The following is a 57,671-nucleotide window of genomic DNA, read 5'->3' as shown; positions in this document are numbered from 1 at the left end:
TAATTATGTTAAAATGGTTGCGAAAGAGGGATTTGAACCCCCGACCTTCGGGTTATGAGCCCGACGAGCTAACCACTGCTCTATTTCGCGATAAATAAAAGTGGATGGGGTAAAGGGATTCGAACCCCTGAATGACAGGACCAAAACCTGTTGCCTTACCGCTTGGCGATACCCCAATGCAAATTAAAAGCGTGATTATATATCAAAAAAATATATTTGTCAAGTAAAATTTTTAAAAAAATAATTTTTACTTATTTTTTTGTATTTCTAAACATTTATATATTATTTTTACATACACTTAATTAAAATAATTATTAAAAGGAAAAATATGTCTTTTGTTAGTATAGAAGAAGGTATAAAAGAATTAAAAAAGGGAAATATGTTGATAATGTTAGATGCTGAAGATAGGGAGAATGAAGGTGATTTGATTTTTCCAGCAGAATTTAGCACACCAGAAAAGGTGAATTTCACATTAACACATGCTAGGGGTGTTGTTTGTGTAGCACTAGATAAAAAAATTGCAGAGCATTTTGAATTACCGCTAATGGTTCCTAAAAATACATCTAATCATGAAACGGCATTTACTATTACGGTAGATATTAAAACGGCAAGTACAGGTGTTAGTTCTAGCGAAAGAGATGCTACTATAAAATTATTTGCAAATAAAAATGCAGTTGCAAGTGATTTTGTAAGACCTGGTCATATTAATCCGTTAATAGCAAAAGATGGCGGTGTATTAGTTAGAACAGGGCATACGGAAGGAACGGTTGATATGTGTAAATTAGCTGGTCTTACTCCTGCTTGTGTAATTTGTGAAATTATGAATCCTGATGGAACAATGGCTAGGCGTGATGATTTAATAGAATTTGGCAAAAAGCACAATATAAAATTAGTAACTATTGAAGACTTAATCAAATATAGATTACAAAATGAAAGCTTAGTATCAAAAATTAGTGAAGAAAAAACCAAATTACTATGTAAAGATGTTAAAAAGATTGTATATAAAGATTTTTTAGGAGATATTCACACTATTTTTGCTTTTGCAGGTAAAAATGAAAAAAGTCTGATTAAGTTTTATAAGAGCTCTAAAGATATTAATATTTTAAATGCTACTAAATTAGAAGAAACTTTAAAATCAATAGATGATTTAAGTAAAGAAGGTGGTATGCTAGTATTTATGGAAGGCTTAAAAAGCGATGATAAAAACTATGGCATAGGAGCACAGATTTTAAAAGATTTAGGCATTAATAAGTTTAAATTTTTAGGCAATCAAGAACAATTTGCAGCCTTAAGTGGCTTTGGCTTAATTATTGAATAATTAAAATATTTAGAATTTGAAATTAAATAATTGATTTCAAATTCTATTTTAAAGCTTATTTATTTAAACCCAAAACCTTGCAGTATTCACAATACACACAGCTAACAGAACGCTTAGCACATACTAAAGGAATATTTCTTTTTTTAGCTTGACTTTTTATTTTTTTCATAGTGTTATGATTTAAAAAACTTGTAAGCATAACAACACAGCCAGTATCTTGTGGAATGCTTTGACGATTTACTCTATTTTCATTTCTAGCATCCCAATGAGTGATTGTTTTTGCACCTAAGTCATGTAAAACTGCTTTAATAGGGGTAATCTCATCTGCACCAATAACCAAAACTGACATAAAACTCTCCTTAAAAATAATTTTGAGTATGATACTCAATTAACCTTTAAAGAAACTGATAATTATTATAAATTTCTAATAATTATATTAACTTACATTTTTATACAATGGTTTTAGGCTTTCATATGCGATATTTATCTCTTCAAATTTTTCTTTTAACACTCTTTTTACTTCTTCACTTTTTTCCGAGTGAAAATCAGGATGATAAACTTTACTTAACTTAAGATATTTATTCCTTACAACATCAAAACTAGCTCCTACTTCCACTCCCAATGTTTTAAAATGTTCTTCTAAAAGCATACAAACATTTAAAAACCTATTGTCTTTTTTCAGCTCATTTTTAATTTCTTTTTTAAATTGCAAATAAGCCAATTCGCTTAGACTAAAGCTTACGCAGTAATTTAAATGCTCGTTACAAGCACATAGTTTATCTAATAAACTTAAGGTATTTTCATCTTTATAAGTGATGATAAATTTAGTTTTTAATATTTTTATATCGTGCTCTTTAAAATAATTAGAAAGATAAATTATTAAATTTTTTTCAAGATTTGAGAAATTTAAAATTATATCTTTTCTCATAAAATCAAGCTTACAATTTATCATTGCTTTTAGGCTATTTACGCTTACTAGATTTAGTTTAAATTTTTTATAATATGCGGTATTTATATTTTGAAGTTGTTCGTTATTATATTTTTTATTCAATATTGATAGTAATTTTAAAAAATATCTTCTTTGTGGAATTTCATTTTCAACATAAAATGATATTAATTTGCTTTTCTTTCCGATATTTTGTGAAAAATTTTTATTAATTATTTCTTTCATTTCTTTAAAAAATGAAAAATCTTGAGTATTTATACTAATTGATTCTAAATTCTGTACAACTTGCATTTATAACCTTTATTAAGTTTTTTATAAATAAGCAATTTGTATTCCAAATATAATTGTAGTGATTTTCAAAAGAACTTTTGCAAAAGGAAATAATATTAATTTTCCTTTTGCAATGTAGAATTTAAATAGCGATTAATACATATACTATTGCTGCAATAATTGTTGGTATTGCATTTCTTTTAGCTAGTTCAATTGGATTAACCTTCGCATAAGTAGCACATATAATAGCAGCTCCTGCAATAGGGCTCATACTTCTTCCAAGTCCAGCTACAGCAGTTACAACAGAGCCAAGGTGCATAGGGTCTAGTCCGATATCTGCTGCTTTTATTGTTACAGCTTGATTAAATGCTATTCCGGCAGCATCTCCGCTACCTGTTATTAAGGCTAGGGCAAAAGTTCCAACAGAACCTATGAAAGTTGCAATATTTGGGTTTGATTTCATAAAATCAATTAATTGTTGAACAAATCCCATGGCTTCAAGCCCTGCAACAAATATCCCCGCACAAATAATGATTCCATATACATGTGAAAATCCTTCACCCATACCAGCACAAAATTTCTTCATAACTTCACCGGCTTTTACATCTTTAAAGCAAGTAATAAATGCTAATAATGAGCCAATAATCATTGCATGACCAATGCCAACTTTTGGAACTTTAAGTGCAAAAGTAGCTTCATACCATTCTTTAAAATGCGAATTGCTAAGAACTAAAAGTATAGCAACAGGAACAATTGGAACTATAGCTTTTATAGGATTGATTTTGAAATCTTTATCATCATTGCTTTCATCTTCAAGAACATAACCTTTATATTCTTTTAAAAGTAAGCCAACAATCATCAATCCAAAAGCACAAATTACAGCACTTACTCCAAAATAAAACGCTTCATAATGAATTACTTCCATTACATTTACTTTACTAACTTCAGCGACTATATTTGTCTGATGATAACCAGGGTTTAAGTTTGCGCTTCCATAAGTTCCTAATAAAACGGTTGAAGCAGCAAGTGCAGGATGAACCCCCATTCTCATAAGTAGCGGGATAATAACCGCACCAACAGCAGCAGAGCAACCAGCAGCAGAAGTTACTGAAATATTAATAAATGCAGTGATTAATACAGCTCCAGGAACTAGAAAAATACCTGCATATTTTAATACTTTTGACAAAGCATGAACTAAATGCTTATCGCAAGTTGTAAGCTTTAAAACATAAGCAAAACCCATAGCAGCAACTATTGGTTCAATAATGTTTGCCTTTTTTATCGCTTTAGTAAAAGCTTCTAGTGCGTCCATTGGAGCACCTGCAATAATACATAAAACAACACCACTTGTAAAAAGAACCATTCTTGATTCGTGGCGTTTAATTAAAAGTGTAATAGTAACAATTACTACTATTAACGCTAGTGCAATTTTAAGAATTGCAAAACTTTCCATATTTTCTCCTTAAATTAAGTAATAAAAATTAAAATTAATTTTCATTTATTCTAACTGAAAGTTGTTAATTTGATATAAATTATAAAAATGATAAAGCAATAATTAAAATATATTTAATATAAATATTAAATACTATTAAAATAATTATTGTAATTGCTCTTCTATAATTTTTTTATATTTTAATAATTCTGTTGTTATTAAATCCTTTTTTTCATCATTTATATGAAATTTCAAGATAGTAACACTAATTGCAGCAAATATTTGTTGGTTTTTATAAATAGGCACAGCAAAACAAGAAAAATCATCATCATATTCTCCATATTCATAAGAATAACCTAGATTTTTACAATACTGAATATTGTCGTATAAATCATTTATATTATTGATTGTTCTTGCAGTATTTTGCTCTAGAATTTGTTTTTTGAAAATACTTTTTAATTCATTTAAATTCTTATCAAATAACAATGCTTTACCAAGAGCAGTTGCGTTAGCATTGGCTACATCTCCAGCTTTTGTCTTTAGAATAATTTTTTCATTACCTTCACTTTTATGTAAATAAATTACTTTTTTACCATTTAAAATCCCTAATTGCACGGCTAATCTTATTTTTTTAGCTAGCTCATCCATATAATAAATTATAATTTTTGTAGATTTCCTTTGTTCTAGTTCTGGATTTAGACAAAAAGATAATTTATAATTTTTATTATCAAAACTTAAATAATCTAATTCACAAAGTGTTTTTAAAATAGGATGAAGAGTTCCCACACTGATTTTACATTCTTTTGAAATTTGTGTTATGTTAAGACCTTCATCACAATTTTTTAAAGTCTCTAAAATTTTAATAACCCTTAAAGTTGGTTGATGTAAAGTATCCAAGATTTTTCCTATTTATGTAAGATATTTTAATATATTAGATATTTCTTAATTATCTCTTAAAATTACAAGTTTTTTAGCTTAGTATTATTATTTAGTTTTTAAAAGAATTTAAACTAATAATATACATTATTGTTTAAATAGGAATATGTTGTATTCCTATTTAAAATGGTCTTATAATCATTGCAGTAATTATACCTATCATTATTATAGTAGGCACTTCGTTATAAGCTCTAAAAAATTTACCACTTTTTTTACAAGTATCGTTTTTTAGTTGTTTAAGGTATCTTAAGCAATCAAAATGATAAATCAGTAGTAGAACAACACACAATAATTTAAGATGAAAATAACCAAGTTTCATCAAGGTTGAATTAGCACTAATCATTAAAATTCCAGTAAGTAGTGTAATTATCATAGAAGGTTGTCCTATAAAATAAAACAATTTATCTTCTTGAATTTTTACAACTTCAACAAATTCTTTTTTATGTGAATGTTCTTGATGATATACATAAAGGCGTGGCAAATAAAACAAAGTCGCCATCCAAGAAATAAACGCTAAGTAATGAAGCCATTTTATCCAATCATAATTGTTAGCTAGAAATTCCATTTTTCTTCCTTTTCTTAAAAATTTCTTTTAAAATTATTATAATAACGCCAAGGTTAATACACACATCAGCAATATTAAAAACAGCGAAGTTAAACCAATAATGCCAAGCTATAAAATCAATAACTCCAGGATATAAAAACCTATCATAAACATTGCTTATGCCCCCAGCTAATATGAATGATAGGGCATAATAATTATCGTTTAGGAATTTTTGTTCTTTAATTAAAAGTATTCCAGCAATTATAAGCAACATTATTTGAATATATTTTAGATATTCTTGTAAAAAACTTAGCATTGAAAAAGCAACCCCATCATTAAAAACTAAATAAAAACTAATAGGGGTAAAATGCCATTCATAACCTGCTAAAAATATATTTTTACTAAGTCTATCTAAGATTATTACAATGGCTATTATAAGACTTGAGATGATAATTTTTTTTCTCATACTAGCACACTTTGAAAGTATTTTATACATTCATTTTCCATATTTTTTAAGGTTTTTTCGTTTTCACATTCAAGTAATATTCTCATTAAATTTTCAGTTCCTGAATATCTAAATAAATAATTCACATTATTTTTATTTAATTTTTCATATAAGTTATCTATGCCTTCTAATTTATCTAAAGGTTTTTTTTCTGTGATTTTTAGGTTTGTTAAGCTTTGTGGAAATAATTTAATTTCGCTAAAAATCTCGCTAGCTTTTTTATTTAATAATAATTTTGCTACTTGAAGTGCTGCTACTATGCCATCACCAGTTTTTGCATAATCGCTAAAAATTATATGTCCGCTTTGCTCTCCACCAAAATTATAATTTTTATCTTGCATTGCATGTAGAATATATTTATCTCCAACATCGGTTGTAATATAAGAAATATCGTGTTTTTTAAGATAATTTAAAAATCCCATATTACTCATTTTACTAATTGCAACACCGCTTAAATTATTATTATCTTTTAAAGCTTTTGCTAAAACCCCTAATAAAATATCTCCATTAATGATTTCTCCGTTTTCATCAACCACAACCAATCTATCAGCATCTCCATCAAAAGCAAACCCAACATCAGCTCTTAATCTTTTTACTTCTTTAGCTAACATATTTGGATGAAGTGCTCCACAATTATCATTAATATTTATTCCATTTGGCTCACAAGCTAATGTTATAACATCAGCTCCTAATTCAGAAAAGACAGCAGGCGCAACCTTGTAAGCCGCTCCATTTGCACAATCTAACACAATTCTAAGGTTTTTTAAGGTTGTATCTTTTGGAAAAGAATTTTTAATATGAACTATATATCTACCTATTACATCATCAATTCTTTTTGCAGAGCCGATTTTATCCTTTATTGCAAGATGCGAATTAATTAAATTATCATCATTAAATATTCTATCTATTTCAAATTCTTCGCTTTCGCTTAATTTAAATCCATTAGCATCAAATACTTTAATACCATTATCATAATAAGGATTATGAGAAGCACTTATCATAATAGCAAAATCACATCTTAAATCTTGACTTAAAAAAGCAACAGCAGGTGTAGGCATAGGGCCAATTTGCAATACATTAAAACCTACTGCATTAAGACCACTAACGATTGCATTTTCTATCATATAACCACTTCTTCTAGTATCTTTTCCAACTATTACTTTTTTTGTTAATGCTTTATTTTTAAAAAAAATTCCAATAGCCATAGCAGCTTTAAGAGCTTTAAAAGCACTTAAATCATTACCTGCAAAACCTCTAATTCCATCTGTTCCAAATATCATTTTTTTGCCTTTCAGTATGATTTTAATTTTGAATTAAGATTATTTTAACAAAACTTTACTAAAATCAGTCTTTTAAAAATTTTTACGAAGGAATTTTTTATGGCAAATCATAAATCATCAGAAAAAAGAGCTAGACAAACAATTAAAAAAACTATTAGAAACAGATTCTATAGAACAAGACTTAAAAACATTACTCGTGCAGTTCGTGAAGCAGCAGCAGCTAATGATAATGAAGCGGCAGCAGCAGCTTTAAAAGTAGCTAATAAAAAAATTCACGAAATGGTAAGCCGTGGTTTTATTAAAAAACAAACAGCTTCAAGAAAAGTAAGTCGTTTAGCACTTTTAGTAAATAAAATTGGTGCATAATTTTTAATGCTAGCAAGCAAACTTGAACCTTTCTTAAAACGCTATGAAGAAATTCAAGCGTTTTTAAGTAATATTGAAAATACTACAGATTTAGCAAAAGTTACAGCCTTATCAAAAGAACAAAAAAGTTTAGAAGATATAGTTGAGGTTGCTAAAAAATATTTAAATACGCTAGATTCAATTGAAGAAAATAAAACTTTATTGCAAGACCCTGATTTAGGTGATTTAGCTAAAGAAGAATTAAAAGAATTAGAAGAATTAAAACCTAAATTAGAAGAAGAAATAAAAATACTTTTATTACCAAAAGACCCAAATGATGATAAGAATATTTTCTTAGAAATTAGAGCTGGAACTGGTGGAGATGAAGCTGCTTTATTTGTCGGAGATTTATTTAAAGCTTATGCAAGATATGCTGAAGATAAAAATTATAAAATAGAAGTAGTTAGTCAAAGTGAAGGCAGTGCAGGTGGATTTAAGGAGATTATTTTATTAATTAAAGGTGATAAAGCTTATTCAAGATTAAAATACGAAGGTGGCACACACAGAGTTCAAAGAGTTCCTGCTACAGAATCTCAAGGCAGAGTTCATACAAGTGCTATAACCGTTGCAGTTATGCCTGAAGTAGAAGATAGTGATATTGAAATAAATCCAAATGATTTAAAAATTGATGTAATGAGAAGTAGTGGTCATGGTGGTCAGAGTGTAAATACTACTGATTCTGCAGTTAGAATTACGCATATTCCAACAGGTTTAGTTGTTGTTAATCAAGATGGTAAAAGTCAGCATAAAAATAAAGAAAGTGCTTTAAAAGTTTTAAAAGCAAGACTTTATGAAATGCAAGAGCAAGAAAGATTAGCAAAAGAGCGAGAGAGTAGAAAATCTCAAGTTGGAAGTGGAGATAGAAGTGAAAGAATTAGAACTTATAATTATCCACAAAATAGAATAAGTGATCACAGAATAAATCTTACTTTACATAGATTAGACATAATTATGCAAGATGGTTTGTTAGATGAAATCATTGAGCCACTAATAGCTCACTATCAATCAGAGGCTTTAAACGAAGCTAATTTATGAAAAAAATAATTTTAAGCATACTTGTTGTTGTATTAACAACTAGTGTGTTTTTGTATGATAATTATCAACAAGAACAAAGAAATATAATCAAGCAAAAACAAGAAATAGATTATCTAGTAAAATTACTTGAAAAATTATATATAGCAGCTAAGGTGGAATGTTCAAGTTATACTGAATGTTTTATAGAAAATGGAGTTTTTAAATATTTTAAATTCTCTAATATTTATATTAAAAACAGAGTTGCATTTTATAATTTTTTACAATTACTTGAAAAGGATTTTAAAGATTTAAAATACTCTTTTATAGAAAAGAATAATTTAGAATATTATTTTGATAAAAATAAATATTATTTTGATGATACTAGCTTGTTTAATATGAGTTCAGAATTTGAATTTAATGTTGATAATCTGAAGTTTAATGACAATGTAAAAGATGATTTAGCATTTTTATCTTGGTATTTAAATAAAACTGCTTATAAATCTATTCTTGATATGTTAAATGATATTAGTATAGATTTTAGAGTAAAATATAGTGTTGTAAATAACGCAATTGATTATTCTAAAATAGCGACTAATTTACAAATCAATCTTTCAAATACAAGTAAAATTAGTTTTAAAATAAGAAATAAAAAAATTGAGTTTAAGATTGAAAATTTTGATTTAATTAAAATTATTTTTATAGAATTTAAAGAAATCATAAAACCATTTTTAAAAAATAATGAAAATATTATATTTTTTGAAAGTTTATTTACTCATTATGATGAAATAATTAACCCTAAAATTAAATCAGTAACTTTTTTGATTGACAATATTTACAATACTAAAAATGTCCTATTTTCTAGCACTTACAAACTTGAATCAAATTAACATTTATTTATAAGCTTTGAGTAAAATTGAAACACAAATTCTATAAAAAAGGAAAAAATTATGGCAAAAGTTATGAAAACAATGGATGGTAACGAAGCCGCTGCATATGCTGCCTATGCGTTCACAGAAGTCGCAGGAATTTATCCTATTACTCCAAGTTCACCTATGGCTGATTATACAGATATTTGGGCTTCTCAAGGAAAGAAAAATATTTTTGGAATGCCTGTAAAAATTGTTGAAATGCAAAGTGAAGCAGGTGCTGCTGGTAGCGTTCATGGTTCGTTACAAGCTGGTGCATTAACTACAACTTATACAGCTTCTCAAGGTTTATTACTTAAAATTCCAAATATGTATAAAATCGCAGGTCAAATGCTTCCTGGTGTTATACATGTTGCTGCTCGTGCAATTGCTGCTCAAGCTTTATCAATTTTTGGTGATCATCAAGATATTTACGCAGCTCGTCAAACAGGTTTTGCAATGCTATGCTCAAATAGCGTTCAGCAAGCTATGGATTTAGCTGGTGTTGCTCATCTTAGTGCTATTAAAGGAAGAGTTCCATTTATGCATTTCTTTGATGGATTTAGAACATCTCATGAAATTCAAAAAATTGAAGTAATGGACTATGAAGTATTTAAAAGATTAATTGATATGGATGCAGTTCAAGCATTCCGTGATACCTGTTTAAATCCTGAACATCCAAAAACTCGTGGAACAGCGCAAAACGATGATATATATTTTCAAACTCGTGAGTTAGCTAATAAATTTTATGATGCTTTACCTGATGTAGTAGCTGATTATATGAAAGAGATTTCAAAAGTTACAGGTAGAACTTATAAACCATTTGTATATTATGGTGCTGCTGATGCTACTCGTGTAATTGTTGCTATGGGTAGTGTAAATGAAGCTTTAACTGAAGTGGTTGATTATCTAAACAAAAAAGGCGAAAAAGTTGGTGTTATGATGGTTCATTTATATAGACCATTTAGCTTAAAATATTTCTTTGAAGAAATGCCAAAATCAGTTAAAAAGATTGCAGTTTTAGACAGAACAAAAGAACCAGGTAGTATAGGCGAGCCTTTATATCTTGATATAAAAGCTGCATATTATGATAAAGAAAATGCGCCTTTAATTGTAGGTGGTAGATATGGTCTTAGTTCAAAAGATGTTGACCCTGCACAATTACTTGCGGTATATGAGAATTTAAATCAAGAAAAACCAAAAAATAATTTTACAATTGGAATTAATGATGATGTAACTCATCTTTCATTACCACTAGGCAAAAAGATTTCATTAGGAGATGAAAGCACAACTGAATGTTTATTTTACGGACTTGGTGCTGATGGAACGGTAGGTGCAAATAAAAACTCAATTAAAATTATTGGAGATAAAACTGATTTATATGCACAAGCATATTTTGCTTATGATAGTAAAAAATCAGGTGGATATACAAGAAGCCATTTAAGATTTTCTAAAAAGCCAATAACTTCAACTTATTTAGTAAGCACCCCACATTTTATTGCTTGTAGTGTTGCTGCATATTTAGATATTTATGATGTTTTAGCAGGTATTAGAGAAAACGGAACTTTCTTACTAAACTCAATTTGGGACGAACAAACTACAATTGAAAAAATTCCTAATAAAGTTAAAAAAGTTCTAGCTGAAAAAAATGTGAATTTTTATATCATAAATGCTACAAAACTTGCTCGTGATATAGGACTAGGTAATAGAACAAATACAATTATGCAAAGTGCATTCTTTAAATTAGCAAAAATTATTGATTATGAAGATGCTCAAAAATATATGAAAGAATTTGCATATAAAAGCTATGTTAAAAAGGGCGAAGCAGTAGTTGAGATGAACTATAAAGCTATTGATATTGGAGCACAAGGTTTAGTAAAAGTTACTGTTGATCCAGCTTGGGCTAATTTAGTAATAGATGAGAAAAAAGCTGATGATAAATACATAGGAACTGCTTTTGTTGAAAATATAGTTAAACCTATGAACGCTGCAAAAGGTGATGATTTACCAGTGTCAGCATTTATTGGATATGAAGATGGTAGTTTTGAGCATGGAACTACACAATATGAAAAGCGTGGTGTTGGTGTTATGGTTCCTAAATGGATTGAAGCAAATTGTATTCAATGTAACCAATGTGCATCAGTTTGCCCACATGCAGTAATACGCCCATTCTTAATTAATGATGAAGAAATGGCAAATGCTCCAGCAGGCGTGAAAGAGCATTCAATTGATGCTAAAGGTGTAAAAGGCGAAAGTCTTAAATTTAAAATTCAAGTTTCAACATTAGATTGTACAGGTTGTGAGTTATGTGTAACTGAATGTCCAAGTAAAGAAAAATCACTTGTTATGGTTCCACTTGAAGAAGAGCTAGAAAAAGGCGAACAAGATAATGCTGATTACTTATTCCATAAAGTTACTTATAAAGATAATTTTATAGCAAAAGATACTACAAAAGGTGCTCAATTTGCACAACCATTATTTGAATTCCACGGAGCATGTCCAGGTTGTGGTGAAACTCCATATATTACATTAGTTACTAGAATGTTTGGTGAGAGAATGATGATTGCTAACGCAACAGGTTGTAGCTCAATTTATGGTGGTTCAGCACCTTCTACTCCATATCGCAAAAATGATAAAGGTTTTGGACCTGCTTGGGGCAACTCATTATTTGAAGATAATGCTGAGTTTGGTATGGGTATGAGAGTTGCTACCGAGACAATTCGCCATAGAATTGAAGATATTATGATTAATACGAAAGATAAAGCTCCAAATGCAATTGCAGCTCTTTATGGCGAATGGTTGGCTAATAAGAAAAATGCTGATATAACAGCAGATGTTAGAGATAGACTAATTCCATTATTAGAACAACACGCAGAGCTTGAAGGCGCTAAAGAAATTTTAGGTCTAAAAAGCTATGTAGCTAAAAAATCTCAATGGATTTTTGGTGGTGATGGCTGGGCTTATGATATTGGTTATGGTGGGCTTGACCATGTTTTAGCTAGTGGAGAAGATGTGAATGTATTGGTAATGGATACTGAAGTTTATTCAAATACAGGCGGACAAGCTTCAAAATCAACTAGAACAGGTGCAGTAGCACAATTTGCTGCAAGTGGTAAGCCAAGTCAGAAAAAAGACTTAGGACAAATTGCTATGACTTATGGAAATATTTTCGTAGCTCAAGTAAATTCAAATGCAAATTATGCTCATTTTATTAAAGCACTAATCGCAGCAGAAGCTTACGATGGACCAAGCTTAATTATTTGCTATAGCCCTTGTATAGCTCACGGAATTAAAGGTGGAATGGGTGCTAGTGGTGATCACGCAGAAATCGCAACTAAGTGTGGTTATTGGCCAATTTACACATTTGATCCAAGATTAGAAGCAGAGGGTAAAAATCCATTAAAAATTGCTTCAAAAGAACCTGATTGGAATTTATATGAAGAGTTCTTAATGGCAGAAGTTCGTTATAACTCACTAAAAAAAGGAAATCCAAAAGAAGCAGCAGAACTATATGCTCGCAACAAAGCAGATGCACAAAGACGCTATAGACAATTAAAGCGTTTAGCAGCAGCTGATTATAGCGTTTCTGAATAATCTCAAGCCCTTTTTAGGGCTTGATTATTTTATTACTCAAATAGAATTTAAAACACTAATATAATTTTTTTATAACTATTGAATTATTAATCATATTAATCTTTTTATGAAGAAATAAGAAACATTATTGACGCTTATAAAAGCATTAAAACACTTTCATAGTTTTATACTCAAAAATTAAAATTATTTTTTAAGAATATATAAAAATATCATCTAATTATTATAAATTAAAGTAATTACTTAAATGGTGTTAATTTGCCTATTTAAAGCTTAATAGTATATATTCAAAATTAGCGTAAATAAAGGCAAATTAAATATTTAAAATATTAGTAAATTTATACTATAGATTTATAAGCAATGTGAAAAATTATTAATTATTAAAATACTAAAAAAGAAACTTTTTATAAGTTTATTGCTAATAAATATTGATGATATTTTATTTTTTATATTAATTTTATTACAAATTCTCTAATTCAAAATACCATAAAATCGTGATTTTTTATATATTATAATTTTTATCTTATGAGATTATAAAAAAAATAATATTTGACTTATAATGTAATTTAGAATAATATTTTGCTATTAATTTTTTATTTTAAGAAAAAAATAAAGATTAATACCAAAATTCTTATTTAAAGGAGTTTTATATGAATGAAGAAAAATTCAATAGGCGAGATTTCATAAAATCAGCTACTTTTGGTGTTGGTGCAGTAGCAGCTAGCACAAGCCCTGTATCAATTATGGCAAGTGAGCTTAAAAAAAGTGGTAAAAATACCTCACTACCAAGCGTAGATGTTTTAGTTATCGGCTCTGGTGGTGCTGGTCTTAGAGCTGCTGTTGCGGTTAGAAAAAATCATCCAAATTTAAATGTTGTAGTAGTTAATAAAGGTATGCCATCACGAAATGCAACCTGTATGGCTGAAGGTGGGATTAATGGTGTGATTGATTTTGAAAATGGTGACTCAAACAAATTACACGCGTATGATACTGTTAAAGGTAGTGATTTTTTAGGCGATCAAGATGTAATTATTAAATTTGCCGAAAAAGCAACTGAAGCAATTCACGAACTTGATTATGCAGGAATGCCTTTTAATAGACAAAAAGATAAAACGGTTGCAAGGCGTTTTGCTGGTGGTGCAAAATATGAACGCTGTAATTATGCAGCCGATAAAACAGGCTCTATTATGATGCACACCTGTCTTGATGAAGCTATTACAAATGGTGTTAATTTCTTGCTTGACCATTACTTACTTGATATTGCGATTGATAATAATGAGTGCGAAGGTGTAGTTCTTTTAAATATGCAAACAGGAGATGTAGTGCCTGTATTAGCAAAATCAGTGGTTCTAGCAACAGGTGGTTATACTCGTGTGTTCTATAACCGCACTTCAACACCATTTAATGCTAGTGGAGATGGAATTGCTGCAGCACTTAGAGCTGGACTTGCGTTTAAAGACCCTGAAATGCTTCAATTTCACCCAACAGGAGTTAGAAATGGTGGTGCATTAATTACTGAAGCGGCAAGAGGTCTTGGTGGAAAATTAATTAATAATAAAGGCGAACGCTTTATGAGTAAATACTCAAATCGTCTTGAGCTTGCTCCAAGAGATATTGTTTCTCGTTCAATTGAAAGTGAAATTCGTTTGGGCAATGGATTTGGAGAAGGAATGGGCTCTTATGTTCTTTTAGATGTTACACATTTAGGTGAAGAACAAATTATGAATGAATTACCACAAATTCGTCATATTGGACTTTTATTTGAAGGTATAGATTTAGTAAAAGAACCAATTAAAATTCGTCCAACAGCACACTATTCAATGGGTGGTATAGAAATTGCAAAATTTGATGATATGAGTACTCATTTAGCAGGACTTTTTGCTGCAGGTGAGACAAGTTGTGCTTCAATTCACGGAGCAAATCGTCTAGGTGGAAATAGCTTAGCTGATGCGGCAGTTACAGGTAAACTTGCAGGTGAGGGTGCAGGTGAGTATGCAAGTAAAAGACAAAATTATGGCTCTGGCAAACACGCTGAAGAATTAGCTCAAAAATGGAGAATTAAGCTAAAAGATATAACAAGTGGTAATTCAAAACCTAACGAGCTTTATGGTTTAAGAGAAGAATTTGGACAATATAACTGGGATAATATGGGAATTTATAGAACAGGAGAAAAGCTTGAAAAACATATAAAAATCCTAGATGAGATTTGGGCTAAATATAATAATCTTAAAATTTCAAATCCAAATATGTTCTATAACACCGCTTTAATTGAGTATTTAGAATTTGGAAATCTCATTCTTTTAGCAAGATGTGCTTGTCTTGGTGCATTAAACAGAAAAGAAAGCCGTGGGGCTCATACTAGAGAAGATTATCCAACAAGAGATGATGAGAATTTCTTAAAACATAGCCTTGTTACTTTAAAAGATGACAAATTAAGCCTTAGTTATAAAGATGTAGTTATTACAGAATTTAAACCTGAAGAAAGGAAATACTAATGAAAATTTTAATTGACCGCTTTAATGGAGTTGATAAATTTGTTCAAGCATATGATTTAAGTATAGATGAAGTAAAGGGAAAAACGCTTTTAGCCTTATTACAACATATAAAACGTACTCAAGATATTTCACTAAATTTTACTTCGGCTTGTCGTATGGCGATTTGTGGTGCTTGTGGTGTGCGTGTGAATGGGCATTCATACCTTGCTTGTGATACTAAAATGGATGATTTATTAAAAGAATATGACAATCCTGAAAGCTTAAAAATCTCTCCTTTGGCAAATTTTAAAGTTCTTTCGGATTTAGTTGTAGATTGGGAGCCAAGTATTGAGAATTTAAGAAAAATAAAACCAACTATAACACCAAAAGAAGCATTTTCTGATAAAAAAGGTTGCGTGCAAACTCAAGCTGAAGTTGATGCTATTAAAAAACAATGGGATTGTATTTTATGTGGTTGTTGTGCTAGTGAATGTAATAAACTTGAAGCTGATTCAAGTGATTATATGGAACCATTTGTATTTACTCATGCATTTCGTGCTGCTTATGATTCACGCTCAAAAGATGCTTTAAAACACTTAAAACCATCTATTGCAAATGGTCTTTGGATGTGCGTTCATTGTCAAGAGTGTGCCGACCGCTGTCCTAAAGGAATTAGTGCTGCTGATGATATAGCAATGCTAAGAGTAATGGCTATGAAAAAAGGCTTAAAAGATGGCACAGGACCAGCTCACGCAGAAGCATTCTTAAAAGACTTAGAAGATACAGGTAGATTAAATGAGATTTATTTAGCACTTCGCTCTGAAGGTGTTTTAGCAAATACTACAAAAATAGATATTGCATACAATCTAATGAAAGCAGGTAAGATGAATCCATTACATATTTTTGGTGATGAAGAAATTGAAGGTCATGAAGATTTAGTAAAAATGATTGAAGCAGCTAGAGCTGCTAATAAGGAGTAAGTTATGCAACAAAAAGATTTCGCTTTTTTCCCTGGCTGTGTTTTAAGTCAAGCAGCTAAAGAATCAAAAATGTCATTAGAAGCAATAGCTCCAATACTAGGTATAACTTTACATGAGATTAAGGGTTGGAGTTGCTGTGGTGCATCTCAAGCACAAGATGTAGACCCAATAGCAGCACTTGTAGCAAATGCTAGAAATATAGCATTAGCTGAGAATATGAATATGCCAATGCTAACAACCTGTAGCACTTGTATGCTAACTTTAACTCGTGCAAAAACTGCTTTAGATAAAGGTGCAAAAGACCGCATAAATGAATATTTAGCAAAAGGTAATATGAAATATCAAGGAAATAATGAAATAACAAGCCTTTTATGGATTTTGTATGAGAATTTAGATACCTTAAAATCAAAAGTTGTTAAGCCACTTTCAAATCTAAAAGTAGCTTTATTTTATGGTTGTCATAGTATTCGCCCTGAAAAATCATATAACGCAAAAGAAAGTTCAACTAATCCAAAAAGCTTTGAAGCTGTAGTTAGTGCGCTCGGTGCGACAATAGTTCCGTTTGAAAAACGCTTAGATTGCTGTGGTTTTCACGCTAGTTATCCAGCAGTAAAATCGGTGCAAAAAATGTCATCTCAAATTGTTGGTAGTGCTGATAAAAATGGTGCTGATTGCGTTGTTACACCTTGTCCGCTTTGCCAAATGCAGCTTGATATTTACCAAGAACGCTATCAAGATGCAATGGGTTCTGAAATTAGAAAGCCAATAATTCATCTTTCTCAATTAGTAGGATTAGCACTTGGTCTTAGCAACGAGCAATTAGGACTTGATTTAAATATAATTGATGCTACAAAATTAGCATAATTTTAGGGGCTAAGCCCCTAATTCTTTTGCCATTTTTATAAACTCAAGCTCTAAATGTGAGAGTTTTTTATCTTTTTTATAAGCTATAACTAATGTTTTAATTAAATTATTATCTTTTATATTGAATAATTTTATTTTATCTTTTTTATCATCTTTTATTAATTCGCTAATAGTAAAAGTAGCACCAACACCACTTGCTACTATTGAATTTGCAATATCAAAAGTCTCAGTTTCGCATAAAATTTTAGGAATAAATTCATTGTTTTTAAACATTAAATCAATATCTAATCTACTTCTTTGAGAAGATTTTGGCAGAATAAATTTCTCATTTTTTAGTTCTTTGATTGATATTTCTGGCAATTCTTTATTTTTATATTTTAAAGATAATTCGTGTAAAGATGGCAGTGCTAGAAAAACATTGCTGCTTTTTATTATTTCATATTTTAAATATTTTATATCAAGTGGTAAAACTAGCATTCCAAGGTCAATTTCATCATCATAAATCATTTGTTTGATTTTAAGCGTTGAAAAGATTTGAGAAATTTTAATATCAGCATCACTAAAACGCTTGCAAAATTGTGGTAAGAGATTTGGAATCATATTATAGCCATTTTGTAAGAATGCTATACGAATTTTGCCAGTTTTGGCATTGTTTAGTGCTGAAATTTCAGTATCAAGCTCTGCTATCATATCTTTTATTAGATTTGCTTTTTTTAAATATATTTCTCCTGCTTCGGTTAAAGATATTGGATTTGTGCTTCTATTAAAAAGCGTGGTTTTTAGCTCATTTTCTAATGCAAAAATACTTTGAGATAATGATGGTTGCGGTATTTTAAGCTCATTTGCAGCCTTTGTAAAGCTTTGTAATTTTGCTACTTTTAAAAATAGTTGCATATGTCTAAAATTCATCTTTTATCCTAATTTAAATTCTTTATTTTTCATATAAATATTTTATATGTTATTTGGTAATAAAATAAAAAATAGCTTTATAAAATTTTTTACTTTTAAAATTTAAATAGACAATATTTATTATAAGATTTTAAAACAAAGTAAAAATGATTATTCTAGCGTGGGTAATACCTGAATATAAGTAAAATAGCAAAAATAATATGCTAAATAATATTGACATTACAACAAATTCTGCTTTAGATTAATATATCTTGTAAGAATATTGTAAAGCAAATTGAAGCTGTATTTTATGGTTTTCATATTATATAAATTTATATAATTTTTAAAGATGAATTATTTAGTAAAGCAATTGTTTTAAATTCTTATTTTGTAAAAATCAAAATAAGAATTTAAATAAGCATTATAAACCTAATTGAATTTCTTTAGAATATAAATATCCTAAATGATTGGTGTTATTTAAGGTTATTATTTTTGCTAAATCATTAGATATTTCAAGGACATTAATACAGGTATTATCTTGAGTAATATTCCAAAATGAACTAAGTGGTGCATTTAATAAATGAGAAATGATTACCTTATTTACTGCATCGTGAGCGAAAACTGCAATTGTTTTTCCATCATATTTTGTAATATAATCGTTTATTGCAAGTTTTACTCTATTTAAAATATCTTTTAAGCTTTCTCCATTAGGCATTTTTACTAAATGTGGGGTTTGCTTCCATTTTTTTAATAAATCTTGTTCTATTTCACTTGATAATCTACCTTCCCAAGTTCCGTGATTTATCTCTAATAATCTTTCATCTTTTAAAACTTCTTTATTGTGAAATTTAGCACTTTCACAAGCTGTTTCATAAGCTCTTTTTAAAGGACTTGCTATAAAAAAATCAATTTGTATATTTTTTAAAGCAAGGGCTAATTTCTTAGCTTGCTCCTTGCCTAAATCACTTAAATCAGTATCAATTTGACCTTGATATCTACCTTCTTTATTCCAATTAGTTTGCCCGTGTCTAAGTAGTATTAGATTAATCATCGCAAATCTCACTGCAATCAATTATCTTAACTCCATGAACTCCAGCTAATTCACAAAGTTTTTTATAATCTGTTTTTAATGGCTTTTTATTAATACTAATTGCCATTATGTTTTCACCACTTGTATTTGTTTTGCTAACTTGCATACTTAAAATATTGATTCCTGCTTCGCCTAAAATAGTTCCAATTTGTCCTATCATACCAGGCACATTATCGTGTGGCACTAACAATAATACTCCACTTGGTTCAAATTTAATATCATATTCATCAATACCACTAACATAAGCACTCTTATCGCTCATTAAAGCTCCTCTTATTTCGTGCTCACCTAATTCGCTTACTATTTTTACTTTTATTTGATTATTTACTTCATCACTTTTTTGCTCAATTAAGCTTATTCCTCTATTTTGAGCTAGAATTGGTGCATTAACCATATTTACTTTTTCTTGCAATATAGAATTTAATAATCCACATAACATTACTTGGCTTAAAGCTCTAGTATCAAGTTCTTTAAAGGCATTTGAATATTCAATGAAAACTTGTTTAATTGCTGAATTACTAACTTCACATGCAATAAATCCTAATGCTTTTACTAGATTAAAATAAGGCTTAATTTTATTTAGCATTTCAGGACTAACTGGCACAGCATTTAAAGCACTAGCAACCATTTGACCATTTAACGCTTCTTTAATAGCAATTGCTACATCAACTGCAACTCCTTCTTGAGCTTCTATTGTAGATGCACCTAAATGCGGTGTTAAAACCACATTTTTTAAAGTTGTAATTTCGTGGTTTCCTAATGGCTCATTAGCAAAAACATCAAGAGCAGCTCCTGCAATATCTCCATTTTTTAAAGCATTTGTTAAATCATCAAGATTAATACATTCACCCCTTGCTGCATTTATAATTCTTACACCTTTTTTCATTTTAGCTATGCTATTTTTATTTATCATTTCTTTTGTTTCATCTGTTAATGGAAGGTGTAATGTAATAAAATCAGCTTCAGCATAAACTTCATCTAATTCACATTTTTTAACTTGTAAATGAATAGCTCTTTCGTTGCTAAGATATGGATCATACGCAATTACTTTCATACCAAATGCTTGTGCTCTACTAGCAACACCAGCACCAATTCTGCCTAAACCTAAAACCCCTAAAGTTTTATCTTTTAATTCAAGTCCTAAAAAGCTTTTTCTATCCCAAATACCATTTACAACGCTAGCATGTGCGTTAGGTATCATTCTAGCAAGGCTTAACATTAGTGCAAAAGTATGTTCTGTAGCTGCGTTTGTATTACCATTTGGTGCATTTACTACTATTATTCCTTTTTTTGTAGCTGCTTTTATATCTATATTATCAACACCAACTCCAGCTCTACCAATTACTTTTAATCTATGAGCGTGTTCTAATACTTTTTCTGTAATTTTTGTAGCACTTCTTAAAATAACTGCATCATAATCACCAATTATTTTTAGCAATTCTTCTTCGCTAATTTTAGGATATTCACTTACTTTGCAATCTTTTTCTAAAATTTTAGTAGCTAAATCGCTAACTCCATCTAAAACTAAAATCTTGTTCATCTACTCTCCTTTAAATAAAAGCTTTATTCTAGCAATTATTTTAAAGGATTGATTAATTAATTTGTTTTAAGTCGGTATTTTTAATATCTTAATTCAAATTCTTTAGAATTTCTTGAGTATAAATAGCATCATCAACACTTGCTAAAAGCCCTAAATCATTTGTCTTGATATAATTAATAAACTCATCTTGCTCTTTTGCTAAGCTTGAATGAGCTTGAAGTGTTATTGTAGTTTCATCTTTAATTAATTTTGAGTTTAAAAAGTCTAATTCATAGCTTGATACATTTGTATTTATAAAGGCTTTTCTAATCCTGCTATTAAATTCCCAAGAAGCTAAAATATCAAGATTATTAGAATTTAGCTTAATTTGCGTGCAAGGATTATTTGTGCGATTTATTTTAAAACTAGCCTTTATCCCAAAGAAATTTGCTAAATCCAAATCATGCACACAAAGGTCTAAATCAACCCCAACATCACTAATTCTAGCTGGTTTTTTAGATGCTCTTATAAAACTTGCATATTTTATTTCTTCGTTTTTGATATGTTTTAAAAACTCAAGGCTTACAGGATTAAATCTCTCACAAAAGCCAACTGCTACATTTACTCCACTATTTTTAATAGCTAAAGCTTCATCAAGGCTAAATGATAATGGTTTTTCTATTAGAATAAAATTGATTTTATCTTTAATCTTAGAAAATACTTCATAATGATATTTAGTCGGAACAACTATTATCGCTCCATCAATATCATTTTTTAACAATTCATCTAAATTAGAAAAATACTTATTATCATCAATCCAATCAGGCTTAATTAAATCAAAGCAATATAAATTTATATCCTTTTTACAAAGTTCGGTGTAGTGGTTTTTACCCATTACACCAAGACCTATTAATGCTATATTCATTAAAAGCCTTCTTTATCTAAAGTATTATTTAATTCATTTAAAAGTGCGATTTTTTCCCATTGAGTATTCATATCAATTTCATTGCCTTCTTCTGTAGAGCTAAAACCACATTGAGTGCTAAACTCAATTTGTTTTGTATCTAAGAAATTAGCTGCTTCTTTTGCTCTTTTAATTAGAGTTTGAATACTTGGATTTTCTTTAGTTTTAGTAGTTAAAAGTCCAATTACTACTATTTGATTTTTAATATATTTTAATGGTTCAAAATCTCCTGACCTATCATCATCAAATTCTAAAAAGAATTTATTTATATTAAGATTTGCAAATAATTCGCTAGCAACCTTGCTATATCCACCACTAGCACTAAAATGGCTTCTATAATTACCCCTGCATATATGTATTGCACTTGTGATTGTTTTTGGCATAGTTGCTAGGCTTTTGTTTAAATACTCCACATATTCTTTAGTGCAATCATCGGCGTTATAGTTGTTTTTGATTAGATTTGCTCTAAAATCTTCATCACAAAACGAGCCAAAGCTAACATCATCAAGTTGTAAATAAACTCCGCCTAATTTTTCAAATTCTAAATAAAAATCAGCATAGGCTTTTAAAATATCTTCTTTTAATTTTGCATAATCTTTTCCGTAGTATTCAAATTCTACATTAAATCCACCACGGATAAATAACATATATAAAAGCATTGATGGGCTAGGAATTGTTAATTTTAAGCGATTTGTATCAATGCCTAATTCTTTTGCAATCTTTACTAAACTTGCAAAATCTTTTAAGAAAGGATGGTCTTTACACTCTATTTTATTAGTTATTTTAATACCTTCAGCTCTTGTTTCTATACCTTTAAAAACATAGCCTTTTTCTTTAATAATTTTGCTAATTCCACTAAATCCCCAATAAAAATCTAAATGCCACCAAGAGCGTCTAAATTCTCCATCACTTAGATAATAAACATTGTTTTTATCACACTCAATTAGTAATTCTTTTATGCACTCATCTTCAATAGCTCTTAATTCGTCTTTACTGATTTTTGCGTTTGCATAATCACTTCTTGCAGCTTTTAATTTAGCTGGTCTTAAGAATGAACCTACTTGATCTAATCTTCTCATTTATTCTCCTTTATTAAAAATTTCAATGATTTTTTCTTGGTCTAGTGTATCTAAAAATGCAGAAAATGGCAAAGATAAAATCTCATTTGTTACATTTTCGCATACTTTAAAATCACTTGCTTTATAATCTAAATATTTAAAGCAAGGTTGCGAATATAGTGCTATTGGATAATGAATTGCGGTTGGGATATTGTTTTCACTTAGTTTTTTTACTACTAAATCTCTATTTTTAACCCTTACGCTATATTGAGCCCAAACACTCTTATATCCTGATTTTACCTTAGGTGTAATGCAGTTTTTAAGGTTTTTTGTATAAATGTTAGCAATTTCGTTTCTTTTAGCAATTTCTTCATCAAAATATTTTAATTTTACATTTAAAACTGCAGCTTGTATGCTATCAAGTCTTGCATTTAAGCCTATTATTTCGTGTTTATATCTCATTTCGCTTCCGTGATTTATAAGTAATTTTACTTTTTTTGCTAATTCATCGTTATTTGTAAAGATAGCCCCACCATCTCCATAACACCCAAGCGGTTTTGAAGGGAAAAAACTTGTCGTGCTAATATCAGCAATATTACAAGAGATATTGCCTAAATCATCTTTTGCACCAAAGCTTTGAGCTGCATCTTCAATCAAGTATAAATTATGTTTTTTACATATATTTTTTATGGAATTTAAATCAGGCATTTGACCAAAAATTGAAACTGCCAAAATAGCCTTAGTCTTAGGTGTAATTAGGCTTTCAATTTTGCTTATATCAAGGTTATAATCTACTTCGCTTATATCAACAAAAACAGGTTTAGCTTTAATTAAAGCTATCATTTCAGAACTTGCAATGAAAGTAAAAGGAGTTGTAATTATCTCATCACCTTCTTTAATCCCTAAAGCTTTTAATGCTACATATAAAGCCGTAGTTCCGTTTGAGCAAGAATATGCGTATTTTGCTTTTGTATAATTTGCTAGATTACTTTCAAGCAAAGCAACTTCATTACCACCTATAAAACTTGTATTATTTAATATATTTTGAATTCTTTCATCTATTTCGTTTTTGTATTTTAAATATTGAGATTTTAAATCACAGAATGCTAACATTGATTATCCTTAAAAAATAAAAGGCTAATTGTATTTGCTTTCATTTAATACATAATTATTTAAGGCTTTATTGTAATCTTTATAATAAGCTTTTTTAAAATATAAATTTATAAAAATTATTTAAAATGATATTGAATGTGATAAAATAGGATATTTAAAAGCTTTTATTTATAAACAAGTAGCAAATACTCAAAAACTATAGCTAGTAATAAATCTATTTATTAATAAAATATTTGAATTATTAAATAATCTTATTTTATAGTATTTTATTATTATTGGAATTTAGGTGCTAGAGTTTTAAAAGTTAGTCTATATAAAAGGATAAAAATGAATGAATTAGAAAAGGTGCAAATTAGTTTGCCAATAATTTTAGATTTTGTATTCTATAGCGTATTAATGCTAGGAATTGGGTTTTATTTTTGGAAGAAAAATAAAACTTCAGAAGATTATTTTATAGGCGATAAAGGTATGGGTCCTATAGTATCAGCACTTAGTGCTGGAGCGTCTGATATGAGTGGTTGGCTTCTTATGGGATTACCAGGGGCTGTTTTATTATATGGCTTAGGTAAAACTTATATAGCAATAGGGCTTAGTATTGGTGCTTTAATTAATTGGATGTTTGTTGCTAAAAGGCTTAGAATTTATACTGATGTTAGAAAAGATTGTATAACTATTCCTGATTATTTTGAGACTAGATTTAGCGATGATAGTCATACCTTAAGAATAATTTGTGCTATTGTGATTTTAATATTTTTTACTATTTATATATCTAGTGGTTTAGTAGCTGGTGGAAAGCTTTTTGAAGAATTATTTTCAGTTAAATACGAACAAGCAGTAATTACAGGAACTATATTAATAGTTGTTTATACTTTCGTTGGCGGATATAAGGCAGTTTGTTGGACTGATTTGATACAAGGCTTATTGATGATGGGAGCTTTAATTATTGTTCCATTGGTTATGATTAATGAAATAGGCGGATTTAGCGAAGCTATTAATATAATAATTAAGCTTGGAGAAGAAAGTCAAAAAGATTATATTTCTATGAGTAAAAATTTAACTTTAGTAGGGATAATTAGTTCTTTAGCTTGGGGACTTGGGTATTTTGGTCAGCCACACATAATAGTAAGGTTTATATCTATAAAAAGCACAAAAGACATTCCAATTGCTACTTTTGTAGGTATTTCTTGGATGGTAATTAGCTTAATTGGAGCTATTTTAATAGGATTTATTGGTATAGCTTATTTATATAAGTTTAATATAGACTTATTAGATAAGGATAGAATTTTTATAGTAACTAGCCAATTATTATTTAATCCTTGGATTTCTGGAATTTTATTAAGTGCGATTTTAGCAGCGATTATGAGCACAGCTAGTTCGCAATTATTAGTATCTAGCTCAACTTTAGCAGAAGATTTTTATAGAAAAATTTTTAATAAAGGTGCTCCTGCTAAGATAGTAATGAGAGTTTCAAGACTTAGTGTTTTGGTTGTTGCTATTGTTGCTTTTATAATTTCTGCTGATAAAAATACTAGTATTATTGATATTGTTGGATATGCTTGGGCTGGTTTTGGTGCTTCTTTTGGTAGTGTGATAATTTTTTCTTTATTTTGGAAAAATATGAGTAGATTAGGTGCGATTTTAGGTATGAGTTTTGGTGCTTTAGGAGTGATTTTGTGGGAGCATATTGATTATTTTAATATTGCAAAAGAAGGTATATTTGAACTTTATTCAATAATACCAGGATTTTTACTAGCTTCAGTATTTATAATAATAGGCTCAATAATACAGCCAGTAAGACAAGGAACAAAAAAAGCTTATGATGATATGCTAACTAAATTAAAGCTCTAAAAATTAGAGCTTTATTATCTTTAGTTTAAAACCTTTTTGATATGATTTAAAAAATTTTCAAGGATATAAAAATGGATATAAGAAAAGAATTTTTAGAGTTTTTTGCTAGTAAAGGTCATGAAATTACCCCATCAAGCCCACTTGTGCCTGATGATGCGACTTTGCTTTTTGCAAATGCAGGAATGGTTCCTTTTAAGAGTATTTTTACAGGTGAAGTGCCACGCCCAAATCCACCTAGAAAAACAAGCTGTCAAACTTGTATTCGTGCAGGTGGAAAGCACAATGACTTAGATAATGTTGGTTATACTGCAAGACATCATACATTTTTTGAAATGTTAGGAAATTTCTCTTTTGGTGATTATTTTAAAGAACAAGCTATTGCTTATGCTTGGGAATTTGTAACTGAGGTTATAAAATTACCGAAAGATAGGCTTTATGTAACCGTTCATGAAAACGATGATGAAGCTTATAATATGTGGCAAAAACACATTGCAAAAGAACGCATTTATAAATTTGGAGATAAAGATAATTTCTGGCAAATGGGTGATACTGGCCCATGTGGTCCTTGTAGTGAGATTTTTTACGACCAAGGTGAAGAAAATTTTAAAAGTGATGAAGATTATATGGGTGGAGATGGAGATAGATTCCTTGAGATTTGGAATTTAGTTTTTATGCAGTTTGAAAAACACCCTGATGGAACTATGACAAAACTACCAAAACCTAGCATTGATACGGGTATGGGACTTGAGCGTGTAAGTGCTATTAAAGAAGGAAAATTTAGCAATTTTGATAGCTCATTATTTATGCCAATAATTGAAAAAATCGCAAGTTTAGCAAACCTAAAATATGAATATAAAAGTGGAGCAAGCTTTAGAGTAATTGCTGATCATATTCGTTCAGCTACATTTTTACTAGCTCAAGGCGTAACATTTGATAAAGAAGGTAGAGGATATGTCTTACGCCGTATTGTAAGAAGAGCTTTAAGACACGGATATTTACTAGGATTTAAAAGTGCATTTATGTATAAATTAGTAGATATTGTTTGTGAATTAATGGGAGAGCATTATACATATTTAAATGAGAAAAAATCTTTTGTAAAAGAGCAATTATTAAGCGAAGAAGAGAGATTTTTAAATACTATTGAAAATGGAATGAGTATTTTTAATGAAGAGCTTAAAAATACTAAAAATGTTTTTAGTGGAGAAGTTGCGTTTAAATTATATGATACTTATGGTTTTCCACTTGATTTAACTCTTGATATGTTAAGAGAAAAAAATCTTAAAATTGATGAAGACAAATTCAATGAACTAATGGCTAAGCAAAGAGAATTAGCTAAAGCAAATTGGAAAGGTAGTGGGGATAAAGCAACTCACGGAGATTTTAAAGAATTATTAGATAAATTCGGTCTAAATGAGTTCGTTGGATATGAAAATACTGAAATTAAAGCAAAATTATTAGCTGTTTTAGATGAAGAATTTAAAATTGGAATTAAAAGCAAAAAAGCTTGGCTAATGTTTGATAAAACTCCACTTTATGCAACAAGTGGTGGGCAAAATTACGATTTAGGTAGTATTTATAAAAATGATAAATTAGTTGCAAATGTGCTTGAAGTTGAGAAATTTTTTGATATTAATTTAGCTTTAGTTGAAATTGTAGGTGATTTTAATGTAAATGATGAATTATTAATCAAAATTGATACCGAAAGAAGAGCAGAAATCGCAAGACATCATAGTGCTACTCACTTGCTTCATTATGCATTAAGAAAGGTTTTAGGAGAAAATGCAACTCAAGCAGGTTCATTTGTAGATTTTAATAGAATTAGATTTGATTTTAATTTTACTCGTGCATTAAACGAAGATGAGCTAAAGCAAATTAGTGATATTGTAAATGATATGATTTATAAAGCTACAAATTCAAATATTCAAATAACTGATATTGAAAGTGCAAAAAAATGCGGTGCAATGGCGCTTTTTGATACAAAATATGGCGATAAAGTAAGGGTATTAACTTTAGGAGATAGCATTGAGCTTTGTGGTGGAACTCATGTTAGCAATACTTCAGTAATTGGCGATTTTATAATATTAAAAGAAAGCGGAGTAAGTGCTGGTGTTAGAAGAATTGAAGCAATAGCAAGTAAAGCTGCTAAAGAATACTCAAGGAATTTGATTTCGGAATTTGAAAATATCAAAAAAAGTCTAAAAACAAATGATATTTTAAAGAGTTTTGAGAATTTAAAAAATGAAATAAAAGAACTAAAAGATGCTTTAAAAAATGGTGCTAATAATTTAAATAGCGAGATTATTAACGGCGTTAATGTTTGCGTTAGTGAATATAACGGGCTTGATATTAAAGCTGGTATAGATGAGTTTAAAAATAAATTTGATAAAGCTGTTATTGTTTTAATCACTTGTAAAGACGATAAAGTAAGCATTGCGGTTGGCTCAAAAAATACTAGCGTTAAAGCAGGAAATTTAGCTAAGATTGTAGCTCAATTTTTAGGCGGAAATGGCGGCGGTAGAGATGATTTTGCTACTGCAGGTGCAAAAGATATTAGTAAAATTAACGAAGCTTTAGCTTTAGCAAAAGATGAAATCAAGAAGGTAATATGCTAGGGCTTGATAGCTTAGTTTTACCTTATATACATTTATTAGCCGGTATTTGCTTTATTGGTCTTCATTTAGGCATTAGAGCAAATGCTGGTTTTTATTTATGTGAAGATGAAGAGAATTTACAAAAAGCACTAAGGATATTAAAAAAGCAGCTTTATGCGTTTTTTGTTTTAATGGCTGTTATGGCTTTTAGTGCTATATATGTAATGATTAATAATAGTTCTGACCCATTGTTTAATACTTTAGCATCTACGCAATGGTCGCTTTATGCTTTTGCCACTTTAAATTTATTATATATTTATTATCAATTTATTTTATGTGAGAAAGAAAAAGAAAATAAATTATTAGTTTGTAATGAAAAAATAGCTTTAATTGTTTATTATTTTATCCCGTTAAATATTTTGATTTCTTGTATTGGTGTGCTATTTGCTTTACTCATTAGCACTATGATTTAAGGAGATTTTTTGAAATACATTATTTATTTTATAGCTGTTTGTGGAATTTTAGGCTGTGTTGTTTTAGGATATTTTTTAAATGTTGTTGAAAATAAAGATATTGATTATAAGGAATTTGATTTAGACCTTACAACTCAATTTTATGATAGAAATGGCACTTTACTTGCAAATGTTTTTAACGAAAATAGAGCTTATGCTAGATTTGAAGAAATTCCACCAAGACTAATTGAAGCATTAATTGCTATTGAAGATACGAGTTTTTTTGAACATGAAGGAATTAATATTGACGCTATTTTTAGAGCAATTATTAAAGATATTCAAAAAGGTCGCTTAGCAGAAGGTGCTTCAACTCTTACTCAACAACTTGTGAAAAATCATTATTTAACAAATGAAAAAAGCATTAAAAGAAAAATAAATGAAGCAATAATTAGTTATGAAATTGAAAAAAATCTAACAAAAGAACAAATATTAGAAAGATATTTAAACTTTATATTTTTAGGGCATGGATATTATGGGATTAAAACAGCTGCTGCTGGGTATTTTCATAAGGAATTAAACGAACTTAGCCTTAAAGAAATGGCTATGTTAGTTGGCTTACCAAAAGCTCCTAGCACATATGATCCTACAAAAAGAATTGATTTATCGCTTTCAAGAGCTAATGCGGTTTTAAAAAGAATGTATGATTTAGGCTGGATTAGTGAAGCTGAGTATAAACAAAATGTAGCTTTAAAGCCAATTGTTTATGATGAGAGTTTAACTCAAAATAAAGCTCCTTATGTAATAGATGAAGCTATTAGACAATTACAAGCTATGGGAATTGAAGACATTAAAACAGGTGGTTATAGAGTTGAACTTAGTGTTGATTTGAATACTCAAAAAATAGCTGAAGAAGCTATTAAGTTTGGATATGATGAACTTATCAAAAGAGATAAAGATATAGATTTAAACCAAATCAATGGAGCTATGATAGTTACAGAGCCTAGTAGCGGGGATATTTTAGCTTTAGTTGGTGGGGTTGATTATTATAAAAGTAATTTTAATCGTGCTACTATGAGTAATCGTCAAGTGGGTTCAAGCTTTAAGCCATTTGTATACCTTACAGCTTTAAATCTTGGCTATTCACCTGCTAGCGAGATTGCTGATATTGCAAGAGTATTTGAAACTCGTGATGCACAGGGTAAGAAAATGATTTGGAAGCCTAAAAATTATGGAAAAGATTTTAATGGTTTAATCACTCTTAAAGAAGCACTTACAAAAAGTAGAAACCTAGCTACAATTAACTTATTACTTGATACTAGCCTTAGTTTTGTTCATCAAACAATTACTAAATTCGGTTTTACAAATGTTCCACAAGATTTATCAATAGGATTAGGTTCTTTTGGGGTTAGTCCTTATAATTACGCTGAACTTTATAGCATTATTTCAAATTATGGAACAAAACAACCTATTAGATTGATTACAAAAGTTACTGATAAATTTGGTAATGAAATTGAGTTAAAAACCAAAGAAGCAGAAGAATTTGTAAAACCTGAACAAGCTTATTTAATGATTGATATGATGAAAAATGTTGTCGCAGCCGGAACTGGTGGTGCAGCAAGAATTGCAGGACTTGAAGTAGCTGGAAAAACAGGGACATCAAATAAAAGTATAGATGCTTGGTTTGTAGGTTTTACGCCTAGTATTCAAGTAATAACTTGGTATGGTAATGATAATAATAAGCCTATGAAATATTATGAAGGTGGTGCTAGAACGGCTGCTCCTGTATTTAGATATTTTATGCAAAAATATTTAGCAGAAAATCCAAATATTAAGAGAACTTTTGATATACCAAAAGGCGTTTATAAAAGAGTGATTGATGGTAAAACTTGGTATTATACAGATAAATCACCTTTACCAAAAGCAAGTAGAAATGATATATTAAAACAACAAGAAGAAGATGGATTGATGTTTTAAGGAGATTAAATGAATATTTATAATAAACATATAAGAAGTTGCTTAAAAAGAAAGCATGAATTTTTATCATTATTTGAACCAAAGCCAAAGGATATAAATCCTTGGGCTTTTATAAGAGCATATAATGAAATAGAAACTATTAATATTACCTTAAATACAATAGTTGGGGGGGGGTATTACAAGAGGAATTCTAGGCTATCACTTAGATGAATTTGGTAAAGACGATGGAACTAGTGAAGTAATTAAACAATTTTGCAAAAATAATCCAAATTTTACTCCTTTAGAGTATCCTTATAAAGTAATTCCTGCAGGGAAAGAAAAATATAAACAAAAAATATCAAAAGAATTTAGACTTGATACTTATTATAATTTTGTGCTTAATAAAATTCCATTAAATGATTGGTTGATTAAAATTGATTGTGATCATATTTATAATGAGATTGCATTAAGTAAAGCCTTGTTACAGCCAAAAAACATTATTGATAGTATTTATTTGCCTGCTCTTAATATGCATTATAGCGATGGTAAATTATATTTTTTAAAGAATTTTTATAAAGTAGGAGATGATCATTGGGTATTAAACAAAGGTAAATATACTCATTTTTATATGGATTATAATCAAGGTTATGAGTCTTTGTATTCTTTAAATAAATGGAAAAAAGCAGAAAATATAATAAGTCTTCATTTTCCGTTAATGAAAAAATCTCGTATTCATTTAGCAACTAAAGATAATTTAATTCCTTATGATGAATTTGATTTTTCACAATTAAAAATGACAGAGATTGATAAAGAATTTATTTTAAACAAAGAAAAAATTTTAAGTTATTTTAATTTCTAAGTATTTTAAATTCTAATTCAATTTAAAATCTAGGATTAATTATATATTACTATCAAATATATAGCTATATTTTATAAAGTTGAAATATTAAATTATTCACTTATTTTAAACTTTTATAATTTTTAAGAAAATATATCAAAATAGTAGCAAAACTAGGGATTAAAAATGCAAAATTTAAAAAAGTTAAAAAACTAATATAATCAATTCCGTATCCATATTTTATAAATTTTATATCAGGCGGGAATATAAATGCTATAAAAATTAAAAAGCAAATAGTTATAAGCCTAAAAATTAAAGATTTTTTATTTAATTTTATATTAAGATTTGTAGAATTTATATTAAAAATCATAATAATAACATATAAAATAAATATTAATATTATATAAAATACCCCAAAAAATACAAGTAAAACAAATAAAGGTATCAAAAATAAACCAGCACAAAATAACCAAGATTTACAAGAATTTGCCTTATAAATAAGACTTAAAAATAATATGCTAAAAAATGGTAGTATCAATATATCTATAAAATATGCTTGAAAAGTAAAAATACTTTTAATTACTCCAATTTTAAACATTAAAAAATCAAAAAACATATAAGAGCTTAATATTAAAAGTAAAATGCCCCAAAATTTAAAAAAATCTGTTGTGCTTAAACTTGCATTATAATTTAATAAAAATATATTTAAAAGAGTTTTTAAAAATATATTTTTAAACATTTTTATCCTTTAGATTTGATATTTGTTATTAAATTGGTATATAAAATATGTGTTAATATGATATTAATTTACAAAATATCTTTAATAATTGAGCTAATTTCTATAAAGCCATCAACTTCTCTTAAAAACAAATACTCATTTGAAGGTTGTTTTAGTGCTAAATAATTTTTACCTAAAATTTCATTGCAATATAAATAACTAGCAAAACTCCCACTCCCACAAGCGCTCTCATAAAATAAAGTCTTAATATCTCTTACCCAGACAATAGGCTCAAGGCAATCACCTTGTAAATACATAAAACCACTTGCTTTTTTGTCTAAAAAATCATTATTTTTTAAATATGAATATGCAAATTCTTTTAAATTAATTTTAGATAAATCTAATTTTTTCGTATAAATAATATGAAAAATATCTCCTAAATCTACATAATATATATCATCATCAAGCTTATTTAATTTATATTCATTTTTAAATCTTAAATAATAAAAATTATCATCTTTATATAGTTTTTGAATATTATTATCTTTTATAAAATCACTGCTACTAATACCGCATAAATAATCTTTATCATTTAGTTTAATTGTTGTAGTTTTTAAATTATTAGTATCTAAAAAATACTTTCCCGCACATCTTAAAGCATTAAAACAAATCTCTCCACCTGCCATTTTTAATTCATAATCTTGCACAAAGCCAACTTGTTCAACATCTTTATGCTTAGATAAAATCTCATTATTTATACTTTTAAAATCTAAGTTATTAATGCCAATAACCAAAGCTGTAGTATTTCCCGCTGGATAATATAAATTATATTTATACATTTTTTACTCCTTTAATTTTCTTTATCTTAAACAAGCTTAGTTAAAATGGCGTAAGAGTATGGTGGATAATCGCTTTTAATTAAGAGGAAAGTCCGGGCTGCAATAAGATGAGGTTCCATCTAACAGATGGCTAGAGCAATCTAAGGGAAAGTGTAACAGAAAATAAACTTCCTAATTTTAGGTAAAGGTGAAACGGCGGGGTAAGAGCCCACCAGTGATTATGCGAGTAAAAGCAATTCAGCTTATAAACCCAACCTGCAGCAAGAAGGGGTGGTTTTTATCTTATATTTTAAACCCTTCGCTAGAGTGCTATTGTGAAATAGTAAGTAGATAAATGATTATCCAAGACAAAACCCGGCTTATAGCCATACTCTTTTAAGGATTAGGATGCAAATTAGAGTTTATTATGAAGATACTGATTGTATGGGGATTGTCTATCATACAAATTATTTAAAATATTGTGAAAGAGCTAGGAGCGAATGGTTTTTCGCTAATGAAGGAAAAGATTTATTAAAAGAAAATCCTTTTGCATTAAGAGAAATTAAGGCTATTTATAAAGCACCTGCTAAATTAGGAGATATTTTAGAAGTTAAAAATATTCTTGTAGGATTTGATAAATATTGTTTAGAATTAAAGCAAATAATTTATAAAGATGATAAAGCTATTTTTGAAGCTTTTATAAAATTAGTTCATATAAAAGATGGCAAACTATCTCCAATTAGTGAAGAATTAAAAAAATATTTGAGTAAATAATTTATATAAATTCTTTAAAATTTTCGTGATTAGCTAATATTAGTCTTTTATCATTTAAAGCTAGGAGTTTTTTACTAAAGCCGTTTTTACTAAAAAGTATAAAATAATCAGGCTCAAAACCCAAATATCTAGCCTTTTGAATGAGTTTTGAATACGAGCTAATACACATTTTTTTGCCATTAAATTTCACTTCACCCAATAAAGATATTTCGTAATTATCATAAAAAATATCACATTCATAATCTTTGCCCCAAATACTCTTAATGCCTTTTATATTAAATCTCTTCTCGCACCACTCACAAGCGATTTGCTCGTAAATAAACGACTGATATTCATAAAATTTTTCATTAATTAATTTTAAGGCTAATTCTTTATCTTTTAAAATGATTTTCTCCATTGCTTTTAAAAAATAAAAATAAAATCTAGTGTAATTAGAATTAAAAATAACTTTATTTTGTGGATAAAATCTCTTAAAACTCAATAAATCATTATTTAATTCAAGTCTTAAAAAACCACGATTAATCAAGGAATGAAAGCTCTTTCTAGCTTTAAATCTTGAGCCGTATTTGTTGATAGAAAACTCCAAGCGAGATTTTCTAGCGTAGTGAATTAGTGCCTTGCATTCGCTTTCATTTATTTCAAATTCGTAAGGATTATATGTATTTACTAGCTCGTGTATATAATAATTAATATCATTTAAACTAGGTTTAAAACTCTTATCTCCAAACACAGAATAAAAGTCTAACGCTTCGTCTAAATAAAAATGCGGATATCTTTTAATAAAGTCTAAAAATTCTATAACTACCCCTTAATTTTTTTGTGCTAATTTTACTTTAATTATTTTTACAAAGGGCAAAAATGCAAATTAGTGAGCTAAAAAGCGACATAATTTTAGATGAAAATACAAAATATTTTGATTACACAGCAAGTGCTTTAGCACTAAAATCAATTGAATTAAAAATGCAAAATATTTTAAAAACATACGCCAACACTCATTCAGATAGTGCAAAAAATTCAAAAATAACAAGTAAATACTATAAAGACGCAAAAAGCTATATCAAAAAAAGCTTAGGATTAAATTCTAATTATAGCTTGATTGCTTGTGGGAGTGGCTCAACTGCGGCTATTAAAAAATTTCAAGAATTATTAGGAATATATGTTCCACCGCTTATTAAACAGCGTTATTTTAATGATATTGCTAAAAATACTTTGCCTTTAGTAATTGTTAGTGCGATTGAACACCATTCAAATGAGCTTAGTTTTAAAGAAGGTTTATGCGAGTGCATTAGACTAAATCATAGGGATTTTAACAGCGATTTATACGAGCTTGAAAGAATTTGTAAAAAGAACGCTAATAGAAAAATAATAATGAGTTTTAATGCCGTTAGCAATATCACAGGAGTTAGGGCAAACCTTGCAAAAATCAGCGAAATTGCGAAAAAATATAAAGCGATTTTAGCAATTGATGCAAGTTCAGCTATACCTTATGAAAATATTGAAATTCCGTTTGATGCTTTATTTTTTTCAGGACATAAAATGTTAGGTGGAGTTGGCACGAGTGGATTTTTAGCTATTAAAAATGAGTTTATTGGCAAAATTCCTACATTTGCAGCTGGTGGGACGGTTGGCTATGTTAGTAGGAGTAATTATGAGTTTTTAGACGATGCTGAAAGCCTTGAAGAGGGTGGAACTCCTGCGATTTTACAAGTTATTAAAAGTGAATTAGCTTTTAGGATTAGAGATGAAATAGGGCTTGGGGTGATTAAAGAAAAGGAAAATATCTTAAAAGAATATTTTTTAAACGCTATTAAAAAAGTGCAATTTAAATACAAAATCACACTATACGCTGCAAATATTAAGGATAGATTGCCTACATTTTCACTAAATTCTACAGGCGTTAGTCCTTATGATTTGGCTAGGGTTTTAAGTGATGATTATGGGATAGAAACTCGTGCTGGGTGTGCTTGTGCTGGTCCTTATGCGCATGATTTATTAAATTATGTGGATAATCAAAATTTCAATGCTAAGCCTGGATTTTTAAGAATAAGTTTGCATTATACTCATGAATTAAGCGATATTGATTATTTGATTAACGCACTTTGCAAAAGCATAGAAAAGCTAAATAAGAATTTAAAATAAGGAATATTTATTAGCAAAGTAATTATGAATTTAAAAGGACTTGGTGCTTTAAGTATTTTTTAATATGCAATTAATTTCAAAATTAAATGCTTTAAAAAAGTTAAAAAATGATGAGATTTTACATATAAAAAATAGATTGAATTATTACAATAAAATTAATGATTTTTTTGAGCTAAAAAAGATAGAAAATGTAGAGCATTCTAAATTAGGCGAAAACTTATTAAAAAACACTTCATATTCTTTTGATTTTTACAAGGTTAGCAAATATTTTCATAAAGATTTAAAGATAAATAAATTCTTTTATGATTGTTCTAGCGAGTTTTTAAATACCATAACAAAATCAAGACCAATTGATAGTAAAAATGTGATTTTAAAGCTTGATAGCAGAAGACATTTTTGTTTTTTAAATGATAAAAATGATTTTAAAGATAAAGTGGATTTGGCTGTTTTTAGGGGTGCTTGTGTTCAACAAAATAGAATAGATTTTATTAATAAATTTAAAGATTGTAAAAGACTAAATCTAGGTAATGTAAATAAGAAAAATAGGTCAGGTTATTTAAGCAAGGAAGAGCAGCTTAAATATAAATTTATAATCTCTCTTGAAGGCTGGGATGTTGCTACAAATCTTAAATGGATAATGAGTTCAAATTCTATCGCAATTACTCCAAGATTAAAATATGAAACTTGGTTTATGGAAGGAAAATTAATTCCTAATGAGCATTTTTTATTAATTCAAGATGATTTTAGCGATATTTTAGATGTAATGGATAATGCTTTAACTAATGATAAATTAGTAAAAAATATTATTAAAAATCAAAATGAATATATACAACAATTTTTAAATCCTAATATAGAAGAGTTGCTTGGTATTTTGGTTTTAGCGAAGTATTTTTATTATTCAAATCAAATTAAATTAGATAATTTTGTAATTGAATTATTTGATGGAATTTAAAATATATAAATTTTATTTTAAACTCTATTAATATTTAATATGAATTAAAGTAAAAATAATTTAATATTTATTAAATATTTTTAAAGGAGAGATTATGAGAAAGATTGTATTTTTAGGTGCTGGGTATGCAAATTTAAGTCTAATTAAAAAGATAAAAAAGAAAAATCTAAGAAAAGCAGAATTTATACTAATAAACAATAATTCTTATCATTATAAAACGACAGAACTACACAAAATTGCAGCAAGAGAAAGCGAAAAAGACATAGTGATAAATCTAAAAAGCATACTGCCTAAAGATATAACCTTAATTTGTGATAATGTAAAAAGTATTGAAAATGGCAAGGTTATTTGTGAGAATGCAAATTATGATTATGATGAGCTTTATGTTGGGCTTGGTGCGAGTGTAAATACCTTTGGCATTGATGGACTTGATGAATGCTTAAATATTATAAATTATAAAAACGCTTTAAAAACTGCTGAAACACTTTATAAAAATCTTGAGCTTTATGAGAATAAAAATGTAATTATTTGTGGTGCGGGGCTTAGCGGAGTAGAGCTTTGTGGCTCAATTGCTACAACTTGCAAAAATCTAGGAATTAGCATTAATTTATATTTGGTTGAAGCAATGGATGAGATTTTGCCTGTTTATACTAAAGATTTAGCTAAAAAAGCTAGAAATTATTTAGAAAATCTAGGCGTAAAAGTTCTAAGCTCTCATAAAATAATCAAAAAAGTTGACGATAAATTATTCTTAAACGATGAAAATAATTATATAAAAGCAAAAACTATAATTTTTACAGCTGGAGTTAAGGGTAGTGAAGTAATTGCAAATAGTGGCTTTAATCACAAAAATAATAGAGTTTTAGTGAATGAGTATTTAATGGCACCTAATTTTGATAATTGCTATGTTTTAGGAGATTTAGCGATTGTTTCAAATTACGCACCTACTGCACAAATTGCTTGTAAGCAAGGAAAATACCTAGCAAAAAGACTAAATGCAAGACTTGAAGGAATTGAGTTTAACGAACCTTTTAAATACAATGATAAAGGTAGCATTTGTTCGGTTGGAAAAGACTATGCAATAGGCATTATTTTAGGTAAAACTTATAGTGGCTTTATGGCAAAAAGTCTTAAAAAATTAACCGAAATAGAATGGAGTGAAACTCTAAAGTAAAACATTAAAACAATTTTAAGAATTTGAAATTCTCATTTCAAATTCTTAAATCTCAAAATCTCTTTTATACTATTTATTACATAATTTATCTCATCATTATTAATTACATAAGGTGGCATAAAATAAATCGTATTGCCAAGTGGTCTTAAAAGTAACCCATATTCAAGTGCTTTTAGATACACTTCAAGCCCAAATCTAGGATTAAAATGCTCTATATCAAATGCAAACACCATTCCTTGATGCCTAACATTTCGCACACTCTTAAATTCAGCAAAACCTTGCCAAAGTGAGTTTATATACTCGCTTTTGATTTTATTTTGATTTATAACATTATCTTTAGTAAATATATCCAAAGTTGCATTCGCAGCAGCACAAGCAAGTGCATTTCCTGTATAGCTATGTGAATGCAAAAACGCCTTGTATTCGCTATATGGAGCATAAAATTCATTATAAATTTCATCATTTGTAATTACTACACTAATTGGCAAATACCCACCGCTAAGCCCTTTGCTAAGGCATAAAAAATCAGGCACAATTTCACACTGCTCTAAAGCAAACATAGTCCCGCTTCTTCCAAATCCAACGGCAATTTCATCAAAAATTATATCAATATCATAAGATTTTGCTAACCAACAAGCCTTTTTGATAAACTTAGCTGAATACATATTCATTGAACCTGCACACTGAATTAAAGGCTCAAGGATAAAGGCATTTATGTTTTTATGCTCTTTTTCAAGCAATTTCTCAAGCTCTTTTAATTCATTTTCATAATCTAGTCCACTTGGTGCAGGAGTGTTTAAGCATTCAAGCAAAAGTGGTTTATAAGTCTTTTTATAAAGCTCAACATCGCTTACGCTTAGTGCAGCTATCGTTTCTCCGTGGTAAGAATTACTAAGTGATAAAAATTTGTTTTTTAATTTTCCTTGCAAAAGATTTTTATGAAAACTCATCTTAAGTGCTACTTCAACAGCACTTGAGCCATTATCAGCATAAAAGCATTTATTAAGCTTAGTCGGTAGTAAATCAGTAAGTCTTTTTGATAATCTTATAATGCTTTCGTGAGAAAATCCAGCCATTATGATATGCTCTAGGGTGTTTAATTGCTCGTAAATTTTGCTATTTATATAATCATTGCTATGTCCGAAAAGATTTACCCACCAAGAGCTAACGCAATCAATATATGATTTATCATTAAAATCATATAAATACACACCTTTTGCCCTTTTTATAGGGATTAATGGCACAAATTCGTGCTCTTTCATTTGTGTGCAAGGGTGCCAAATATGTGCTAAATCAAGTTTTACTAATTCTTCTTGCATTTATAACTCCTTTATAAATTTTAATTAAAATTATTATAAAGGATAAAAATGCAAAACTTATTAAATGAATTAAAAAAAGAAAATAATTTTAGAGAACTAAAAAGATTTAAAAATGATGGTAAATTTGTGATTTTTAATGATAAAAGACTGCTTAATTTTGCTAGTAATGATTATTTAGGAATTGCAAGTAGCGGTGAGCTTGAACGAGAGTTTTTAAAAAATCATTTTGCACTTAGCTCAAGTGCTAGTAGAAGTCTTGGTGGCGGTGGAGATGAATACTTTTTGTTTGAAGAATACTTATCGTCTTTATATAAAAATGAAGCGCTTTTATTTAGCAGTGGGTTTTTGCTAAATTATAGTTGTTTAAGTGCTTTAGCTACTTTAAAAAATACGCTTTTTTTAGCTGATAAAAAAGTTCATGCAAGTATTATTGATGGCATAAAGTATTCTAATTTTAAACGCTTTAAACACAATGATATAAATGATTTAGAAAAATTATTGCAAACGAATTTAAATTATGAAAAAATTATAATAATTTGCGAGAGTTTATATAGTATGGATGCAGATTTTGCACCACTTGATAAGCTTTTAGAGCTTAAGAAAAAATATAAAAACATTATGCTTTATGTTGATGAAGCACATAGTATTGGCTCACTAGGTATTAATGGGCTTGGACTTGGACACTTAAAAGACATTGATTTTTTAGTTCTTACATTTGGCAAAAGCATTGCTAGTATGGGTGCTGCGATGATTTGCTCAAAAGAAGCAAAAGATTTTTTTATAAACAAGGCTAGGGGGTTAATTTATTCAACCGCTTTACCGCCTATTAATGTAGCTTATTCGCATTTTGTGTTTTCAAAATTAGCTAATTTTGATAAATTAAGAGAGCATTTACAAAATCTTAGCTCATATTTAAACGAGTTGCTAAAAGATAAAATAAAGGGCGTTAGTTATATAAAAATGATAGTTTTAGGAGATAATGAAAAAGCTAATTTTTACTCGGCAAAACTTATGCAAAAAGGCTTTTATGCTCCAAGTATAAAAACTCCAACCGTAGCTATTAAAGATACAGGAATAAGACTATCAATAAATGCTAGTATGGATTTTAGCGATTTAGATAATTTTGCTAAGGCTTTTTATGAAATTTGAGTTTTTACATAAAAATAATTCTAGTGATTTGGTGCTATTTTTTGGTGGTTTTGGCTTTTTACCGAGTGCTTATAATTTAGCTTCTAAAAATGATGTTTTAATGGTTTATGATTATTTGGAATTTGATTTAGGATTTTTAGAGATTTGTAAAACTTATAAAAACATTAAACTAATCGCTTTTTCAATGGGTGTTATGGTATCTTGTAAGTGTGATTTAAGTTCGCTTAATATCGTGCAAAAAATAGCGATAAATGGCACTATAAAAGGTATTGATGATGAGTTTGGAATTAGCGAAAAGCTTTTTAAAATTACGGCTAAAAGATTTGATAAAGAAAGCTTTTTAAATAATTGTGGCGGGATAAATAAGGCATTTAATCAAAATCCTAAAGATGAGCTTTTAAGTATTATAGAAATTTCTAAAAAGCCTTGTATTTGGCAAGATTATGATTTGGCATACTCATCAAATGATGATAAAATTTTCCCACAAAATGCACTTTTAAAAAGCTTTAAAAATATTAATAAAATCAATGCTTCTCATTTTTGCTTTGATGAGTTTTTAAGCTGGGATGAAATATGAAAAGTTTTTTAAGAGCAAAAGATACTTATTTTAAAAATGCTATCGTGCAAAATGATATGAGAGAAGTTTTGCTTAGCGAAATAAATGGGCGTTTTGATAGGGTGCTTGAGCTTGGCTCAAATAGGGGTGAGTTTAGCAAAATGGTAGCTAAAAAGATAGAATTTAGTGAGTTTTATTGCGTGGATATTAATGATTTTAGCTGTGATTATGGCAAGGAATTTATTTTCGTAAAGCACGATTTAAGAGATTTTGAAAACTCATTTTTAGCTAAAATGGATTTTGATTTAGTTATCTCAAATGCGTGTTTTCAGTGGCTTGATTTAGCAAAATTAATAAATGAAATTTCTAAATCAAATTCTAAGCTAATTTTTAGCACTTTTGGAGTGAATAATCTTTGGCAAATTAATGAGCATTTTGGCGTAGGGCTTGAGTATTTAAATATTAATGAAATAGAGCGGATTTTAAAGCCGTATTATAAAAATATAAAGATTTTTGAGAAAGATTATGAGCTAAATTTTAGCTCAAGTATTGAGCTTTTTAGGCATTTAAAACTTAGTGGAGTAAATGCCTTTAGCGGGGTATTTTTAGGTAAAAATGATTTAAAAATCTTTAATGATAAATATCACAATACCTTAAACTACCACGCCATTTTCGTTAGTGCTAATAATTTATCTTAATGAACTATAGATGTATTCTATAAGTTCATCACCATCGTAACTACTAATATTTTTGCTAAATTCTTTACTTTCTTTAGAATTTTCTAATATATTTTTAATAATTTCTTTTTGATAATTTTCTTCTGCTCTATTTGGGGTTAAGGCTCTATGACAAGCAGGGCAAAGTTTTACTAGATTATCAAGTTCATCTGTGTTTCCTTTTGCAAATGGTATTACGTGGTGTATCTCTAGATAATATATTCCCGCTCTAGTTTTAAAAGTTCTATCATTTATATCATACACACCCTTGCAACCTACACATTCATCATCTAAGTAATTTCTTGCAATAGTTATTATATTTTGTTTTCTTTTTGTGGTGGCTTTTTCTAATACTTCTTTGTCAAATTCCAATCTTTTTCTAAGCTCATTTATATCAATACCTTTTTTGCCTAAAATAAACCTACCATAAAAATCAAATCTTTCCAACATTTTATTAGTATCTTTTTTGCTTGTTTTGGCAAATGGCTTAATCTTATTTTTATTATTTTCTAAAATTTCATATTTATATGGATTTAGTTTTTTTAATTCATCTTTTGCTGTATTATAAAAATAATTTAAATTAACCCTAAATTGAGTAGAACGCATAGCAATTCCATTTACAAACTCAGGTTGTAAATCTCTAAAATTTAGATTTATATAGTCAAAATTGATATTTAAAATTAATTTATAATATTTAATAAAATAATTGTTTGTAAGAATATTTTTGTTTATATCTACAGCATAATAATTACCACTAAAATCAGCACTACCATTTAATCCAAAAATAGCGATTAAAAATATTTTTTCAATTTCATCTTCTGATAATTCATTGCTAAATAAATAATTTTGAATATTTTTATAAAGCTTGTTATAAATATCATCAAGACTTAATTTCAAATCATTTTCTATTTCTATTTCATGTTTAACCTTGCCTGTTATCTTAAAATCAAGTTTTGAAAAACTAATTAAACCATGATTAGTAAGCTGTGAATGTGTAGACAAATTAAATTGGGTAAATTTGCTTTTATTATATGATGATCTTATATGAAAATATTGTAAATTATTAATGTTTTCTTTATCTTCAACTCTTATATTAAAAAATGCAAAAAGCTGTGAATATAAAAATTCTTTAGTGTTATTTCTTTTTAAAAGCTCACTTAATTTCATAATATCTCCTAAATATTGTTTATTTTTAATAATAATTATATATTATTTGAGGTAAATTTTTTATTTCCTCAAAGGTTGTATATGCATAAGGTATTAGATTTATTTTGTGGTGCCGGTGGGTTTTCTAATGGTTTAGAGCTTAGTGGATACTATCAAACTTTACTAGCAATTGATTTTAATGAAGATGCTTTAAAAACATTTTCACATAATCATAAAAACGCAAAGTGTATAAAAGCGGATTTGGTTGATAATATAGCTAAAGAAAATATAATCAAACTTGCAAAAGAATTAAAAATCAATACAATCATAGGTGGTCCACCTTGCCAAGGATTTTCTTCTAAAGGTAAAAACTTAGGTCTTAATGATGAGAGAAATTTTTTGTTTAAAGAATTTATAAATATTGTAAGCGGTGTAAATCCAGAACTTTTTATAATAGAAAATGTGAAAAATTTAATCACTTGCGAAAACAATTACTTTATAAATGAGATAACTCAAGCTTTTAGTAAATTAGGTTATATGATAAGTTATTCCGTGTTAAACGCAAAAGATTTTGGAGTTCCACAAAATAGAGAAAGGGCGATAATTATAGGTTCAAAAAATATGCTTTTTGATTTTTCTAAAATGAATGAGCTACATAAAGAAGAAGTGAATGTAAGAGATGCTATAAGTGATTTGGCTTATTTAAATTCAGGTGAAGGTTATGATAAAATAAAATATAAAAATGAAAGTCAAAGTAAATATCAGCAAGATTTAAGAGGGGAATTTTTATATAACCATAAAGCTACAAAACATTTAGATATTGCTATTAAAAAACTAAAAATGATAAAACCAGAATGTGGAAAAGAATGCTTGCCGCAAGAGTTTATTGGAAAACAACAGTTTAAAACTACTTGGGGGAGATTAAAATGGGATGAGATATCACCTACGATAGATACTAGGTTTGATACTCCTAGTAATGGTAGAAATTCCCATCCTTTTTTACATCGTGCAATTACTCCACGAGAAGCTGCTAGAATTCAAAGTTTTTCTGATGATTTTGTGTTTTTAGGAAGTAAAACTGAAATTTGTAAGCAGATTGGTAATGCTGTCCCACCGTTATTAGCAAAGGCTATAGGAACAGCTATTTACAAACAAAATAACACTCAAGCGATTAGTATAGACAGTGCAGTTTTAATAAATGATGATTGTGAAAAAGTAGTTAGTTATTTTTATAAAAACAATATTGTGTTTGATGCTATCATCACAGACCCACCATACAATATCTCAAAAGAAAACAATTTTAGCACTATGAAATCCAGCAAAAGACAAGGCGTTGATTTTGGAGAATGGGATAAGAATTTTGACTATTTATCGTGGATTAGAAAATACGCCCCATTGGTGAAAAAAGACGGCTCTATTATAATTTTTTGTTCATATTTGCATATAAGTTTTATTATAAAAGAATTAGAAGAAAATGGCTTTATCACAAAAGATATTCTAAGATGGATTAAATCAAACCCTATGCCAAGAAACATAAACCGTCGTTATGTTCAAGATTGTGAATTAGCTATTTGGGCTGTTAGAAAAGATGCTAAATGGACATTTAATAATAATTCTAAAGCATATTTAAGAGCCGAATTTAATACTAGTGTAGTAAGCGGTAAAGAAAAAACTTCCCATCCAACCCAAAAAAGTCTCAAATTAATGGAGGAAATTATAAAAATTCATACAAATGAAAACGATATTGTTTTAGATCCGTTTATGGGGAGCGGGACAACAGGTATTGCTTGCAAAAATCTTAAAAGAAAATTTTACGGTGTAGAAATTTCTAAAGAGTATTTTGAGATTTGTAAAATAAGATTTTCTAACTAGATATGTTAAAATATCTAGTTAGAAACTAACAATTCCTAGCTACTTCATAGCCACTTTTTAAGATTAGTTCTACATTCTTTATATTTTCTTCGCCTTTTTTGTGGTTAGATAATCTTCTAACACGATTTCAAATATAGCTTTACTAACCTTTGATTTAGATATTTTGTTAATTTTATTATAATGGTATTATTTAAAATATATAAATATTTATTTTAAGTTGAGCTTTTTAGGCATTTAAAACTTAGTGGAGTAAATGCCTTTAGCGGGGTATTTTTAGGTAAAAATGATTTAAAAATCTTTAATGATAAATATCACAATACCTTAAACTACCACGCCATTTTCGTTAGTGCTAGTAAATGATTTACTCAAGTTCTAAATTCATTTAGTTTTGAGTTTAATTTTTCTGTAATGTTGCTAAGATGATTTGCTGCTCCTGCTATTTCTTCTACGCTTCTTGCGTTTTCGTGAGTTATTTTATTGATATTATTAACTCCTGATAATATATCATCCATAACCTTGCTAGTGATTATATAATCATCTACGGTTTGATTTGAAATTCCTATTACATTATTCATAGCTTCATTCATATCGTTCATAGTTTTTTGAGTATTATCAGCTAATTTTGTCAGTTCCCCAATGCTTTTTGCATTTAGGCTCATTTGACCACTTGCATCTTCTATACCTTGCGTTATAACACTTATTGTTGCGTTTATTTCTACTAATGAATGCTGGGTTCTTTCTGCTAATTTTCTTACTTCATCAGCTACTACGGCAAACCCACGCCCATGCTCTCCTGCTCTTGCTGCTTCAATTGCAGCATTAAGTGCAAGTAGATTGGTTTGGTCTGCTACATCATTTATCATTTCTAAAATAGATTTAACATTATCAGCATCTTGACTAAGTCTTACTATCTTATCTGATACTTCAGCTTCTAAATTCGCACTTTGCATAATTTTTGTATTTAATTCTGAAATAGATTTATTTACATCATTTATATATTTTAGAGCATTTACTAATTGATTTTTACCATCTTCTGCAGCTTTAACTCCGATTGCTAGAGTAGAGTTTGCGCTATCTCCTTTATTAGCTACATCTCTTACTATCACAGAGCTTTGCTCAACACTTTGACCTGTATTTAAAGAACTTTGAGAAAGTTCATTTGCTACACTAGCATTTTCGCTACTTATATTTTTAGCATCTACGATTAATAATCTAACTTTTTCTATAAAATCATTAATAGCTTTACTTGTTGCTGCTATTTCATCTTTACCATTTATAGGAAGTTTTTGAGTTAAATCTCCATCTCCACTACTTAATTCAGTAGCTCTACTTGTAAGATAATTAAGTGGTTTAGAGATTTGAAATAATACAAAAAATATCAATATCGCAAGTATTATTATCCCAATAATCACTGCGTATGTTATGAATTTAATTCCAAATTCATTTATGTGAGAGTTCATATCGTCGTTGATTTTTTGTATTTCTTTCATTCCTTCATCTAAATCCACGGTGCAAGCATAGATAATTCCCATACCTATATCTTTTTGAGCGTATATTAATACATTTCTTTCTTTATTAATCATAGAATCAAAAAACTTAGTTTTAACATATCCACCATCTGGGTTTGCTGATGATTTGATTAAATCTTGAATAAAGTATTTTCCATAAATATCTTTGTCATTTATATGATTTTTACCAATTCTTGCTTGAACATAATGAACTAGGTAGGTTCCATCTTCATCCATTGCGAAAAAATTCACTAATTTATTATGTAAATCCATATTGCTTAAGTATTTTATGGTGTTATTGTATGATACTTCTTTACTAATGCCTTTACTTTTTAAATCTAAATATAACTGGTCTGTCATATGATTTACACTATATACAACGCTTTGAGCAGTTTTTAAAGCATCGTCTAAGACTAATTTTTCAATAGATACATCAGTATCATCGCTAATTGATTTCATCGCACTATTTGATAAATAAATCATACTAGAGCATAAAATCACTAAAGACACAGCAATTATAATTGCTAATTTTTGAGATATTTTCATTCTCATTCTCCTATTGATAATAATTTCTAAATTAAGCTCCGTATATTAGCATAAAATTTACTTTTTATTCTTAAGCATTTAAATATCTATATAGCAATGCTTTAATATGTGTCAATGGGGGGGGGGTATCTTAAGTTGTAACAAATAAAATAAATATTAATTTAATAGTATTTTGAATTTTTTTAAAAAAATATAAAAATTTTTATATAAATTATTTATGGAATTTGGATTTAAAATTCAAATTCCATAAAATTTTTTAGCAACTCTTAGCTACTTCATAGCCACTTTTTAAGATGAGTTCTACATCTTTATGTTTTTCTTCGCCTTTTGTAGTTAGATAATCTCCTAGCACGATAGCGTTTATCCCTGCTTCAAACATAGCTTTGCTAGCTTTTGATTTATAGTGGTTTTTAAGTAAAAATGATTTAAAAATCTTTAATGATAAATATCGCAATACCTTAAACTACCACGCCATTTTCGTTAGTGTTAGTAATTGTTTATCTACTTAAAATATGTAAATATTCTATAGTATTATTTTGTTTTTGCACTCTATTGCTATCTGCTTTAAACCTTTGATAATCCTTGCTTATATAAGAATATTCCCCGTATTTAGAAAAGATATTTTTAATATCATCAAAACTCAATAAACCTTCATCGTTATAGCTTAAAAAAATATATTTAAAATTAGCATTTTTAATAAGCTCTTCTAATTCATCATAAACTTTAGCTTTTTTACACCAATTTGAGCGAATATAATCTCTTAGCCCAGTTTTACCTTTTGGAATAAATTCATCATATTTTGCAATGGTATTTAGTAGATGATAATTAGCTCCATATTCACGAGAATTATAAGGTGGGTCAAGGTATAAAATATCTCCTTTTATTGTCTTTATAAGTTCATTTGCATTTTTATTAAATACTAAATTGTTTTGATTTGTGGGTAAAAAATCAGCTTTTTCTATAACTAAATCCTTTAAGGCACTTTTTTTAATTTTTTTTAAAAATGCACCATAAACTGATGCTGTATTTGCTAATTTATCAGCACTTTCAAGCAAAGATGTTAGTAAAAAATAATATTCTTGATTATTAATATATGAGTTTTTAAGCCATTTTTCTATTGTTATTCTAGCAGTGTCAATTTTAGTAGCATTTTCGTTTGTGAAATATTGTCTATTTGCAAATTCTGAATAATTATCATAAATAAACCCTTTTAACGAAGTTTTTGAAATTACTTGGTTTAGCTCCTTGATAAGTAAATCTGCTCTATTTTTATCAAAGTTATTTCCAATGTAATTTTTAGCTAATACAAAGCTATAGAACTCAATATCATTTGAAATGACTTGTTTTACATATGGCTTAAAAGTTCTTGCTACAATGCTTGTCCCACTAAATAAATCACAAAAAATGCAATTCTTTAAATCCGTTTTGATGGTGTTTTTAACTTCATCAAAAATAAAGCTTGATAATTTTAATTTTGAACCTATGTAATTCACGCGAAAATTATCTCATTATTTTTAAAATTAAATTTAATATGCTTCAGAGGATAACATGTATAACCATTATATTGATTAAAATCTTGTTCATATTGTAAAAATAATTGATCGTTTTGAATGTTATAATTTGTATCTCTATACAAAATAACTGGTAAAATTTTACATGTTTTATTTACTCTTAAATAATAGCAATTTAACCAATCTACATATCTTTGCATTTGTATAAGTATGCTGTGATTTACAGCATGGGATTTTAGCTCGATAGGAATTACTATCCTTTCATTATTTACGATAACAGAGATCATTATATCTATTCTTTGCATACCAACGCCGCACCCAACTTCATTTCCAAGCCATTCTAATTCGTATGAGCATTGAAATATTTTCTCCAAAACAATATCTATATTTTGTAGTATATAAGCTTGTAAATGGGTTTCAAACTGTTTGTCGTTTAAATATTTGTTATACATTCTAGGATATATATTGATTAACTCTTGTTTTCCTGTATATTGATAACTAGTATTAGAACAAATTATACTTTGTGTCTTGCAATCAAAACTATATCCAGTCGTGTTGTTTAAAAACCAATTCTGATTTTTTTGTTTAATTAAGTTAATTAAATAATCACTTTCATATAAAGTGATCATCGTATTACCACGATTTCCCTTAAGCTTTCTATAAATTAAGCTCCATATCATTTCATCAGGTCTTTTCAATTGAGTAATATAATCTAGCGCCTCCCACTCTGTTACTCCTAATGGATGCACACAATATGGTTTTATTAAACACCTTAACATAAGCGATTTACCTAGTTCACTTGATAAATATTGATTAGATCCGCCATTATCTAAAAATACTTGACTTGCAACTTGAAATACACCATAAAATTTACCTTCTCCTGTATTTTGTGATTGCTGAAGATAGAAAATCACCAAATCGCCTTCCTTTATTCTACAAAAATCAGCGATCATAGATATTACACTATTTTCTGTAGAATGATGCAGATAGGTACTTGAGTTATTATTAAAATCAATAGTTGATAAATTACCCCCAGTTCCTATAAAAAGAAATTCTAAGTGATATTTAAGTGTTCTCTCGTTAACAATCAATACATGTGTTGTCATTTTAATTTCCTATGTGTTGTAACTCTTTCACATTTACTACAAAACATAGATATTCCATTCTTATACCGTCTTACCATATTTTGATCACTATTGCAAAATTTAACTCCTTGTTCTGCCAAATCTCTTACAATAGCAGCGGATTGACTCGATATATGATTTAAATCACATATAACACAGTGCCACTGTTTATCGTCTAAAACATTAATAATATCTTGCTTTTTACTCATATATCTCTCCTAATTATTTATTTAACGGTTATTGTATAATACATATCTTATTCTTTTTTGAATACAAAAATATATTCGTGTTTAAAGATATAATAATCACTTCTAATTGCACGATATTGCCAAATAGAATTAACTCCTAATTTACCACGATTTCCTTCTATGTTTTTTACGATAATTCCTTTTAATTTTACTTTAAAGTGCTTTTTAATCTCATTCATAAGCAAAAATCCCAAAGGCTTTACTTCACTTTCTTTATAAACATCTCCTATAACTAAAGCAAAATATCTATTTTTATCTAAAAATTGCAAAGTATTTTCGCAAGTTTTTAAAAATGTTTTTATAAAGGTTTTTAAATCACTTATATTACTTAAGTCGTTGTTGTGATTTGTAAATTTTACAATATCTAAATAGGGTGGATGAAATATTATAAATTGTGCTGATTTTGAATTTAAATTTTGTAATTTTCCTTGGATTAAATGAGTTATATTTTCATTTGTATTATCATAATTTATTAGGCTATATCTTAAATTATCAAAATCATTTCCCATAGTATTTAAAACATATTCATACATTTTTTCGTTAATATCAATTCCTAAAAATTTTCTATTTAGTTTTTCACATTCATATAAAGTTGTCCCACTTCCAAAAAATGGGTCTATTACTAACTCATTTTCTTTAGTATAACGCCTAATTAGCTGATTTGGAATTTGTGGGATAAAATTGCCATGATATATATTTTTATGTTTGCCAGAATTATCTCTATTTTGTATAAGCCATAGGCTATTTACATCAATATTTACATTCTTCCAATTGCTTAAATCTACATCATTAAAATTCATAATTACACTTTAGCAACTCTTAGCTACTTCATAGCCACTTTTTAAGATGAGTTCTACATCTTTATGTTTTTCTTCGCCTTTTGTAGTTAGATAATCTCCTAGCACGATAGCGTTTATCCCTGCTTCAAACATAGCTTTAAAGTCATCTTTAAATGCAAATTCTCTACCACCTGCAGCCATTAGTCTTGTATTTGGTAGCTTTTCTTTTGCAAGTTTTATTATATTAATAGCTTCTTCTTTGGTGATTTCTTTAGCCTTGATTTTTAAAGCTTCATTTTTTATATAAAAATTAATTGGACTTGTGTGCGGCTTTAAAGTCGCAAGAGCGTCAAGTAATTCAGCTCTTTGATCATCGCTTTCTCCTAAGCCAAAAATCCCACCACAGCAAATGCCAAGCCCAGCATTTATAGCGTTTTGATTAGTTTCATATCTTTCTTCATAAGTATGAGTTGTGCAGATATTTTTAAAATTGCTTTTGGCGCTCTCTAGGTTGTGATTATAACTATCTATTCCATGCTCTTTTAAAAATACTAAATCCTTATAACTAGCTCTTCCATTGCAGCCAATTAGGTGTAAATGCAAGCCACTTTCTTTAATAGCACTTGCTGCTCTTGCAATAAAATCTAGCTTTTTACTATCAATTCCACGACCAGAAGTAACAAGGCAAAATCCTAAAGCACCAGCTTCACTAGCTATTTTTGCTTCGTTTAAAATAGTATTAATATCCTTATAATCATATACATTAATATTTGTATTATAATGCTTACTTTGGGTGCAATACGCACAATCTTCGCTACAATTTCCACTTTTTACATTGCAAATTGAACATAAAAATATTTCTTTCATTTTATATCCTTTACTTGTTAAAATACAATTTATTCTAACTAAAAAGGATAAAAAATGTATATATGTGGAATTCATACTGATGCTGGTAAAACTCATTTATGTGTTGCTTTGTGTAAAGCTTTTAATTATTCTTATTTTAAAATAGTTCAAGCAGGTTGTAATAAAGATAGCGATATTTTAAAGCGTTTTGTAAAGAATGTAAAAATTCATAAAGAAGGGATATTTTTAAATACTCCTGCATCACCACACATAGCAAAAAAGGTTGATAATATTGAATATTCTATAAATGATTTAATCTTGCCTGATGATGATAAAATGATTATTGAATTAGCTGGGGGTCTTTTTTGTCCTATTGATGATAATTTAACTATGATTGATTTTATGAAAAAACATAAGCGTAAAGTGATTTTAGCTGCTAGGAATTATTTGGGTATGATAAATCATACGATTTTAAGCATAAAAGCATTGCAAGATAATGGTTTTGATATTGTTTGTGTTGTGATGATTGGCGAGATTGATACTAGACTTGATGAGTTTATTTATAATTATACGGGCGTAAATATAGCTCATTTAGAGTATTTTGATGAGTTTAACATAGATGAAAAGATACAAGAATTTAAAAATGAAATTGAAAAATATTTAAGGAGTTAGTTTTGGAAATAATTTATGTGATTTTGGCTATTTTGTTTTTAGTGATTATTATGGTTATTTTTACTTATAATTCTTTAATAGCAAGAAGAAATGATGTAAAAAATACTTATTCAAGTATTGATGTTGAACTTCAACAAAGATATGATTTAATACCTAATTTAATAGCTTCTATAAAAGCTTATTTTGAATACGAAAAAGATACTTTAGAAAATATTGTAAAACTTAGAGAAAATGCTATGTATTCAAATAATACTAAAGAAAAATTTGCTTTAAATAACGAACTAAGTAAAGCTTTAGGGAATTTAAATATAAAACTTGAAAATTACCCTGATTTAAAGGCAAACTCAAGTGTTAATAATCTTTTAAATGCTTTAAAAGATTGTGAAGAGCAAATTAGTGCTGCTAGAAGAGCTTATAATTCAGCAGTTACAAGTTATAACAATTATTGCGAGAGTTTTCCAAATAATTTAATAGCTAATGCTTTTAATTTTATAAAAGCTGATTTTTATGAAGTAAAAGATGAAATTAAAAGCAATCCTAATGTAAAAGATTTATTTAAATGATTAAAACATTAAAACTTATTTTTATAGTTTTAGTTGTTTTTGCATTTTATAAATTATGTTTAGCAATAGATGATTATTATATTAGTAAGGATATGAATTTAATTCATTTTAGTCATTTTTTATATTTAATGGTATTTTTAATATTACTTGCTTTATTAATTTATACTCTTAATCTTTTTTTATATGTATTGCCGTTTTTTTATAAACATAATTTCGTTTTGATTGAAGATAAGGAAAAATATAAAGATACATTAATAGCTTCTGATAGGGCATATATTTTTAATGCTTATAGAAAAAATGGTTTAGATATTTTGTTTTGTTCTTTTTTAAAAGTTGATAGTATAGGTATGTTTGATGTTAAGATTAAGTATTTAAGCATTGATTTTTTTGGAACTTATATAAGGGTTAAGAAGAAAATTCATAATAATTTTGGTATTTTTGCTAATAGGAGATTGTTATTTTTATATTTTAATAATGGAATTTTATTTAATCAAAAGATTAGTTATTTGAGTGATAATGTAGAATTTAATAAAAAATTTATTTTATATCCTAGCGATATGGTTAAGGATTTTAAATTTTTAAATCCTAAAAAATTAAGAAATATCGTAACAGCTGCAAAATATATAAATCATAGATTTAGTGTGATTTATGGCGATGAATATTTAGAAATTTATATTCATAATTTTTTATTTTCTTCTAATATTGAGAATGAATTTAAAAGTGTTTTAAGAATTATAAAAGAATTTAATGAGGCAAAATGATAGAGTTTTTAAAAGTTTTTAGAATAATTTGTATTGTGTGTTTGGCAATATATTTAATTTGGGGTATTGCTAGGCAATTTCAAAATATTTATATAATGTTTATTTTGATAGTATTTATTATAACTTCATCATTTTTTATTAGCTATATTCAGTATAAAAATATAATCAAACCATTTTTCATTAGCAATAATTTTAATGAAATATCAAATATAAGCGATATTAAAAAAGGCATAATTAATAGTGAAAGTGTAAATATAGAATTTGCTTATAATAAAGATGATTTAGATATTTTAAAGGTTAATATTAAAAATACTTATTACACACAAAAAGATAAAAAAAGAGAAAAAGATATTTTTAAAGGAATTTATATTCGTAAAAAAAATATAAAAATGAAAGATTTTATAATAGTTAGTAATAGCGATATTAAGGATATTTTAGGAGTTAAAGAGCCTTTAATTTTACTTGATAATGTAGATTTTAATAAATATTTTAAATTGTATTCTAATAATAATTTAGAAGTTTTTAAATTCTTAAATCCTAAGAAATTAGATATTATTAGTAATAATGCAAAACTTATTAATCACAAAATAAGTCTTTTTTATAAAGATAATTATTTGCATATTTATATTCATAATTTTTCTTTTAGTGAAAATATTGAAAAAGAATTTAAAAGCATAATAAATATTGTTAATGAGTTTTAAAAAATGTGAGAATTTGAAACACGAAATTAAAAGTATATGCTATTATAAGTTATAATTTTATTTTTGTTATATTTATAACATTAAAATTGTCAGAATTTTATATCAGGAGAGAAAATGAAAAGAGAAGAAATAAAAGAATTAATAGATATGTTTGCTCAAGCAAATATAGGCAAAATCAAAATCAAAGAAGGCGATTTTGAAATTAGCTTAGAAAAGCAAGGAACGGTTGTTGAATGCGCACCAATTCCTGCAGTAATGCCACAAAGTGCTCCAGCACCAATCAATGTAAATGTAGTAAATGAAGCACAACCTGCTAAAAACACTCATCCAGCAATTACAAGCCCAATGGTAGGAACATTTTATCAAGCACCAAGTCCAGGGGCGGCTAGTTTCGTAAAAGTTGGTCAAACAGTGAGAAAAGGCGATACAATTTGCATTATTGAAGCTATGAAAATTATGAATGAAATTGAAGCTGAATTTGATTGCAAAATCGTAAGCGCTTTAGTAGAAGATGGACAACCTGTGGAGTATGGAACAGAATTATTTGCAGTTGAAAAACTATAAGTAGGTTGCAATGAGAGAGATTAAAAAGATTTTAATTGCTAATCGTGGAGAAATAGCTCTAAGAGCTATTAGAACGATTAAAGAAATGGGTAAAGAAGCTATTTGTATATATTCTAGTGCTGATAAAGACGCTTTATATTTAAAATATTGTGATGCTAGTATTTGCGTTGGTGGTCCAAAATCAAGCGAGAGTTATTTAAATATCCCATCAATTATTAGTGCTGCTGAATTATGTGGTGCTGATGCGATTTTTCCTGGATATGGCTTTTTGAGTGAAAATCAAAATTTCGTAGAAATTTGTGAGCGTCATAATATTAAATTCATAGGTCCTAGTGTAGAAGCTATGAATACTATGAGCGATAAAAGTAAAGCTAAACAAGTTATGAAAAGAGCAGGTGTTCCAGTAATCCCAGGTAGTGATGGGGCTATTAGTGGAGTAGAAGTTGCAAAAGAATTAGCTGAAGAAATGGGCTATCCTGTTATTTTAAAAGCTGCTGCAGGTGGTGGTGGTCGTGGTATGCGTGTAGTTGAAAAGGCTGCTGATTTAGAAAAAGCATATTGGTCAGCTGAAAGCGAAGCTACAAGCGCATTTGGTGATGGTAGAATGTATATTGAAAAATACATTAAAAATCCACGCCATATTGAAGTGCAAATCATAGGAGATAGCTTTGGAAATGTTATTCATATAGGTGAGCGTGATTGTTCTATGCAAAGAAGACATCAAAAGCTAATAGAAGAAAGTCCAGCTAGAATTTTAGAGCCAGCTACTAGAGAAAAATTATTAGAAACTGCTATAAGAGCAGCTAAAGCTATCGGATACGAAGGTGCAGGGACATTTGAGTTTTTATTAGATGATTATCAAAACTTTTATTTTATTGAGATGAATACAAGATTACAGGTTGAGCATTGCGTAAGTGAAATGTGTAGTGGAGAAGACATTATTCGTCATATGATAAATGTAGCTGAAGGAAAAGCTCTACCTAAACAAGAAGAGATAAATTTTAAAGGTCATTCAATTGAGTGCAGAATTACTGCAGAAGACCCTAAAACATTTACACCTTGTCCTGGGACAATTAGTAGATATACAGCTCCTGCAGGTGCAAATGTGAGAATGGAAAGCCATGTTTATCAAGGATACAGCGTTCCTCCGTTTTATGATAGTATGATAGGTAAGCTTGTTGTGTGGGCTCCTACAAGAGAGATGGCAATTCATAAGATGAAATGTGCTTTACAAGAATTAATAGTAAGTGGTATTAAAACTACAAAAGATTTTCATATTTCTATGATGGAAAATCCTGATTTTATAAACAATAAATTTGATACAAACTATTTATCAAGAAGATAATTCCTAAATGAAATTCTTTAAGAATTTCATTTAGTCCTGAGTAATGCTATGAAAGAAATTAATTTTTATAAATTATCTTTAAATATTTATTTAGAAATGCTACTTCGTTTTAGTTCTATTGTCATAAATACTATTATGATTAGTAGATACAATGTGTTTTTAATAGGAGCTATGAGTAGTGCAAATCAGATTTTTATAATAGCTACAACTATATTTTCATTCCTTTCAATTGGTTCAAGTGTATTAATATCTCAAGCTTTAGGCGCTAATAACAAAAACTTAGCAATAAGGTCAGCTCATATTAGTATATCTTTTAATATGGTTTTAGGTATTTTGATATTTTTTATAATTAATTTTTTTGATGGCAATATGCTTAGGTTGTTAAATGTTCCTAATGATATATTTGATTATTCATTAATATATTTACAAACTATAGCTTATGTAATATTGTTAGATTGCTTAAATATAGCTTTATCATCTGTAATTAGAACTTATGCTAAGGCTAAGGAATTAATGATTGTATCTCTTATTATGAATGCAGTTAATATTGTTTTTAATGCTATATTTTTATATAAATATGATTTAGGCTTATTTGGAGTGGGAATTTCAAGTGTAATTTCTAGGATAGTAAGCCTTGCAATGCTAATTTATATATATTTTAAGATTGCAAAACTTAAGATTTATTTTGAGCTATTTTTTAAAATTAATAAAAAAATATTAAAAAATATTTTGACAATAGGTGGCTTTAGTGCAGGAGAAAATCTACTATGGTCAGCACAATATATGGTTATTTTTGCTTTTGTTGGATTATTAGGAAAAGATGCTTTAAGTATTCAAAGTATATTTTTTCAAATTTCAATGTTTATATTTACTACTAGCTCTGCTTTAAGTGTGGCTAATGAGATAATCATCGGTAGGCTAGTTGGTGCAAAAGAATTTGAAAAAGCATATAAACAAAGTTTTAAAGTATTAAAAATTGCAATAATTTGTAGTTTAGCTTATGCTAGTTTTGTTTTTTTAATTCAAGATTATATATTTCAAGCACTTAGTTTAAGCAATGAATTAATAAATATTATAAAACCGCTTTTTATAATAAGTTTTTTCTTAGAAAGTTCAAGAGCTTTAAATATAGTAATGGTTAATTCTTTAAGGGCTAGTGGGGATGCTGCTTTTCCTTTTTATGCTGGAATTGTTTTTATGTGGGGAGTTAGTGTTCCTTTAGCTTATATTTTAGGGATACATTTACATTTTGCTATGGTTGGAATATGGAGTGCTTTTGTAGTTGATGAACTTTTAAGAGGACTTGCTAATACATATCGTTGGAAAAGTAAAAAATGGCAAAGCAAATCAGCTGTATAAATATCTTTTAAAAGATATTTATATTTTATGATT

General features: G+C 28.2%; 54 protein-coding genes, 2 tRNA genes, 1 other RNA gene and 2 pseudogenes (1 of these 59 only partly in view). 31 read left to right on the top strand and 28 right to left on the bottom strand.

The annotated features are described in order from the left end of the window. Nucleotides 1-14: 14 nt before the first annotated feature. A tRNA-Met gene (locus tag AVBRAN12640_RS01965) sits at nt 15-90 on the bottom strand. 11 nt (nt 91-101) lie between these two features. Further along, a tRNA-Gln gene (locus AVBRAN12640_RS01960) sits at nt 102-176 on the bottom strand. Between the two features lie 152 nt (nt 177-328). Between AVBRAN12640_RS01960 and AVBRAN12640_RS01955 the strand changes: the two genes are divergently transcribed. Continuing rightward, nucleotides 329-1,318, top strand: coding sequence for a bifunctional 3,4-dihydroxy-2-butanone 4-phosphate synthase/GTP cyclohydrolase II (locus tag AVBRAN12640_RS01955; protein WP_214117180.1), 990 nt, complete (start codon nt 329-331; stop codon nt 1,316-1,318). Nucleotides 1,319-1,373: 55 nt separating this feature from the next. On the opposite strand, the gene AVBRAN12640_RS01950 is transcribed toward AVBRAN12640_RS01955, so the two are convergent. The 7 genes from AVBRAN12640_RS01950 to glmM all read right to left on the bottom strand — a co-directional run bounded on the left by AVBRAN12640_RS01950 (nt 1,374) and on the right by glmM (nt 7,231). After that, entirely contained in the window at nt 1,374-1,667 is a 294-nt protein-coding gene (locus tag AVBRAN12640_RS01950) for a DUF2325 domain-containing protein (protein WP_214117178.1), read from the bottom strand. An 87-nt stretch (nt 1,668-1,754) separates the two neighbouring features. Next, entirely contained in the window at nt 1,755-2,555 is an 801-nt protein-coding gene (locus AVBRAN12640_RS01945) for an adenylosuccinate lyase (protein WP_214117176.1), read from the bottom strand. Between the two features lie 121 nt (nt 2,556-2,676). Next, nucleotides 2,677-3,987, bottom strand: coding sequence for a C4-dicarboxylate transporter DcuC (gene dcuC, locus AVBRAN12640_RS01940; RefSeq protein WP_214117164.1), 1,311 nt, complete (start codon nt 3,985-3,987; stop codon nt 2,677-2,679). Between the two features lie 144 nt (nt 3,988-4,131). After that, the gene (locus tag AVBRAN12640_RS01935) at nt 4,132-4,863 is read right to left on the bottom strand and encodes an IclR family transcriptional regulator (RefSeq protein ID WP_214117161.1); all 732 of its coding nucleotides are present in this window, start codon (nt 4,861-4,863) and stop codon (nt 4,132-4,134) included. Between the two features lie 160 nt (nt 4,864-5,023). Continuing rightward, the gene (hemJ, locus tag AVBRAN12640_RS01930) at nt 5,024-5,467 is read right to left on the bottom strand and encodes a protoporphyrinogen oxidase HemJ (protein ID WP_214117160.1); all 444 of its coding nucleotides are present in this window, start codon (nt 5,465-5,467) and stop codon (nt 5,024-5,026) included. Beyond that, a complete protein-coding gene (gene lspA, locus AVBRAN12640_RS01925; RefSeq protein ID WP_336608821.1) occupies nt 5,451-5,942 on the bottom strand; it encodes a signal peptidase II in 492 nt (163 codons plus the stop codon). The genes hemJ and lspA overlap by 17 nt, the downstream gene beginning before the upstream one ends. Beyond that, nucleotides 5,909-7,231 carry a phosphoglucosamine mutase gene (gene glmM, locus AVBRAN12640_RS01920; protein ID WP_336608820.1) on the bottom strand — a complete coding sequence of 441 codons (1,323 nt, stop codon included), beginning with the start codon at nt 7,229-7,231 and terminating at the stop codon, nt 5,909-5,911. Before glmM ends, lspA begins: the two co-directional genes overlap by 34 nt. Nucleotides 7,232-7,330: 99 nt before the next feature. Here glmM and rpsT point away from each other — a divergent pair, with 99 nt between their 5' ends. The 7 genes from rpsT (at nt 7,331) to sdhE (ending at nt 17,464) form a co-directional block, all read left to right on the top strand. Continuing rightward, nucleotides 7,331-7,597, top strand: coding sequence for a 30S ribosomal protein S20 (gene rpsT, locus AVBRAN12640_RS01915; RefSeq protein ID WP_214117154.1), 267 nt, complete (start codon nt 7,331-7,333; stop codon nt 7,595-7,597). A 6-nt stretch (nt 7,598-7,603) separates the two neighbouring features. After that, nucleotides 7,604-8,671: a peptide chain release factor 1 gene (gene prfA, locus AVBRAN12640_RS01910; protein WP_214117152.1), complete on the top strand. Its 1,068-nt coding sequence runs from the start codon at nt 7,604-7,606 to the stop codon at nt 8,669-8,671. Next, nucleotides 8,668-9,537 carry a hypothetical protein gene (locus AVBRAN12640_RS01905; protein ID WP_214117149.1) on the top strand — a complete coding sequence of 290 codons (870 nt, stop codon included), beginning with the start codon at nt 8,668-8,670 and terminating at the stop codon, nt 9,535-9,537. The genes prfA and AVBRAN12640_RS01905 overlap by 4 nt, the downstream gene beginning before the upstream one ends. Nucleotides 9,538-9,597: 60 nt before the next feature. Further along, nucleotides 9,598-13,149 carry a pyruvate:ferredoxin (flavodoxin) oxidoreductase gene (gene nifJ / locus AVBRAN12640_RS01900; protein WP_214119808.1) on the top strand — a complete coding sequence of 1,184 codons (3,552 nt, stop codon included), beginning with the start codon at nt 9,598-9,600 and terminating at the stop codon, nt 13,147-13,149. A gap of 647 nt (nt 13,150-13,796) precedes the next feature. After that, nucleotides 13,797-15,641 (top strand): 8-methylmenaquinol:fumarate reductase flavoprotein subunit, encoded by a 1,845-nt coding sequence (sdhA, locus tag AVBRAN12640_RS01895; RefSeq protein ID WP_336608819.1) that lies wholly within the window; start codon nt 13,797-13,799, stop codon nt 15,639-15,641. Beyond that, complete coding sequence (sdhB, locus tag AVBRAN12640_RS01890) at nt 15,641-16,600, top strand: 8-methylmenaquinol:fumarate reductase iron-sulfur subunit (protein WP_214117140.1); 960 nt, start codon at nt 15,641-15,643, stop codon at nt 16,598-16,600. The genes sdhA and sdhB overlap by 1 nt, the downstream gene beginning before the upstream one ends. 3 nt (nt 16,601-16,603) lie before the next feature. Next, nucleotides 16,604-17,464, top strand: coding sequence for an 8-methylmenaquinol:fumarate reductase membrane anchor subunit (sdhE, locus tag AVBRAN12640_RS01885; RefSeq protein ID WP_214142701.1), 861 nt, complete (start codon nt 16,604-16,606; stop codon nt 17,462-17,464). Between the two features lie 9 nt (nt 17,465-17,473). Here the strand turns inward: sdhE and AVBRAN12640_RS01880 are convergent, their stop codons facing one another. The 6 genes from AVBRAN12640_RS01880 to AVBRAN12640_RS01855 all read right to left on the bottom strand — a co-directional run bounded on the left by AVBRAN12640_RS01880 (nt 17,474) and on the right by AVBRAN12640_RS01855 (nt 24,096). After that, nucleotides 17,474-18,373: a LysR family transcriptional regulator gene (locus tag AVBRAN12640_RS01880; protein WP_214142702.1), complete on the bottom strand. Its 900-nt coding sequence runs from the start codon at nt 18,371-18,373 to the stop codon at nt 17,474-17,476. A 400-nt stretch (nt 18,374-18,773) separates the two neighbouring features. Continuing rightward, entirely contained in the window at nt 18,774-19,415 is a 642-nt protein-coding gene (locus tag AVBRAN12640_RS01875) for a histidine phosphatase family protein (protein ID WP_336608823.1), read from the bottom strand. Continuing rightward, on the bottom strand, nt 19,396-20,982 hold the full coding sequence (gene serA, locus AVBRAN12640_RS01870) for a phosphoglycerate dehydrogenase (RefSeq protein WP_214150537.1): 1,587 nt from the start codon (nt 20,980-20,982) through the stop codon (nt 19,396-19,398). Before serA ends, AVBRAN12640_RS01875 begins: the two co-directional genes overlap by 20 nt. An 88-nt stretch (nt 20,983-21,070) precedes the next feature. Beyond that, on the bottom strand, nt 21,071-21,886 hold the full coding sequence (locus tag AVBRAN12640_RS01865) for a Gfo/Idh/MocA family protein (RefSeq protein WP_214150536.1): 816 nt from the start codon (nt 21,884-21,886) through the stop codon (nt 21,071-21,073). Continuing rightward, nucleotides 21,886-23,004 carry a 5-methyltetrahydropteroyltriglutamate--homocysteine S-methyltransferase gene (locus AVBRAN12640_RS01860; RefSeq protein ID WP_336608818.1) on the bottom strand — a complete coding sequence of 373 codons (1,119 nt, stop codon included), beginning with the start codon at nt 23,002-23,004 and terminating at the stop codon, nt 21,886-21,888. Before AVBRAN12640_RS01860 ends, AVBRAN12640_RS01865 begins: the two co-directional genes overlap by 1 nt. Then, the gene (locus AVBRAN12640_RS01855) at nt 23,005-24,096 is read right to left on the bottom strand and encodes a DegT/DnrJ/EryC1/StrS family aminotransferase (protein WP_336607071.1); all 1,092 of its coding nucleotides are present in this window, start codon (nt 24,094-24,096) and stop codon (nt 23,005-23,007) included. Between the two features lie 327 nt (nt 24,097-24,423). Between AVBRAN12640_RS01855 and putP the strand changes: the two genes are divergently transcribed. From putP to AVBRAN12640_RS01825, 6 genes are all read left to right on the top strand, one after another. Continuing rightward, entirely contained in the window at nt 24,424-25,944 is a 1,521-nt protein-coding gene (putP, locus tag AVBRAN12640_RS01850; protein ID WP_214119815.1) for a sodium/proline symporter PutP, read from the top strand. A gap of 71 nt (nt 25,945-26,015) precedes the next feature. Then, a complete protein-coding gene (gene alaS, locus AVBRAN12640_RS01845) occupies nt 26,016-28,556 on the top strand; it encodes an alanine--tRNA ligase (RefSeq protein ID WP_336608817.1) in 2,541 nt (846 codons plus the stop codon). Then, on the top strand, nt 28,550-29,008 hold the full coding sequence (locus AVBRAN12640_RS01840) for a hypothetical protein (RefSeq protein ID WP_214117112.1): 459 nt from the start codon (nt 28,550-28,552) through the stop codon (nt 29,006-29,008). The genes alaS and AVBRAN12640_RS01840 overlap by 7 nt, the downstream gene beginning before the upstream one ends. 9 nt (nt 29,009-29,017) lie before the next feature. Then, nucleotides 29,018-30,961, top strand: coding sequence for a transglycosylase domain-containing protein (locus AVBRAN12640_RS01835; RefSeq protein WP_442862254.1), 1,944 nt, complete (start codon nt 29,018-29,020; stop codon nt 30,959-30,961). 9 nt (nt 30,962-30,970) lie between these two features. Next, nucleotides 30,971-31,171, top strand: a complete 201-nt coding sequence (locus AVBRAN12640_RS01830; protein ID WP_214119818.1) for a hypothetical protein — start codon at nt 30,971-30,973, stop codon at nt 31,169-31,171. Next, nucleotides 31,125-31,799, top strand: coding sequence for a hypothetical protein (locus tag AVBRAN12640_RS01825; protein WP_336608816.1), 675 nt, complete (start codon nt 31,125-31,127; stop codon nt 31,797-31,799). Before AVBRAN12640_RS01830 ends, AVBRAN12640_RS01825 begins: the two co-directional genes overlap by 47 nt. A gap of 100 nt (nt 31,800-31,899) precedes the next feature. Here the strand turns inward: AVBRAN12640_RS01825 and AVBRAN12640_RS01820 are convergent, their stop codons facing one another. Together AVBRAN12640_RS01820 and AVBRAN12640_RS01815 are read right to left on the bottom strand one after the other, a co-directional pair. Further along, nucleotides 31,900-32,517, bottom strand: a complete 618-nt coding sequence (locus tag AVBRAN12640_RS01820) for a hypothetical protein (RefSeq protein WP_336608815.1) — start codon at nt 32,515-32,517, stop codon at nt 31,900-31,902. 68 nt (nt 32,518-32,585) lie between these two features. After that, a complete protein-coding gene (locus AVBRAN12640_RS01815) occupies nt 32,586-33,335 on the bottom strand; it encodes a hypothetical protein (protein WP_336608814.1) in 750 nt (249 codons plus the stop codon). A gap of 53 nt (nt 33,336-33,388) precedes the next feature. On the opposite strand from AVBRAN12640_RS01815, the gene rnpB reads away from it, so the two are divergent. Together rnpB and AVBRAN12640_RS01805 are read left to right on the top strand one after the other, a co-directional pair. Continuing rightward, nucleotides 33,389-33,713, top strand: an RNA gene (gene rnpB / locus AVBRAN12640_RS01810) — RNase P RNA component class A. Between the two features lie 9 nt (nt 33,714-33,722). After that, a complete protein-coding gene (locus AVBRAN12640_RS01805; protein ID WP_214150438.1) occupies nt 33,723-34,088 on the top strand; it encodes a YbgC/FadM family acyl-CoA thioesterase in 366 nt (121 codons plus the stop codon). Between the two features lies 1 nt (nt 34,089). Here AVBRAN12640_RS01805 and AVBRAN12640_RS01800 read toward each other — a convergent pair whose 3' ends face one another. Beyond that, nucleotides 34,090-34,818, bottom strand: coding sequence for an ATP-binding protein (locus AVBRAN12640_RS01800; protein WP_336608813.1), 729 nt, complete (start codon nt 34,816-34,818; stop codon nt 34,090-34,092). Between the two features lie 128 nt (nt 34,819-34,946). Here AVBRAN12640_RS01800 and AVBRAN12640_RS01795 point away from each other — a divergent pair, with 128 nt between their 5' ends. The 3 genes from AVBRAN12640_RS01795 to AVBRAN12640_RS01785 all read left to right on the top strand — a co-directional run bounded on the left by AVBRAN12640_RS01795 (nt 34,947) and on the right by AVBRAN12640_RS01785 (nt 38,353). Continuing rightward, nucleotides 34,947-36,227 carry an aminotransferase class V-fold PLP-dependent enzyme gene (locus AVBRAN12640_RS01795; protein ID WP_336608812.1) on the top strand — a complete coding sequence of 427 codons (1,281 nt, stop codon included), beginning with the start codon at nt 34,947-34,949 and terminating at the stop codon, nt 36,225-36,227. Nucleotides 36,228-36,291: 64 nt separating this feature from the next. Continuing rightward, complete coding sequence (locus AVBRAN12640_RS01790; RefSeq protein WP_336608811.1) at nt 36,292-37,179, top strand: glycosyl transferase family 90; 888 nt, start codon at nt 36,292-36,294, stop codon at nt 37,177-37,179. Nucleotides 37,180-37,273: 94 nt separating this feature from the next. Next, nucleotides 37,274-38,353 carry an NAD(P)/FAD-dependent oxidoreductase gene (locus tag AVBRAN12640_RS01785; RefSeq protein WP_336608810.1) on the top strand — a complete coding sequence of 360 codons (1,080 nt, stop codon included), beginning with the start codon at nt 37,274-37,276 and terminating at the stop codon, nt 38,351-38,353. 32 nt (nt 38,354-38,385) lie between these two features. Here AVBRAN12640_RS01785 and AVBRAN12640_RS01780 read toward each other — a convergent pair whose 3' ends face one another. Then, nucleotides 38,386-39,672 carry an adenosylmethionine--8-amino-7-oxononanoate transaminase gene (locus AVBRAN12640_RS01780; RefSeq protein WP_336608809.1) on the bottom strand — a complete coding sequence of 429 codons (1,287 nt, stop codon included), beginning with the start codon at nt 39,670-39,672 and terminating at the stop codon, nt 38,386-38,388. A 48-nt stretch (nt 39,673-39,720) separates the two neighbouring features. Here AVBRAN12640_RS01780 and AVBRAN12640_RS01775 point away from each other — a divergent pair, with 48 nt between their 5' ends. The 3 genes from AVBRAN12640_RS01775 to AVBRAN12640_RS01765 are packed head-to-tail and all read left to right on the top strand — an operon-like array spanning nt 39,721 to nt 42,075. Further along, nucleotides 39,721-40,821 (top strand): aminotransferase class I/II-fold pyridoxal phosphate-dependent enzyme, encoded by a 1,101-nt coding sequence (locus AVBRAN12640_RS01775; protein ID WP_336608808.1) that lies wholly within the window; start codon nt 39,721-39,723, stop codon nt 40,819-40,821. Next, nucleotides 40,811-41,398, top strand: a complete 588-nt coding sequence (locus tag AVBRAN12640_RS01770; protein ID WP_336608807.1) for a pimeloyl-ACP methyl esterase BioG family protein — start codon at nt 40,811-40,813, stop codon at nt 41,396-41,398. Before AVBRAN12640_RS01775 ends, AVBRAN12640_RS01770 begins: the two co-directional genes overlap by 11 nt. Next, a complete protein-coding gene (locus tag AVBRAN12640_RS01765) occupies nt 41,395-42,075 on the top strand; it encodes a methyltransferase domain-containing protein (protein ID WP_336612947.1) in 681 nt (226 codons plus the stop codon). Before AVBRAN12640_RS01770 ends, AVBRAN12640_RS01765 begins: the two co-directional genes overlap by 4 nt. Here AVBRAN12640_RS01765 and AVBRAN12640_RS01760 read toward each other — a convergent pair. Then, entirely contained in the window at nt 42,067-43,260 is a 1,194-nt protein-coding gene (locus AVBRAN12640_RS01760) for an HNH endonuclease (protein ID WP_336609152.1), read from the bottom strand. The two genes, AVBRAN12640_RS01765 and AVBRAN12640_RS01760, sit on opposite strands and share 9 nt — an antisense overlap. Before the next feature lie 81 nt (nt 43,261-43,341). Between AVBRAN12640_RS01760 and AVBRAN12640_RS01755 the strand changes: the two are divergent. After that, nucleotides 43,342-44,391, top strand: a pseudogene (locus AVBRAN12640_RS01755) (DNA cytosine methyltransferase); the annotation flags it as partial. 42 nt (nt 44,392-44,433) lie between these two features. After that, the gene (locus tag AVBRAN12640_RS01750) at nt 44,434-45,111 is read left to right on the top strand and encodes a DNA-methyltransferase (protein WP_336609153.1); all 678 of its coding nucleotides are present in this window, start codon (nt 44,434-44,436) and stop codon (nt 45,109-45,111) included. Nucleotides 45,112-45,476: 365 nt separating this feature from the next. Here the strand turns inward: AVBRAN12640_RS01750 and AVBRAN12640_RS10000 are convergent, their stop codons facing one another. The 7 genes and pseudogenes from AVBRAN12640_RS10000 to AVBRAN12640_RS01720 form a co-directional block, all read right to left on the bottom strand. Beyond that, on the bottom strand, nt 45,477-46,217 hold the full coding sequence (locus tag AVBRAN12640_RS10000) for a methyl-accepting chemotaxis protein (protein ID WP_442862223.1): 741 nt from the start codon (nt 46,215-46,217) through the stop codon (nt 45,477-45,479). 117 nt (nt 46,218-46,334) lie between these two features. Continuing rightward, nucleotides 46,335-47,078: pseudogene (locus AVBRAN12640_RS09995) on the bottom strand (cache domain-containing protein); the annotation flags it as partial. Between the two features lie 343 nt (nt 47,079-47,421). After that, nucleotides 47,422-47,619 carry a hypothetical protein gene (locus AVBRAN12640_RS01740; RefSeq protein WP_336608598.1) on the bottom strand — a complete coding sequence of 66 codons (198 nt, stop codon included), beginning with the start codon at nt 47,617-47,619 and terminating at the stop codon, nt 47,422-47,424. 43 nt (nt 47,620-47,662) lie between these two features. Next, on the bottom strand, nt 47,663-48,658 hold the full coding sequence (locus AVBRAN12640_RS01735) for a DNA adenine methylase (protein ID WP_336608597.1): 996 nt from the start codon (nt 48,656-48,658) through the stop codon (nt 47,663-47,665). Continuing rightward, nucleotides 48,655-49,782, bottom strand: a complete 1,128-nt coding sequence (locus tag AVBRAN12640_RS01730) for a DUF91 domain-containing protein (protein ID WP_336608596.1) — start codon at nt 49,780-49,782, stop codon at nt 48,655-48,657. The genes AVBRAN12640_RS01735 and AVBRAN12640_RS01730 overlap by 4 nt, the downstream gene beginning before the upstream one ends. Before the next feature lie 274 nt (nt 49,783-50,056). Further along, complete coding sequence (locus tag AVBRAN12640_RS01725) at nt 50,057-50,848, bottom strand: TRM11 family SAM-dependent methyltransferase (protein WP_336608595.1); 792 nt, start codon at nt 50,846-50,848, stop codon at nt 50,057-50,059. A 9-nt stretch (nt 50,849-50,857) separates the two neighbouring features. After that, entirely contained in the window at nt 50,858-51,694 is an 837-nt protein-coding gene (locus AVBRAN12640_RS01720; protein WP_336608594.1) for a biotin synthase, read from the bottom strand. Between the two features lie 54 nt (nt 51,695-51,748). Between AVBRAN12640_RS01720 and bioD the strand changes: the two genes are divergently transcribed. From bioD to AVBRAN12640_RS01685, 7 genes are all read left to right on the top strand, one after another. Next, nucleotides 51,749-52,345 carry a dethiobiotin synthase gene (gene bioD, locus AVBRAN12640_RS01715; protein ID WP_336608593.1) on the top strand — a complete coding sequence of 199 codons (597 nt, stop codon included), beginning with the start codon at nt 51,749-51,751 and terminating at the stop codon, nt 52,343-52,345. A 2-nt stretch (nt 52,346-52,347) separates the two neighbouring features. Next, nucleotides 52,348-52,908, top strand: a complete 561-nt coding sequence (locus AVBRAN12640_RS01710; RefSeq protein ID WP_239803579.1) for a LemA family protein — start codon at nt 52,348-52,350, stop codon at nt 52,906-52,908. Next, a complete protein-coding gene (locus tag AVBRAN12640_RS01705; RefSeq protein ID WP_336608592.1) occupies nt 52,905-53,669 on the top strand; it encodes a DUF3137 domain-containing protein in 765 nt (254 codons plus the stop codon). Before AVBRAN12640_RS01710 ends, AVBRAN12640_RS01705 begins: the two co-directional genes overlap by 4 nt. After that, nucleotides 53,666-54,370 carry a DUF3137 domain-containing protein gene (locus tag AVBRAN12640_RS01700; RefSeq protein WP_336608591.1) on the top strand — a complete coding sequence of 235 codons (705 nt, stop codon included), beginning with the start codon at nt 53,666-53,668 and terminating at the stop codon, nt 54,368-54,370. Before AVBRAN12640_RS01705 ends, AVBRAN12640_RS01700 begins: the two co-directional genes overlap by 4 nt. A gap of 114 nt (nt 54,371-54,484) precedes the next feature. Further along, nucleotides 54,485-54,934: an acetyl-CoA carboxylase biotin carboxyl carrier protein gene (gene accB / locus AVBRAN12640_RS01695; RefSeq protein WP_214118793.1), complete on the top strand. Its 450-nt coding sequence runs from the start codon at nt 54,485-54,487 to the stop codon at nt 54,932-54,934. A gap of 10 nt (nt 54,935-54,944) precedes the next feature. Continuing rightward, a complete protein-coding gene (locus AVBRAN12640_RS01690; protein ID WP_214118795.1) occupies nt 54,945-56,279 on the top strand; it encodes an acetyl-CoA carboxylase biotin carboxylase subunit in 1,335 nt (444 codons plus the stop codon). A gap of 48 nt (nt 56,280-56,327) precedes the next feature. Continuing rightward, a complete protein-coding gene (locus tag AVBRAN12640_RS01685; protein ID WP_336608590.1) occupies nt 56,328-57,638 on the top strand; it encodes an MATE family efflux transporter in 1,311 nt (436 codons plus the stop codon). A gap of 18 nt (nt 57,639-57,656) precedes the next feature. Here AVBRAN12640_RS01685 and AVBRAN12640_RS01680 read toward each other — a convergent pair whose 3' ends face one another. After that, nucleotides 57,657-57,671: the final stretch of a hypothetical protein gene (locus AVBRAN12640_RS01680; RefSeq protein WP_214118799.1), read on the bottom strand. The gene runs 414 nt beyond the window's last position; only the last 15 of its 429 coding nucleotides appear in the window; its start codon lies beyond the right edge, outside the window; its stop codon occupies nt 57,657-57,659.

The sequence above is a fragment of the Campylobacter sp. RM12640 genome (assembly GCF_020137595.1).
Classification (GTDB): Bacteria; Campylobacterota; Campylobacteria; order Campylobacterales; family Campylobacteraceae; genus Campylobacter_E.
The sequence above is the reverse complement of the archived record's forward strand: the minus strand, read 5'-3'. Positions and strand labels throughout refer to the sequence as shown.

What these genes read in the sequence shown, in the direction of transcription:
- AVBRAN12640_RS01955 (WP_214117180.1), top strand. Translation starts at nt 329, where the DNA reads ATGTCTTTTGTTAGTATAGAAGAAGGTATAAAAGAATTAAAAAAGGGA.
- AVBRAN12640_RS01950 (WP_214117178.1), bottom strand. Translation starts at nt 1,667, where the DNA reads ATGTCAGTTTTGGTTATTGGTGCAGATGAGATTACCCCTATTAAAGCA.
- AVBRAN12640_RS01945 (WP_214117176.1), bottom strand. Translation starts at nt 2,555, where the DNA reads ATGCAAGTTGTACAGAATTTAGAATCAATTAGTATAAATACTCAAGAT.
- dcuC (WP_214117164.1), bottom strand. Translation starts at nt 3,987, where the DNA reads ATGGAAAGTTTTGCAATTCTTAAAATTGCACTAGCGTTAATAGTAGTA.
- hemJ (WP_214117160.1), bottom strand. Translation starts at nt 5,467, where the DNA reads ATGGAATTTCTAGCTAACAATTATGATTGGATAAAATGGCTTCATTAC.
- lspA (WP_336608821.1), bottom strand. Translation starts at nt 5,942, where the DNA reads ATGTATAAAATACTTTCAAAGTGTGCTAGTATGAGAAAAAAAATTATC.
- glmM (WP_336608820.1), bottom strand. Translation starts at nt 7,231, where the DNA reads ATGATATTTGGAACAGATGGAATTAGAGGTTTTGCAGGTAATGATTTA.
- rpsT (WP_214117154.1), top strand. Translation starts at nt 7,331, where the DNA reads ATGGCAAATCATAAATCATCAGAAAAAAGAGCTAGACAAACAATTAAA.
- prfA (WP_214117152.1), top strand. Translation starts at nt 7,604, where the DNA reads ATGCTAGCAAGCAAACTTGAACCTTTCTTAAAACGCTATGAAGAAATT.
- AVBRAN12640_RS01905 (WP_214117149.1), top strand. Translation starts at nt 8,668, where the DNA reads ATGAAAAAAATAATTTTAAGCATACTTGTTGTTGTATTAACAACTAGT.
- nifJ (WP_214119808.1), top strand. Translation starts at nt 9,598, where the DNA reads ATGGCAAAAGTTATGAAAACAATGGATGGTAACGAAGCCGCTGCATAT.
- sdhA (WP_336608819.1), top strand. Translation starts at nt 13,797, where the DNA reads ATGAATGAAGAAAAATTCAATAGGCGAGATTTCATAAAATCAGCTACT.
- sdhB (WP_214117140.1), top strand. Translation starts at nt 15,641, where the DNA reads ATGAAAATTTTAATTGACCGCTTTAATGGAGTTGATAAATTTGTTCAA.
- sdhE (WP_214142701.1), top strand. Translation starts at nt 16,604, where the DNA reads ATGCAACAAAAAGATTTCGCTTTTTTCCCTGGCTGTGTTTTAAGTCAA.
- AVBRAN12640_RS01880 (WP_214142702.1), bottom strand. Translation starts at nt 18,373, where the DNA reads ATGAATTTTAGACATATGCAACTATTTTTAAAAGTAGCAAAATTACAA.
- serA (WP_214150537.1), bottom strand. Translation starts at nt 20,982, where the DNA reads ATGAACAAGATTTTAGTTTTAGATGGAGTTAGCGATTTAGCTACTAAA.
- AVBRAN12640_RS01865 (WP_214150536.1), bottom strand. Translation starts at nt 21,886, where the DNA reads ATGAATATAGCATTAATAGGTCTTGGTGTAATGGGTAAAAACCACTAC.
- AVBRAN12640_RS01860 (WP_336608818.1), bottom strand. Translation starts at nt 23,004, where the DNA reads ATGAGAAGATTAGATCAAGTAGGTTCATTCTTAAGACCAGCTAAATTA.
- AVBRAN12640_RS01855 (WP_336607071.1), bottom strand. Translation starts at nt 24,096, where the DNA reads ATGTTAGCATTCTGTGATTTAAAATCTCAATATTTAAAATACAAAAAC.
- putP (WP_214119815.1), top strand. Translation starts at nt 24,424, where the DNA reads ATGAATGAATTAGAAAAGGTGCAAATTAGTTTGCCAATAATTTTAGAT.
- alaS (WP_336608817.1), top strand. Translation starts at nt 26,016, where the DNA reads ATGGATATAAGAAAAGAATTTTTAGAGTTTTTTGCTAGTAAAGGTCAT.
- AVBRAN12640_RS01840 (WP_214117112.1), top strand. Translation starts at nt 28,550, where the DNA reads ATGCTAGGGCTTGATAGCTTAGTTTTACCTTATATACATTTATTAGCC.
- AVBRAN12640_RS01830 (WP_214119818.1), top strand. Translation starts at nt 30,971, where the DNA reads ATGAATATTTATAATAAACATATAAGAAGTTGCTTAAAAAGAAAGCAT.
- AVBRAN12640_RS01820 (WP_336608815.1), bottom strand. Translation starts at nt 32,517, where the DNA reads ATGTTTAAAAATATATTTTTAAAAACTCTTTTAAATATATTTTTATTA.
- AVBRAN12640_RS01815 (WP_336608814.1), bottom strand. Translation starts at nt 33,335, where the DNA reads ATGTATAAATATAATTTATATTATCCAGCGGGAAATACTACAGCTTTG.
- AVBRAN12640_RS01805 (WP_214150438.1), top strand. Translation starts at nt 33,723, where the DNA reads ATGCAAATTAGAGTTTATTATGAAGATACTGATTGTATGGGGATTGTC.
- AVBRAN12640_RS01795 (WP_336608812.1), top strand. Translation starts at nt 34,947, where the DNA reads ATGCAAATTAGTGAGCTAAAAAGCGACATAATTTTAGATGAAAATACA.
- AVBRAN12640_RS01790 (WP_336608811.1), top strand. Translation starts at nt 36,292, where the DNA reads ATGCAATTAATTTCAAAATTAAATGCTTTAAAAAAGTTAAAAAATGAT.
- AVBRAN12640_RS01785 (WP_336608810.1), top strand. Translation starts at nt 37,274, where the DNA reads ATGAGAAAGATTGTATTTTTAGGTGCTGGGTATGCAAATTTAAGTCTA.
- AVBRAN12640_RS01780 (WP_336608809.1), bottom strand. Translation starts at nt 39,672, where the DNA reads ATGCAAGAAGAATTAGTAAAACTTGATTTAGCACATATTTGGCACCCT.
- AVBRAN12640_RS01775 (WP_336608808.1), top strand. Translation starts at nt 39,721, where the DNA reads ATGCAAAACTTATTAAATGAATTAAAAAAAGAAAATAATTTTAGAGAA.
- AVBRAN12640_RS01770 (WP_336608807.1), top strand. Translation starts at nt 40,811, where the DNA reads ATGAAATTTGAGTTTTTACATAAAAATAATTCTAGTGATTTGGTGCTA.
- AVBRAN12640_RS01765 (WP_336612947.1), top strand. Translation starts at nt 41,395, where the DNA reads ATGAAAAGTTTTTTAAGAGCAAAAGATACTTATTTTAAAAATGCTATC.
- AVBRAN12640_RS01760 (WP_336609152.1), bottom strand. Translation starts at nt 43,260, where the DNA reads ATGAAATTAAGTGAGCTTTTAAAAAGAAATAACACTAAAGAATTTTTA.
- AVBRAN12640_RS01730 (WP_336608596.1), bottom strand. Translation starts at nt 49,782, where the DNA reads ATGACAACACATGTATTGATTGTTAACGAGAGAACACTTAAATATCAC.
- AVBRAN12640_RS01725 (WP_336608595.1), bottom strand. Translation starts at nt 50,848, where the DNA reads ATGAATTTTAATGATGTAGATTTAAGCAATTGGAAGAATGTAAATATT.
- AVBRAN12640_RS01720 (WP_336608594.1), bottom strand. Translation starts at nt 51,694, where the DNA reads ATGAAAGAAATATTTTTATGTTCAATTTGCAATGTAAAAAGTGGAAAT.
- bioD (WP_336608593.1), top strand. Translation starts at nt 51,749, where the DNA reads ATGTATATATGTGGAATTCATACTGATGCTGGTAAAACTCATTTATGT.
- AVBRAN12640_RS01705 (WP_336608592.1), top strand. Translation starts at nt 52,905, where the DNA reads ATGATTAAAACATTAAAACTTATTTTTATAGTTTTAGTTGTTTTTGCA.
- AVBRAN12640_RS01700 (WP_336608591.1), top strand. Translation starts at nt 53,666, where the DNA reads ATGATAGAGTTTTTAAAAGTTTTTAGAATAATTTGTATTGTGTGTTTG.
- accB (WP_214118793.1), top strand. Translation starts at nt 54,485, where the DNA reads ATGAAAAGAGAAGAAATAAAAGAATTAATAGATATGTTTGCTCAAGCA.
- AVBRAN12640_RS01690 (WP_214118795.1), top strand. Translation starts at nt 54,945, where the DNA reads ATGAGAGAGATTAAAAAGATTTTAATTGCTAATCGTGGAGAAATAGCT.
- AVBRAN12640_RS01685 (WP_336608590.1), top strand. Translation starts at nt 56,328, where the DNA reads ATGAAAGAAATTAATTTTTATAAATTATCTTTAAATATTTATTTAGAA.